This window comes from uncultured Kordia sp., from assembly GCF_947489565.1.
Taxonomy (GTDB): Bacteria; Bacteroidota; Bacteroidia; order Flavobacteriales; family Flavobacteriaceae; genus Kordia.
This window is the reverse complement of the sequence record NZ_CANLEA010000007.1, coordinates 229958-287628: the sequence shown is the minus strand read 5'-3', so window position 1 is coordinate 287628 and position 57671 is coordinate 229958. Positions and strand designations below refer to the sequence as shown.

Genomic DNA, 57671 nt, shown 5'->3' with positions numbered 1-57671 from the left:
AAACAAGTTGGTTTTCCTCCACGTTGCATATGTCCTAATACTGAGACACGTGCTTCATAGTCTGGTAAGTTTTCGGTAACATACTCTGCAAGTTCAAATACATTTTTACCAATTTTATCACCTTCAGAAACTACCACAATACTCGACGATTTTCCACTTCTACGACTGCGTTGCAATGATTCTAGCAAACGATCTAATCCTAAATCTTCTTCAGGAATTAAGATTTCTTCTGCTCCTGCTCCAACTCCAGCATTTAATGCAATAAATCCAGCATCGCGTCCCATAACTTCTACAAAGAACAGTCGGTTGTGCGAACTCGCTGTATCACGAATTTTATCAATCGCTTCTACTACTGTATTTAAAGCAGTATCATATCCAATAGTAAATTTTGTACCATATATATCATTATCAATAGTACCTGGAACACCAATTACCGGAATGTCGTATTCTTTACTAAAAATCATTCCTCCTGTAAATGTTCCATCACCACCAATAAGTACCATGGCTTCTACACCTTCTTCTATTAAATTCTCGTAGGCTTTTTTACGTCCTTCTTTGGTTTTAAATTCCATAGAACGAGCCGATTTTAAAATCGTTCCTCCTTTACTAACAATATTTTTTACACTACGTGCTGTTAGTTCCATACTATCGGCTTCAATCATACCTTGGTAGCCTCTAAAATAGCCTACACATTTTACATTATAATATGAACAAGCTCTTGCTACAGCTCTAATCGCAGCATTCATTCCTGGAGCATCTCCTCCAGAGGTCATTACGCCTATTTTTTTGATGTTACTTTGCATGCAATTTTTGATTTGAATAGTAAAGCTAGAAAACTTATTTTGATTTCAAAGTACGCTTTACATGAATTTTACATAGTTTTAAAATTTCAAACGTTTTCGTTAATAAGTTCTCAGAATTTTAACGTTTTAGATCACATTTTTTCTAGTATTCTCAAGTTTTTAAAGTTTGAAAATGAGGATTTTTTAACTTTTCAGAATTGAATTTTTAGACTAATTTTTTAAGAGAAGAAAGTCTACTTTTGGAGTTCAATTTTACGATTGAAAATGATTAAAATGTAATTTTTTTGATCTGGTTTGTTGCACGAAAATGAAAAAAGTATTCGCTGAAAATAATGGTGGAATTATTCGCCCTTTTTATTGTTTGCTTTTTTCGATTTTTCAGTCGTTTTTTTAGGAGTTTCTTTTTCTTTTTTAGCTGCTTCCTTTTTGGATTCTTTTTTCGCTTCTTTCTCCAATTCTTTTTTGGTTGAATAAGTGACTACGCCACCACCAACTTGATTTTTTTCTTCTAGTTCTTTCTGCAGCTTTTCTTCTAGTTCTTTCCGCAGCTTTTCTTCCGCCATTTTCTTTTTCCCTTTGAAGACTTTGTCAACCAATTCTTTTAAGGTATCAAAATCAACATGATACGACAGTCCAACTCCTTGCGTGAATCCTTCAATTTCTCCCACATATTGAATTTGATTTTGTCTGTTGAAGATTTTTGCTGTGAGCGAACGATCTTCATTTAAAGAAATTTCTATTTCGGCATCACCTACAATCGCAGTTTGTGTAACACCGCCAACTGGAACTCCAATTTGTCCGTTGAATGTAATCTTATCACTAATTTGACTAGACACTGTTAACCCTAATAGATCAGCTGTGTCTAGGTTTAAGGAGCGATCTGCTTGACTGTAGTTTACACCTACTTTTACAATATCATCATCATCAGAAAGTGCATCATTAAAAATACCTGTAGCAGTTTCGATGAGGTTTCCTGTCAATACATTCTGATTGATGTTTACATCATTTACAAATCGTCCTTGCGACAATAAGGATAAAGCTTGTAATCTTCGTTTGTCATCGTCATTTAACAAGAAATCCATTAACTCAGAGTTTGCGCCACCTTGTGTCGATGGAAATGTGATGTTAAATATAGGATCAGGTTTCATTAAATCACCTGTAAGTCTAATTCCAACTTCTACAGGAATTTTTTTGTTATAGGTTGGTGCATCTAATAATACATCTGGATTTGCTTGTAAACCGTATACAGCCTCTACATTTAACTGTGCTTTAAAAGGATCTCCTTCCCATCGTATGGTACCCGCAGGTTTTAGCGTGAATTTTTTATTGATGATTCCACGGTATTTAAAGTTATATTCTCCAGTATCCGTGATAAAATCTCCAAACATATTAAACTTCCCATTGGTATTAATTTGCATCAGCAAACTTCCAAAACCACTTCCTTTAATGCTACTTCCTGCTTTTCTGTCTACTTCTATTTCAACAACAGCATCTGGTGTAACATCTAAATCAAACTCCAATTCTAAGCCTTTAAAATCATCTAAAGCGGTTTCTTCTTGACTTTTAGGATCGTAAAATTCTTCTTTCGTCACAAATTTTATAAAAGACGCATCTCCTACAGAAGCCACATAACTAATTGGAATTTTTAAATCTGTTCCTTTTTCGGTTCGTCCTTCTACTTTTATCGTCAATTGGTCGGTTGGTCCATCAATCCAAGCTTCTCCACTTATATATCCTGTTCCGTAGTATAAATTTTCTTCTTCTTCTTCTTCATTATATTCTGTATTTAAGACCAGTAATCGATCTGTCGAAAGTTTTAATCCCAATTCCCAATTGTCAAAAGCAGTATGTTTAATAGTCCCGTTTAGTTGCCCTTTGGTATAATCTTGTGTATCCAGAATGGTAACATCATCAAATTCAAAGGTTTGATCATACAGTTTAATGATAGAACTGTTGGCTAAGTCTACATCAACATTTAGATACGGAATATACAATCCGCCAGCAAGCATGCTCAATTCTCCATTGATTGCTGGATTGCTGAGGTTTCCGACGACTTTGGCTTCTCCTGATATCAAACCGCGAATTTCGGTAATGACATCTTCTCCAAGTGCACTAAACGGTGATATATCAAATTTATCAATTTTAGCATCAACATCAATAGTATTTACATTATTGGCTACATTGATAGAACCAAATGCTGTCAGCGATTCCAACGTTTCATTGACCAATTTTGCATTGACTCCAAATCGTTCTAAATTTTCATCGCCTGTAATATCAATATTCAAATCGCCCAAGAGTTTGTCATTCACTTCTAAACTGGCGATTCCTAGTTTTGATTTTGGAATATAGCCGCCATTTATTTGCTTAATATCAAGTTTTCCATTGACTTTTCCGCCCAAGCGAATACTATCAATAGATGGCGTAATTTTTTCCAATCCAACATTTATAAATTCAAGCTTAATGCTTTTGTTGTTTTTTCCAAAAAGTTCTCCTTCCAGATCAATTTCTTCATTTTCATGATTCATCACAATTTTTTCAATGAAGATTGAATCTAGATTCTTGTCAAAAATAAATCTGTTTTTACGATCGTTCTTTTCATTGATAAACCATTTATTTCCACGAAATGAAACATCCGATTTTTTGAGTCCGACAACCGATTTGTTTGAACTATCGATGGTGTGATAAAAGCTTAAGTTATAATTATCGTCAAAGCCTTTTCCTCCTTTAAATTCTGTTTTAAAGAACAAAGTATCTTTCAACGTTGTATTAATCAAGCTAAATTCTTTTGCATCGTACCATTCTGTCGTTACATTGGCAACTTCTATATACGTATTGAATACTGGATTTTTATTATCAATAACCATTTCCACATTATCAATCGTACTTCCATACGCTATAATTTGTGGCGTTTTAAATGTCAATTTAAACTCGTTTTGATCTCCTCGTATACTTCCACGAAGCGACGTATTTTTAGACAATTCAACGTCTGGCAGAAATACATCTACAATTTTATTGTAAATCTTAAAGTTGAAGTTTAAGTATTGGTTCGGAAGTACTTCAATAGGTCTATAATTGGTATAAATACTTCCCACAGAGTTTTGTACAAGGTCTAACACTTCGTCAAAATGAAAACGTCCTGTAACAGTTCCTTTTATGATATCTGGTGAATCTATTGTGAGTTTTCGAATGTCTTCTTCGCTAAATTCTGAATGTACACTAAAGTTTTTAAATGTATAGGTTGAATTTTGATTCGTGTATGATATTTTCTTGAAGAAGATATCTCCTGCCATATCATCAATGGTATTTCCAACAAGATCTAAAACCATATCACCTTTTAATAGTGAAATGTCGTCTCTTTGCACAAAATTCAGTTTGTTTAAATCTAACGTGTTGATTGAAGCTTTAAATCGGAATTCGTTTTCAGCACCTGCAAAATTTGCCAATCCTTCAAAGTTAAAATCTGCATTTGGATCTCTGGATACCAAACTTCCGTCAAACAATTGATCTTTTAAAACGCCTGAAACATTCAGGTTTTTGTACATATAATCATTGTAGTATATAGAACTTACCGTTCCTACGACTTCTGTATTTAGACTTTCTTCCGTAAATCCTTTTCCATCGACAAATACGTCCGAAGAAATTGTTCCCAACATCGGATCGTTTAAATAAACGCCCAAATTGAAGTTTTCAAATTGTATTTCTCCTTCATACAAAGCATTTTCACGATCGCCCACATCAACAATATTGATATCCAAGACTGAGTTTCCGATTTCGGTATTGATACGAACATCTGCATTGATCACATTTTCAGTGATTTCTGTGGTTCCTGTCATGCTAAACTGCCCTAAACGATTTAAGGTTTTTGGTAGATTTACACCTAATATATTCGGCAATAAAGTAGTCAACTGATAGTTGTTAGATGAAAAACGTTCAAAATCACCTTTCATATAAAACATTCTACTCGAATTGAATAGATTTTTATACTGAACATCTCCTTTTATGATTGTACTTGGCGATTTAAAGTCAAAGTTTTTTGTGGTAAAGTCATTTAAAACACCTACGATTTCTGTACTGAACGTTCCTTTTTTATTTCCAAACTCATCATAAAAATAGTTGAGTTCATTGAAATCAATTTTTGAATCTGTAAACTTGGCAGACAGTTTTACTTTGTCCAAAAAGTTGGCAAAATCCTTTCGTTCATAATCAAATACAACACTTCCATTTAGTTGCGAATTGTCTGTTTTTATGAGCAAATTATCAAAACGCATTTGAGTGAGTGAGTAATGAAATATGGTATTCATTTCATTGACTCGCAGTCCATGCACATCTAAAAAAGTTAAATTCTGGACATCTCCAGAAACATTAGGACCTTGTACTTTAAAGTCATACACCGTTCCAGAAAGCTCTTTAAAATCGAGCATATCTGGCGTTGAATTGTTTTGGTCTTTGTATCTAAACTTGCTATCATTAAGTTTCAACTTAGAACTTGTCAATAAGAAATTAGAAGGTGTTCCGTCGGAAGGTTCAGAGTCAAGTTTTGCAATAAAAACGTCTAAAGTGGTATCGGTAGAATCTTTTTCAGTATTGATATTAAGAGTAAGTCCTTCAATATTTACCGTGCCAAATTCAAGTTTATTATTCAGCACATTGTTAAAACTTAAAATAGATGTTTCTAAAGCATTGATATGGATCAAAGTATCTTTTAGATAATCTTCAATATAAATATCTTTCATGGAAATGTCTCCATTCCACTTTAAGCCAATTCGCTCAATATTGATATTTGTATTGTACTTTTCGTTTAACCAGTTGGTCGCCTTTTTTCCAACCGCAGTTTGTACCGCAGGAATCGAAAAAATAATCAACAACAGTAGAAATAGCAGTATAATTGCTAGTAACACACGTTTGATTATTTTCCAGGCTCTTTTAATGATAGTTTTTATTAAAGGTTATATGTCGTTTATGACATTGCAAATTCACAAAAAAAATATTACAAAACACGATGTTTAGCATATCTTTGTGACTTTATATCAATTTTTATGCCTTTTAAAACGTATGAGCACAAAAGATGTATATATTTTAGCTATTGAATCATCTTGTGATGATACTTCTGCTGCTGTTTTACAGAACGGAAAAGTATTGTCAAATGTTATAGCCAATCAAAAAATTCACGAAGCATATGGCGGCGTTGTTCCTGAATTGGCATCAAGGGCACATCAACAAAATATTGTTCCTGTTGTGCATCAAGCACTAGCTAATGCAAATATCGATAAAAAACAGTTAAATGCCATAGCTTTTACGCGCGGACCAGGATTAATGGGATCACTATTGGTTGGGACTTCCTTTGCGAAGTCGCTCGCACTTGGTTTAGACATTCCTTTAATTGAAGTAAATCACATGCAAGCGCACATTTTAGCACATTTTATTGAAGATGAAGCGCAAACGATTCCTGAGTTTCCATTTTTGGCTATGACCATTTCTGGCGGACATACACAAATAGTGGTCGTAAAAGATCATTTTGAGATGGAAGTAATTGGCGAAACTATTGACGATGCTGTTGGAGAAGCGTATGATAAAAGTGGGAAAATCTTAGGATTGACTTATCCTGCAGGTCCAATTATTGACAAACTTGCCAATGAAGGAAATCCGAAAGCATTTCCGTTTCCAAAACCGAAAGTAGCTGGATTGAACTTTAGCTTTTCTGGATTGAAAACCGCTATTTTATATTTTGTACAAAGACAAACTAAGGAGAATCCGAATTTTGTAGCAGAGAATTTAAAAGATATTTGTGCGTCTATACAATACACGATTGTCAATATTATTTTGGACAAATTGAAAAAAGCATCCAAAGAAACTGGTATTAAAACAATTGCTATTGGTGGTGGCGTTTCTGCAAATTCTGCGATACGAAAAGCCTTGAAAGATGGTGAATATAAGTATGGCTGGACAGCACATATTCCAAAATTTGCTTACACAACCGATAATGCTGCCATGATTGGAATTGTTGGATATTTGAAATATTTGAAAAAAGATTTTACGGATGAATCGGTGACGGCGAATTCGAGAATTAAGATATAGGTCTTGGGTCTTGGGTCTTGGGTCTTGGGTCTTGAAAAGTATCATTTTATTTCAAATTCAACATTCATAATTTAAAATTTCTAATCCATGGCATTCAACGAACGTTTAGCAAACAGAATTCGAGCACAGTTTTCTTTTTTTCCAGAAACTTTTACGGAAAAGAAAATGTTTGGTGGCATTTGTTTTATGTATGAAGGAAAAATGGTTGTTGGGATTGTAAAAGAAGATCTAATGGTTCGAATCAAATCTGAAAAGATGGAAGAAAACCTCGCAAAAGATTTTGTGCGTCCGATGGATTTCACAAAAAAACCAATGAAAGAATTTGTGTATGTTTCTCCCGAAGGTTGCGAAACTGAATTGGAATTGTTACACTGGATTGAACTCGGATTGGAACATGCAAAATATAAATTGAATCAATAATTGGGTTTTGAAATAAATACTTTTTCATTTATAATTTAGCATTTATAATTATATATTTAGCATTCATAATTTCGAATTTCACAATGCAACTTTTTTACTCACCAGACATCACACCCGAAACAAGTCATTATACATTTTCCAAAGAAGAAAGTAAACATATTGTGCGTGTATTGCGTAAAAGAGAAGACGATATATTACATATTACCAACGGAAAAGGGTATATTTTTTCAGCGAAAATTATGCTTGCTGATCAGAAGAATTGTATTGTTGAGGTAACTTCATTTGAGTTTCAGAAAGCGAAAAACTACAAATTGCATTTGGCTGTAGCGCCAACAAAAATGAACGATCGGTATGAATGGTTTTTAGAAAAAGCGACCGAAATCGGAATTGACACGATTACACCAATTATTTGCGATCGATCGGAACGAAAAGTGATTAAAGCAGAACGTTTTGAGAAAATTATACAATCGGCAACCAAACAATCGTTAACAGCTTATTTTCCTAAGTTGAAACCTGCAATTTCGTTTTCAAACTTTATCAGTACACACAAAAACGAACAATTATTTATCGCACATTGTGAAGAAGACCAAAAACAATCTTTAAAAACTGCATTAGAACTTCAAAAAGACGTTACCATTTTAATTGGTCCTGAAGGTGATTTTTCAGAAAAAGAAATTGCGCTTGCACTTCAAAACAACTATGTTCCTGTTACTTTAGGCGAAACACGTTTACGTACCGAAACTGCTGCCATTGTAGCATGTCATTCTGTGGTGTTTTTGAATGAAGTTTAATTATTAAAAGTTGGATTTATATTCATAGTACTTCTCGATACAAATTTGCGTTGCAAATTCACTCGAAGTGACGTTTGAGAAATGCTAAATGTTGAATGTTGAATGTTGAATGTAAAAGTATTTTAAGATAACACGCGAAGCGATCAAAAAGCGAAGCGATCAAAAAGCGAAGCGATCAAAAAGCGAAGCGATCAAAAAGCGAAGCGATCAAAAAGCAAAGCGATCAAAAAGCAAAGCGATCAAAAAGCAAAGCGATCAAAAAGCGAAGCGATCAAAAAGCAAAGCGATCAAAAAGCAAAGCGATCAAAAGCAAAGCGATCAAAAAGCAAAGCGATCAAAAAGCAAAGCGATCAAAAGCAAAGCGATCAAAAAGCGAAGCAATACTAAAAGTACGAAGTGCGTTCTAACAGCGAAGCGCATCTAACCTTCTAACAGGCAAAGCCGATACTAAAATTCCAACTTCTGTGCACTCAAAATATCTTTCTGCTTATTTTCAAGAATTAGAAAAACACTTAAAGTATCGTCTTTTGATACAATTTTAGGAATGTCAATTGTAGTCGTTCCTTTTGTAGCAACATTTGTTAGATAGCGTTCATTGACAACTATATTATGATTTTTTAAGGTTCTACGAGCGTTTTCTCCACGTTTTACTTTTGTGGTGCGTTCTTTGATTGCCAACACAACACGTGCTTTTGTATCTGATAAGTTCCCGTCAATTTTGTAATTAAATTTGATGGTTTTTGATGCGTTTTCTATCGCGCTAAGCGAAATATCATACTGAGAAGACTTCTGTTTGTATTCTTTGATTTTTGCATACATTTTTGCACGGTTTGAACCCACAAAATGCTCTTGACCATTGACAATTACTGCTGGCGTATAAATTTGATTGTCTCTAAATTTTTGCGCATAGGAACGTTGCTTTTGCGTATATTCTTTTTGACTAAACGGATCTGTCCAGCCTATATAATTCCAATAATCAACATGATACGATAAGGTAAATACATTGTCGCCTGTAAACTCCTTTCCTACTGTTTCCAACAACACATCTGCGCTTGGACAACTAGAACACCCTTGTGATGTAAATAGTTCTAAAACTACTACAGGTTTGTGTTTTTTATCAATCAAATTTGTAAAAGAAGCTAAAAATACGAGTGTAAAAAGTGAAAGTGTTATTAAATATTTTCGTTTCATAATCTTAAAGTTTACCTTGCAGTACATAAGACGATTTTACATGAAGAAGCTTACGATATTTTTATTTTTATTGAGTTTTTCGCTCGCACATACACAAGAAATTGCCATTTTAAAATATTCTGGTGGTGGTGATTGGTATTCAAATCCGACAGCATTGCCAAATTTGATCACGTTTTGCAATCAAAATATAAACACAGCCATTAAAGCCAAACCGCAAACGGTAGAAGTTGGAAGCACTGATTTGTTTCAGTTTCCGTTTGTGCATATGACAGGGCATGGAAATGTATTTTTCTCAGAAGATGACGCCGAAAATCTACGTAAGTATTTAACTTCGGGTGGTTTTGTACATATTGATGATAATTACGGAATGAATCAATACATACGAAAAGAGTTGAAAAAGGTTTTTCCAAACCAAGAATTACGAGAAATTCCTGCCACACATCCTATTTTTAAGCAACCGTATTCCTTCCCAAAAGGATTGCCAAAAATTCATGAGCACGACGGTTTGCGTCCGCAGGCTATGGGATTATTTTATGAAAACAGATTGGTATTATTGTTTACATTTGAAAGTGATTTAGGCGATGGTTGGGAAAATAAAGAAATTCACAACGATTCTGATGAGGTTCGTTTGAAAGCTTTGCAAATGGGCGCTAATATTGTCAACTATGCTTTTAAACATTAATTAAAATCTTCCAAAAAACATGAAACTTGGTTATTACTGTGCTTCCTATTCTTGTGGTAAAATTAATTACCTAAAAGTAGCTTCTAACAATAGATATGATTTAAAAGGTGAAATTGGTACGGAATTCAATGAACGTTGTAAACACTGTGGAAAACATACCAAAAAACATATAAATCGACTTCATGGAGAAATGAATACGACCGTTTTATTGATTGCAGTAGCTATTGCAATTGCAGGAACGATTGTTTTATGGAATATAGGATTTATTGCAAGTCCTGTTACCTTCGGAATTCCTGCATTAGCGTGGTACAACGAACGAAAAAAAGTTAGTGATTTTAATAAATTAATGATTGATTAAATCTTCATCAAAATGAGTTACAACCTTTTTTTAGATGATATTCGTGTGCCTGAAATGGTATACAGAAATCCTGATGACTATAATTTTGTGATTGTACGTACGTATGAAAAGTTTGTTGCTTATATTGAAGCCAACGGACTTCCTAAGTATATTAGTTTTGATAACGATTTAGGCTTGAATGCCAACGGAGAAGTTGCTGAAGATGGTTATGCAGCAGCAAAATGGCTAGTATATACTTCTGGTTTAGACATCAAAAATCTTGAGTTTTATGTGCATTCTGCAAATCCAGTAGCAGCAAAGCAAATTGAAGGTTTATTGACAAATTATATCAATCATTTAAAGTCAAATTCTTAGTTCTAAATATGTCACAACTCACCCATTATACTACTAATTTTGAGAAACGCAGATTTCCTATTACGTTGGTGTCCGATCAAGTTTCCAATGCGCCAAATATTGGTTCGTTGTTTCGTATTTGTGATGCTTTTGGTGTAGAAAAAATTATATTTTGTGGGGAGAACATTCCTGTGTTTGGCAGAAAAATGACGAAAACTTCTCGCGCTACCGAAAAAGTAGTTCCTTTTGAAATTCAAGAAGACATTCATCCTGTTATTTTAAAACTCAAAGAAGAGAATTACACAATTATATCATTAGAAATTACAGAAAAAAGTCAATCCATTCACACACTAGATTTTTCAAAGTTTGAAAAGATTGCTTTGGTCATTGGTGATGAAAACTTTGGTGTAAACCCAGAAACCATCTATGAATCTGATGTCATCACACATATTGAGATGTTTGGGCAAAACAGTAGTATGAATGTTGTGCAAGCGACCAATATTGTATTGTATGAAATTACAAGACAATATCTTGCAAAATGATTTTTAAATAGTAATTTTAATATCAAATCCGCAAATATGACTTCTAACACAATAGCCAATGGTATTTTAAAAGCTGTAGCAATTATTCTCGGTGCGTTTTTGATACTATATTTCTTTCATAAAATTCAGATGGTGTTAGTGTATATAACAATTGCGGCAGTAATATCATTGCTCGGACGACCAATTGTACAATTTTTGAAGAAACGCTTAAAGTTTAGCAATACATTGGCTGCTATTTTCACAATGATATTCTTAATAAGTCAATTCATAGGACTTGTTGCGCTTTTTATTCCTTTAATTGAAGATCAAGGAACAAAACTCGCTTTGTATGACATAACTGAATTGGAAGGAAATGTGAAAAATATGTATTCCGAAGGATATAAATATTTCCACGGAAAAGACGCAGTTGTACCTCCAATTGAAGAATCTAAGCTGTTTTCAAAATTAGATTTTTCGTTCATTCCTAGTTTTTTCAATTCATTAATCAGTGGTTTGGGTAGTTTTAGTATTGGACTTCTTTCAGTACTTTTCATCTCCTTCTTTTTACTAAAAGATAGCAAATTGCTACAGGACAGTGTATTGGTGTTGGTTCCTAATAATAAAGAAGATCGATGGGCACGATCGTTTGAAAAGATCAAAGATTTACTATCCAGATACTTTGTAGGATTGTTGTTTCAAATCCTCATTCTGTTTATTATTTATACGGTTGCGCTCTTAATTTTTGGAATTGACAACGCCATTGTGATTGCCTTTTTATGTGCATTGCTAAATCTTATTCCGTATGTCGGACCTTTAATTAGTGGTGTATTGATGATGATTTTATGTGTTACAAGTAGTATAGAAACAGATGCTTCTGGTGTTATTATTGATAATTTTAGCACCGTAATTTTACCCAATACTATCGGTGTTATGATCTTTTTCCTTGCCGGACAATTGATTGATAACTTCATAAGTCAACCCTTAATATTTTCAAGTTCTGTAAAATCACATCCGTTGGAAATTTTCTTGGTCATTATTATTTGGGGAATTTTATTCGGAATCATCGGAATGGTTGTAGCGATTCCTTCGTATACAGCTATCAAAGTAATTCTGAAAGAATTTTTATCCGATAACAAAATTGTGCAATCGATTACTAAAGATATTTAATTCTTGAACTTAGCTTTACTTCAATCTGAAATTCAACAATTTATCAACGATCATTTAAAAGATGATCCTACCAAGCTTTTACTAAAACATAAAGAGGTTTTAGCCATTCCATTTGCGGAGATTATGGAACAAATTCAGGCAAAAGTCAGGTGCGAAAAAAAATTACCAACTTGGTTTTCTTCAGAACAAATATATTATCCAAACAAGCTCAATATTGAGCAAACTTCTTCTGAACAAACAGCCAATTATAAAGCTTCATTGGTCACAGGAAACTCATTAATTGATCTTACAGGAGGTTTTGGAGTTGATTGCTACGCGTTTTCTAAACATTTTCCAGAAGTTACACATTGTGAAATTTCGCAGAAACTTTCAGAAATTGTCACTCATAATTATAAAATACTTGAAGTCAATAATATTCAGACTGTAGCAGAAGATGGAATAGCGTATTTGCAGCAGACTTCACAAACTTACGATTGTATTTATATTGATCCTTCTCGGAGAAATGATGTCAAAGGAAAAGTATTTTTATTGGAAGATTGTTTGCCTGATGTCGTTACGCATCAAGAACTACTTGCCAAGCATGCTACTACTATCTTAATTAAAACATCGCCTTTGTTAGATATAACGAATGGTTTACGAGTTTTAAACAATGTAAAAGAGATTCATGTCGTGGCTGTACAAAATGAAGTTAAAGAATTATTATGGTTGATTGACACAAAACAGCAAACAACACAGGTTTCCATTAAAACTGTCAATCTGACCCACAAAGAAGATGAATTTTTCAACTTTCAACTTTCAGATGAAAAGCATCAAGAAGTACAGTATGGACTTCCCAAAAAGTATTTATATGAACCCAATGCTGCTATTATGAAAGCTGGTGGATTTATAAGTATTGCCAATTCGTTTCAGTTAGAAAAATTACATCCGCATTCACACTTATACACTTCTGATTCATTGATTGATTTTCCTGGAAGACGTTTTGAAATCCAAAAAATAGTGCCTTTCAACAAAAAGATTTTCAAAAAAGAATTACATTTATCCAAAGCAAACATCACAACACGCAATTTTCCGGTGTCAGTTGCAACAATTCGCAAAAAATTAACAGTTGCTGATGGAGGTACTGATTTCCTGTTCGCAACTACCTTATTATCAGAAAATAAAGTGCTCTTACATTGCTTAAAAACATAGCAAAAAACTACCCGAAAAATTGCTTTTACGGTTTTACCGTAGCTTTTATAATACGACACCTTATCCCATACTTAAGACTTCTGCCTACATTTGGTACATGCAATACAGTTTTAGGGATTTAGGGGAATCCACTATACTTTGGGGAACTTTGGGAAAAGTTCCCCTTACTTCTTTTATAAGGGATATGTATCGCATTGATACATTGTAGTATAGCGGGATATTTTCTGTCATTTAGCGCGCGCTGTCGAAAAAAATTACCTTTCAACGAGCAAACAGTTTTTTTAGCTAGATGAATTAAGAAAAGAATACTAAATCTATAGATTTGACCTATCCTTTTAGGTAACTAGTATATAACGATACTTAAAGAACCGTATCTTGAAAAATAGATACGGTCTTTTTGTTTTTATATGGTATCTTAAATTCATTTTTCATACAACTTCATCAAAAAAGTATTTTTTTACTATAGATATTTCCTACAATTTATAGCATTAATCGATAAAATGGGGAGTTTGTAGAAAGAACTTCAAATTTTAAGTATTTCTCTCTCTTATTCAATAGTTTTACCCGCAGAATACATCACTAATCTCTTATGATTCTGATGTATAACAATCAACTTTTAAATACATGTATAATTTTTAAGCCGAAAAACTATACATGAGTTTAAAAAACAGCAAATAAAAATTCGGAAACGAGTTTTTACTAGGTTGTATGCAAATACAACTTTTCTAAAGGGAGGTTTATGGTAGGGCCTCCCTTTTTTTATTCCCAATAGTCAATCTATTTGAACGACTTTTTATATAATTTTTTAAAAATTTAACAGCTATTTCTTTCTCAAATCAAAAACATATTTTAATATTGCAATATGGGAATAACTAAAACAGTAGGCTTTTCAGAAGAAGTAAATACAATGTCAGAAGTATTAAAAGCGCTTGGACATCCTGCACGCTTATCAATTATGCACTATTTAGCAAAAAGTCCTTCCTGTATTTGTAATGATATTGTGATGGAATTGCCGTTGGCACAACCCACAATTTCTAGACATTTATCAGAGTTGAAGAAAGTAGGATTGATTCAAGGTGAAATTGCAGGGAAAAATATTTGTTATTGTATCAATCAGAAGAAATGGCAAGAAGTTTTACAGTATTTAAATACTATTACGACTTCCCTATCACAAACAAAAAAATGCTAATTATTTATATCATACACTCATGAAATTATCAGAAGTAAAGAATCATTTACAAACATTAGAACAATTAGATTTTTATTTACCAAACTCACAAAAAGTAGAAAGTCATTTTCACGTAACAGAAGTTGGACAGATTTCAAAACATTTTATTGATTGTGGCGGCGTTGTTCGTGTAGAACATGTAGTCAACTTTCAACTGTGGTCTGCAGATGATGTAGATCATCGTTTAGAACCAAAGAAATTGATGCATATTATTGAACTTTCTGAAAAAGTATTAGGAATTCAAGATTTAGAAGTTGAGGTAGAATATCAAGCAGAAACCATTGGAAAATATGGCTTGGATTTTCAAGATAATCACTTTGTATTAACAACTAAACAAACCGATTGCTTAGCCAAAGATAATTGTGGAATTCCAGCAGAAAAACCGAAAGTAAAATTATCAGAATTGCAAGCGCAAATGAATGGTGGTCGCGATCCAAATTCAGGTTGTTGCTAAGAAATTTACATTAAATCGCATTCTTACAGTCGATATTGTAAAAAAACTATAACTTTGGCGCAAATTTTTAAGCTATTTATAGAAACAAAGTTTTAGCAATGGATAAAGAACTTACGATTGTCGTTCCTGTTTATAATGAAGAAGATAATTTAGAAAGAGTTGAAAAAGAGCTTGGCGCATATGCCGCAGCCGCAAAAATTCCTGTCAAAGTCTTGTTTGTAAACGATGGCTCTAAAGATAAAAGTCAGGAAATGATTGAAAAGATTTGTGCCGATAGCACCGTTTTTAATTTCATTTGTTTTGCTGAAAATCGCGGATTGAGCGCTGCAATTAAAGCTGGATTTGACCATACTGAGACAAGCTTAGTAGGGTATATTGATTCCGATTTGCAAACGGCGCCGGCTGATTTTGATTTACTCCTAGAACATATTGGCGAATTTGATTTGGTAACGGGCGTTCGTGCCAACCGAAAGGATTCGTTTGTAAAAAATATGTCTTCAAAAATTGCCAACGGTATTCGTAGAACTTTTACCAAAGATGGTATGGACGATACAGGTTGTCCATTAAAAATCATTAAAACAGACTATGCAAAACGCATTCCGATGTTTAAAGGATTGCACCGTTTTTTACCTGCCATGATTTTATTGCAAGATGGAAAAATTAAGCAAATTCCTGTACAACACTTTCCACGAATTGCTGGAGAAGCCAAATACGGTTTATGGAATCGTTTGTTAGGTCCACTTATGGATTGCTTTGCCTATGTATGGATGAAGAAAAAATACATCAATTATTCTATAGCTAAGAAAGGATGATGACTTGGCTCATTTATGGAATTGGTGCGCTTGCACAATTGTTATTTTCGGGAAGAACCTTGTTACAATGGGTTATTTCTGAAAGAAATAAAAAAGTATTAACGCCAGCTTTGTTTTGGAAGTTGAGTCTTATTGCTTCCTTCCTACTCTTTGTTTACGGTTATCTACGAAACGATTTTGCCATCATGCTTGGGCAAGTTTTAACGTATTTTATTTATGTTAGAAACATGCAATTGCAAGGCGAATGGAGTCGTATGCATCAGTTGGTGCGTATTTTCATCATCATTTTCCCGTTGATTATTATCGCCATTGGTTACAACAATAACAAACAAGATATCTACAATTTACTCAACAGTGAAGACATTCCAGATTGGTTGTTGTATTTAGGAATCATTTCTCAAATTATTTTTACCTTACGCTTTGTATATCAATGGATTTATTCGGAACGAAAAAAAGAATCGAGTTTACCGCTTGGTTTTTGGGCGTTGAGTTTGCTAGGTGCCAGTTTGATATTTACCTATGCAATTTTCAGAAAAGATCCTATTTTGATTGCCGGCCATACTTTTGGAATTGTTACTTACGTTAGAAATATAATGCTTTTAAGAAATCAATCATGAATTTTATACAGGAGAAAAATTACGTTTGGATACTCGTTATAGTATGTTTTTTTATCTTTTTTATGAATCTTGATGTGTTGTATCCTAATATTATGGAAGCGCGAAACTTTATTACTGCGCGCGAAATGGTATCGGATGACGGCTGGTTATTGACAACCATGAATGGTGAACCGCGTTATGAAAAACCGCCATTACCAACATGGTTAGCTGCTATTGGCGGCATGCTTTTTAGTTTTAAAAATTTAATTGCGTTGCGAGTGCCTTCAGCAATTATCACCTTGATATTAGTTCTTTTTTCATATCGTTTTGGTGTATATTTCTTAAAAGATAAAAAACAAGCTTTTATAAACAGTTTGATTCTAGCAACTTCTTTTTATATGGTTTTTGCTGGAAGAAATGGAACTTGGGATATTTTTGCGCACGGTTTTATGATTATTGCCATTTACTATATTTTTCAATTCTTTGCTACTGATGAGAAAATATGGCGCAATGCATTGCTCGCAGGAACTTTTATTGGTTTGTCCTTTATGAGTAAAGGTCCGGTATCACATTTTGCATTGTTTTTACCTTTTTTAATCGCGTATAGTATTGTTTATAAATATTCAAACTTTAAGAGAAAATGGTTGCCATTAGTAGGTCTAATTGTAGTCACTGCGATTATTTCTGTTTGGTGGCCTTATTATATTAGTGTGATGGATGGTGAAACTGCTAGAGCCATTGCAGATAAAGAAACAACTGCTTGGCAAAATCGTAATGTGCGTCCGTTTTACTACTATTGGAGCTTCTTTACGCAATCAGGCGCATGGACGGTAGTTGCCTTTGTTGGTTTGCTATATCCGTATTTAAAAACACGCGTAGAGAACTTAAAAGCGTATAAATTTAGCTTATTTTGGACTCTGGCATCGGTTATATTGCTCTCTGTAATTCCTGAAAAGAAATCGCGCTATTTATTGCCTGTATTAATTCCGTTGGCATATACGACAAGCTTTTATCTCATGTATGTTTTTAGATCGTTTAAAGAGAAAATGAACAAATACGAGCGCATTCCTGTGTATTTGAATTTTGGTTTGATCGGATTGGTTGGAGTTGCTTTTCCAATCGTAGGTTATATTTTCTTAAAAGATACATTGACAGGTTTTTACACATCATTTGCCCTTACTTCAATTGTGTTGGTGTTGGTTGGCTTTTTTATTTTAAAATATGTGTATCAGCGAAAAATTCAATTGGCATTTTATGCAATCATTCTGTTTTTTATGTCCGCAATTACATTTGGTTTTCCGTTAGCAAATTCGTTTTTAGAAAATCCGAAGTACAATTCACTACAAGAAATATCGCAAAAAGCGGAAGCTGAGCAAATTCCTGTGTATATGTTCAATATTCAATCGCCAGAATTGGTATGGGATTATGGAGGAAAAGTTCCGTTGCTTCACAGTCACGCTTTAGAAACTCCTAAAGAAGACACTTTTAAAGCATTGGTTATGATTGACGCAAAGAAGAGTCTTGAAAAAGCATTTCCAAATCATAAAATTACATACGTAGAAACTTTCGATTTAAATCCTGTAGACGATTCAAAAGGAGGTTATAAAGATCGTTTGCGTACCGATATGTATTTGGTAGAGAAGAATTAAGTAAAAAAAGCGAACCAAAGTCCGCTTCTCTTCTTTGTTAATTAGCAGATTAACAATGTCCAATAGCTGAACCACAAGTATCAGCAAAATCAGATCCACAGTTACATACTGAATGCGGATTTGTTTCTGGAGTTGGTCCAGGTTCTTCAATACAACCTTCTGTAGGACACCAATCTGACGGTTGATATGGAGGTCTTCCTCCTGCTACATTGTCAATCTTAGAAATTTGCTTTTTGTTTAATGTTAAACCTTTTAGATTTCTTTTTTTCATAATACATGATTTAGATTAATAATGATGTAAATGTACCTTAGAGAAAAAGGTAAAAAAAGAAAGGTAACATACGATTCCGTGAAACATAGCGTCAAATTCCGTGAATTATCGTAAATAAAAAATTTGTACTAAGTATTCTTACTATTTTGAAGTTAGATTATTGAAAATCAGCGTGTTTTTAATTTTATTTTACAACTCTCTAAACCATGCCAATTGTTCGGCAACACCTTCTTGTAAAGTAACTGTCGGATTGTAATTTAAGAGTTTTCGAGCTTTATCAATGTTTGCTTTTGTTCGTTGTTGGTCACCAGATCGCGGTGGCAATTCATCAAATTTTATAGTCGTGTTGAGTAGTTTTTCAACAGCATCTACACCTTGTTGTGTTGTGTATTCTGCTTCGGTTCCAATATTAAAGATTTCACCATTACAGACTTCTTCTTTTCCTATAACACTTACAATTCCTTTTACAATATCGCTTACATGCGTAAAGCTTCGTAAATGCGTTAAGCTGCCTTGAAACAGTGGAAATTTCTTATTATTCAAACCACAGTCTAAAAGCTTCGTAAATAGCTTGTCTGGACGTTCTCGCGAACCGTATACCGAATATAATCGCAAGGAACATGCTTTGAGTTTGTTCAACCTTGAGTTGCATAAAACCAATTGTTCTGCGGCTAATTTTGTAACTCCATAATGTGAAGCAGGTTGAGGCGCCACCGTTTCAGGAAATGTAGCATTTAAACCATAAATAGACGAAGTACCAATATTTACAAAGAGTTTCAAAGAATCTTGCTGCAAAGCATATGTCAATAAATTTTGAGTCGCAATGACATTATTCGTCAAATAATCTTCAAAAGTTGAGGTTGCTGCAATACCAGGTTGTGCGGCAAAGTGAAAAATATAATCAACTGTTGCGGGAAGTTTTTCAATGGAAGTGGTTTCTCGTAAATCTGCTAGTATAATATCGATTCCTTTAGCTCCTAAAACTGCAGCATTTTTATTTTTTAGTGTCACTGGATAATAATCTGAAAAATTATCGATTCCAATAACTTCATGACCTAAATTGTGCAAGTGCTCTGCTACATGCGAACCAATAAAACCTGCGATTCCCGTAATAAGTATCTTCATTGATATACTTGGTAAATGTTCAATGCATAAAAGTATAAATAATTTATGGAACGCTTTTACTATTTTTAAATTCTATGTGTGTATTCATATTCAAAAGGCTTTCCATTACAGAAAGCCTTTCTCCATATGCATAATCAACGCAAAAATTTGATACAGTTTTTCAGTTGGTCTGAGTATGTATCTATTATACATATTTCCCTTTTTGTTGTTAGCATTAGTATGGATTCCAAAAGTTTATATCATGACGCGCTGTTGCCATTACAAATAATAATAAATCTTTACTTGAAGATGGTAAGTTTGAGTTTACAACCATATTTTCAATTTGTATGGAATATTGAATGTATCCATTGAGCGTATTAGAACTCTCTTGTGCTTGAAAATACATGATCAAAATTTGCCCTTCGCTCTGTGTTAATTTCCCTTCTCTTAGATCTTGCTGCATTACCTTTGACAGTAGATTATCATTAGCTCTGATCTTATTAACAACATGCTCATAAAATGCATTAAATTCATTTTCAGAAAGCATATTTTGCACAGTTATATTCATGTAATTATTTGAAAAATTAATTGAGTTTGTATAGCTAAATTCTCCATTTGGATACACAATTTGATGATTTTGGTATATGGCAGATGCTAATATTTCTGCATGAAACCTTCCTGTATAATCTAGTGGATTATTTGGATTTACAACTGCTACTACAGGGTTTCCTCCATATCCGTTTGCAGGTGCTATAGCTTTCTCTGCAGCTTTTTCAGAGGCAGCTATACCAGTATCGACCGCATGATCATAATCATGATGCTGATCATAATCTTCTTTTCCTGCAGTAATATCTACCATATAATATGTAGGGTCAAAAGCCTTAGCGCTTACTATTGTTTCGTCTTGTCCATCTATAAAATCTGATGTAATGTCAGCAATCTTAGTAAGTATATTGCTTTCTGTTTCTAGGAAAGTTGCATCCTCTTTAGAACAACTACCGATACCTGCTATTAGCAAGAGTGCCAATACGGTGTTTTTTATATTTTTCATATTCTCTGTTTTTTTTTAATGTTATTGCCAGTAATTAAAGTCGTGACGTGCTGTTGCCATTGCACTCAAAAGGAATCTTTTGGTAGGATGATTATAACTTGAATTAATTATAATGTCTTCAATTTGTATGGAATATTGAATGAAATTAGTTAAGGAACTTGCATTTTCTTGCGCATCAAAGTAATGATACAATATGTTACTTTCTAATGTTGAAATTTTCCCAGCTGCTTCCATTGCTAAAATTGTTTGAGAAATCAACCCATTTGCCGTCTGTAATTGTTGTTGTAAATGTAGATACCACATATCGAATTGATTATTAGACATCATATTTGTCATATTCAATTGAATTTGATCCTGTGCTAAGTAATCTGAAGTTACACCTATTGATCTGTTGTATTTAAAAACATTATTGGGCGACACATAATTACTTTTATTCCTTATTTGATAATCTAAGATATCTACATGGTATTTTCCAACATAGTCGTATGCATTTGCAGTATTATCGACATTTCCTCCTGGGTTTGGAGGTGCCACTCCTTCTGCAGCTTTGTAAGATGCTGCTATTCCATCTGCATAGGCATCGTTTAAATCGTCATCTGATGAATTTGGTCCACCATAAGAGTCTAAAAAAGCTGTAATATCTATTTTTGCAATTGCAGGGTCAATCGCCTTAGCGCTTGTCGTAATCTTGTCTTGTGTTTTTAAAAATGTATTCGTTAGCTCAAGAATATGTTGAAGCGTTGCTTCTTCAGAATTTTCTATTGCTTGGTCTTCTTTTGTACATCCAATGATCAAAAGTGAACAAACACAAGGAATTAGATAGTATATTATTTTTTTCATGGTTCTGGTTGTTTAATGACCTCTACTCTTTTAAAAGGTTTTCGAGTTTTCCCTTGATAGATCTACATCTATATGGGAAGTTTTGAAAGATTCATTACCCAAGAGAACATAAAAAAAGCTAGTCATTTAAAAAAAACTAGCTTAACATATTATTTTTAAACACCTTACACTATTTAAATATTTTCTTTCTATTGTAAAATACAAGTAGTAAAATCAGCAGCATTGTGCCAATAGTAATCGTTACAACATTAAACCAAGAAGTTTCTGCAACTGCTTTTGTACTTCCTGTAAGTGTAAATGCTGCCCAATAATACGGTGTAACTTGCTTGATGTCATACGCATGCGTTTGCAGATATTTTTTTTTGGCCAACTGTAAAGCTTTTGATTTGGAATGTCCGTTTTTTAATTCACTGTAAAACGTTTGTAATATTTCATTTCCTGTTTTTTCATTAACATTCCACTGTGAAGCCAATACACTTTGTGTTCCGTTATAGAAAAATCCTCTGGAAAGATTGATAATTCCTTCTCCAGAAAGATTGACACCATCATTAGTTTTACACGCATCTAATACTACCAATTCTGCCTGATTTTCGAGTCCAAAAAGTTCATTCAGCGTCATATTACTGTCTTGAAAAGCAATCCAAGGTGTTTGCGTTATACTGTCTAAACCTGCATGTGTATTAAGATGAATGATATTGAAATTATTTCGATGTTTTAAAAAGTTTTCCTTGGTGGCTTCTGCTCTTTGTAAAAATACGGAAGCTGTTTCTTTTTCAAAAGATACAAATACTTCGGTAGCTTCTGATAGTGTTGGTAATTCTTTGTTTGCAAACTCAATTGGCGTAATTGCTAACAAGGTTTTCGTCGGTGCATTTTGTTTTTGCTGAATTTGCTCAAACAGTGAAAATGATTGTAGGTATGAAATTTCAGTGGTATTGACCAAATAACTTTCTGATAGTTTTCCGGTAGCTTGCATCGGCAATACTTCAAACGGAATGTATTGCAATGTATGATCGGGAATAATGGTGATTTTTTTGTTTTGTAAACGTTGTGAAGCGTTATTGAATGGAAACAATTGTTGAAATACTTTATAACCAATTGTATGAAACTCTTTCTGTTCTTTGGTATCCAAATCACGTTTTACCATAAACGTACGTAAAAACGAGAGCTGTTTTTGAAAAGCTTCCGCTGCATTTATTTTAAAAACGACAGGATTTTTTCCGTCATAAAAAATACCATAACCATCATTTTCATGTAAAATATATTCAACAAAAGCAGTTTTATTTTGTTTGTGAATTTCTACAATATCTTTTAAAGAAACTATTTCAACTTTTTCCTTTGTTTTTGTGTACTTTGGATACATCCGTTGTAAAGAATCCATAAAAATCTGATATTCTTTCTTTTTGTCTGCAAACACTTGTTGTATTGAATCGTTATCAATTTGTTGCTGAAACTGTTCTTGTAAACTGATACCTTCATAATACAATTGATATTCTTGTTCTCGCAATTCTCTCGGAACATCGGATGCTAATTTTGTTTGCAGTGTTTTTATTTTCTCTTGTAGCAATAATGCTTTGTTTTTCTCCATAAAGTAGAAAACTTTTTCAGCATCATTTAAAAGATAACAAATTTCTACGGCAAGCATATAAGTATTCACGCCTTTTTCAATCCAAAATAGCTTTGAAGCTTCTGAATCCACATCATACCGAATTAAAGACACCAATTGATCTATTAAAATGACTGTTTCTTTAGCTTTGAGAAGGTATTTTTTTTCTTTTTTCTCGTGAAAAACTTGTACATAATGATCTGCCAAATCGATCAAATAGATCAATACATCTTGTTCATAATCCGATTCATTAATTTCGGCTATTGTTGGCAATCGAAAATTATTTCCCAACTGTTTATCCAATTCTAAAATGGTAATGACAGCTTTTTCTAAATAGGGAAGTTTTTCAGTAGATGACTTTGCGTTTAAATAATATCCTTTACTATTATATGCATTGGCTATTTGATCTACATCATCAGCTTCATCAATAGCACGTTGAAACTGTTGAGCGGCAAGTACATGCTTTTTTTGTTTCGAATATAAAATACCAATGTTTATAGTTACATCTAATTCATTGTATATATCTCCACTTTCTCGATATATTTCTTGTGCTTTTTTATAGAATATTAATGCTTTTTCTAATGCTCCAAAAGCATCATACACAATCGCTAAATTATTATAGATATCAGGAAGATTATACTCATTGATCAATGCTAAATTATCTTCAATGATTTTTTCGTGTAAAAGAACGGTTTGAAAATCATTTTTTTTGTCTTCAGTACCTATACGACTTTCATAAATACAGGCATATGCGTAGATCATAGTTTCCGATAAGAGACTTAATAACTCCCTATTTGATGTAATTTTTTTATTCGAAAAAGCTTCATTCAAATATGCTAACGCTTTATGAAAATCACCTTTATCTAATTCTATTTCAGCTAGCGTTCGATATGCATAACAAGTATATTTATCACTTCCTTGTGCTTTTATTATTTGTTCACATAATTGATATGTTTTTTGTGTTTTTTCTTGAATTTGATAGATGTATGCTGCTAAAAATAAACTTTTATTTAGGGAGACTTTGTCCGAATATTGTATTTTAACAGCAATTGCTTTAGTTAAATACAGTAATGCTTTTTCATAATTTTCAATCTTGTAATAATTTAGACCAGCTTCATGAAAAAGCATTCCTATAATTTTTGTGTTTTTTGTAGTATCAGTAGCTGCTATGCATTTTTCAAATAACTGTGCACGATTTTCTGCTCCTTTGACTGTATTAATACTGTCGATCGTTTTTAACAAATTATTCTGCGCAAACCCAGTACTTCCAAGGCAAAGAAAAAATACAACTACAATTCTTAAAGAGAAAGTCATTTTTCCTTTAAAAATAACCATTAATAATTAATCAAATGGGATAATCAATTTATTATAATAGGTATTTCTATCTCCTAAGGTAAAAACTCCAGATACATGCGTTCCTCTTGCTGCCAATTGGTCAAATAATGTTGCTACCATTAATATACCATCTACTGTAAATATATCTACTTCAGGGTCATTTATTAAATTTGCAATTTGAATCGTTACTTGTGGTGCTGCAAACGAAGTTCCTTGTACTTCCATTTCGTAAAAAGGAATATTTTCACCTTGTGCAAAAAAATCGACTCCTATAGCTCCATAATTTGAAAAATCTGATATTTCGTCGTGCGATCCATTTGCAGACGCAACCGCAACGATATTTGGGTTTTCAAAAGAAGATGGAAAATGTTTTACATCATCGTTATTATTGGTGTTATTCCCTGCCGAAGTTACTATGATTGTATTTGAATGCGTTCCTGTAATATTTTCAAATATAGTTCGCACCTCTGGATATTCTCCTGTATCATACCAACCCATACTGATATTAACAAGTTCAGCTCTTTCCATCGCGTATAAACTACCACATAAAAAGTCAAAATAAGTAGTCTCGCCACTTGGTCCAGCAACTTTTATAGGAAGTATTCGAAACGGAACTCCGTGATTTCTAAGTGCACTAAAAATTTGTTTACTAATAATACTACCATGTTTTCCTGTATCATCGTCAAAAGTATTAGGATCTTCATCTACAAAATCCCAGCCTGACATTTCATCTGCTACAGCAGTGTCTCCAGATTCATATAAAAACTTTATTGGGTCTTCTGCTACTGTATTAAATACTGTAAGTCCCGGAGCAATCCCAGTATCTACAACAGCAATAGTAATACCTACTGGTCCAGATGTACTTGATTTTATATAAGGCAAATAACTTACGTCATCTGCGGTTCCTATATAGTCGCTACCAATATCAAAACCAAATGTAAATTGATAATCTACTTCTTGAAGTCCTGTTGTACTTTCTGGATCAATCTGCCCTTTTATAGCTCGTTTTTTGGGTTCAACATAAAGAGCTCCACCAAAATGCCAAAGTTCAATATCTTTGTTTGTACAGTGACATTTTTCATAGTTTGCTACCCCATTAAATGTTCTAATTGCACCTTTTTGCGGATCGCTAGTTCCACTTTTAAACTGAACTACAATAGAAGTATTTGAATAATTAGGCAAATAGGAAGAGCTACCTGCTTTGGGTATAATACCAGATTCTACATTGTCATTTGATGTTTCTATGAAATCATCTTTTGTGCATGAACATGCCAGTAATACCAATACAAATGCAATAAGTTTTTGTATATTTCTCATAATATTTAATTTTTGCGTTTACTTATAGGGGAAGAAACACTGAAATCATTACCCAATATTTTTAATCATAGTTATATTCATGAAAGATAGTGAAAGATTTATTAACGCCCTTATCACTGGAAATGAGAAAATTACGAAAGAAATTTACGTCAAACTATTTCCGAAAATAAAATCATATGTCCTTAAAAATCGAGGTGATTCTCAAGATGCTTCCGATGTTTTTCATGATGGATTGATGTATATTATTGTCTCTCAAAAGGAAAAAAGAAGCGAAATAAAGTCGTTTGAAGCCTATTTATTTGTCGTTTGTAAAAATATTTGGAAAAGAACTTTAAAAAATAAGGTAATAAAAACCGATACTTTGACCCTAGAGGATAAAGAGGAAGAATTGAGCACTTTTATAGTCGAACAAGAATTGTTTGATTTTTATATTGAGAAGTTTGATTTGCTCTCTGGAAATTGTAAAGAAATTTTGGGTAGTTATTTTAACGGATTAAGCTACGAAGAAATTTTAACCGAATACGCATATGCATCTATCAATACGGTACGCCAACGTGTTTTTAAATGCAGAACCAAACTTATAAAATTGATAAAAGAAGACAAACTGTTTCAAAAACTTAAGAAATGGCAATAGAACTTACGGAACAATTACTAACGCAAATTGATGGTTATTTGAAAGATACGCTATCAATTGTTGAAAAAGAAGCTTTTGAAAAACGTTTACGTTCCGAACCTGAACTTCAGGAAGAAGTACGTTTGCAACAACAGCTATTTGATATTCTTGGCAACGAAGAATGGCATACAATTCAACGGCCAGAACATAAGGAGCGTTTGACAGCTTTAAAATCGAAATTAAGAAGTAAAGAATATCAGGATTTGTCTGCCAGCATTCGCAATGCAGAACAAGCATATTTGACTGATGAGGTAAAGGTTCATCCTTTGAAAAAATACTATCGTCATGTTGCCTTTGCTGCTTCCATTATTGTATTTTTCGGAATTTATTTTACACAGATGAATGCTTCCTCCTATCGTTCATTGTATGAAGACCATGTAAACTGGTCTCAAGAATTACCTTCCTTTGTGGAGAAAGGACAACAAAAAGATATTTTTTTACAAGGAGAAACAGCTTTTAAACAGAAAAACTACAAAGAAGCTTCCGTGTTTTTTGAAAAAGTAACGCCTTCACACGAATTATATAATTACAGTTTACAGTATCTTGGCGCTGCTTTTGATAAGCTTGATGAGAATGACAAAGCGATTGCAGCTTTTCAAAAACTAGCCAGTGTAAATGATCCGCACGAGCGTTCCAAAGGAAATTGGTATACTGCAATGATCTATCTAAAAATGGAGCAAAAAGATAAAGCTATTGCAGAATTACAAAAACTTGTAAAAGATACCGACAGTTATAAATATACCGCAGCCAAAGCTTTGCTTGATAAACTCGAGTAAACGACAATGCAAGCAAAAAAAGCTAACACAATAAATAACAGTATTTTACACAAAATATTTTAAGATTTTTCATATATTTATGTTGACATTTAAAACCAACCAAATATGAAAAAATTATTTCTCTTACTTTTTGTCGTCACCATGACAATGAGTTGCTCTACAGACAATGAAACGGAGCAAGAACCTGAAGAAGCTATTGAAAATGTAGATCCTGTTACAGTGCCAACCGAACCTTCTGAACCCAATGAACCTACAGAGCCCGAGCAAGAAAACTTAATGCTTGGCAACTGGAAACTCATGTATATTTATACGCCTTTTTCTGCACAATCAACTACTGATTATACTACACAAAATATAACTTATGAGTTTAGAGAAGATGGCATTGTTGTCGTCTCCGATGACAATTTAGAACATGATGCCGGAGAATACAATTATACGTTTACATTGGAAGTACGAAACGATTTTGATGGCAATGGTGATCCAATTACAAATGATTTTTTAATCGCAAAAATTGAAAACAGTCCATTTGAATATTATGAACGATCAGATGGCTTAACTGTATTGTCTTTATCTTCTTTTGACGGACAAGATTTATTTTTTGAAGCCATAGAATAATAAAAGATCGATTTTGAAAATTTTAAAAAAGCGAACTAAATGGTTCGCTTTTCTTTTTTAATGTCATTATTCTATTGCAGGAATTTCTGTTTCAATAGCTTTTTTTTAATAATAAACCTCTATAGATTTCGCTCGCATTTTTGATTTTAATATTAATTATATAAAAGCATAGAATCGTAGCTGTAAGTTTTTCAAAAAGAAAGTTTTCTCTGCATGAATGTATCCTTTGATACGTATTGAAATAAATATGTCTGTTTTGAGCGCAGTTAAGAACAAATGCTAATTTGATGATTTGAAAATTTACACTAAATCAGCAAAATAACATGCTATACAACATCAATATTGAAGGTTTAACTTCTGGAGTTTACTTTGTAAAAGTATATGACGAAAGTGCACTTTTAAAAACCTTAAAATTGATTAAAAAGTAAAAATTCCCAAACTTAATTTTTTAAAAGCCGAAGCGAACCTTTTCAGGTTCGCTTTTTAATTTTATCAAGAACATGGATCACTATCACATAAACATGTATTCGTAAATGGTCCTGGACAATTACATTTTGTATTTGGTTTTGTTGGGCATACTAAAACTAATCCTATAGACGTCTTCACATGATCCGTTGAACATGCAGCGCCACCTTTTACTTCCTCATTTAACTTGGAGATTAATCGCTTTTTTAATTTTAAAATTTTCACATTTCTTTTTTTCATAACAATTGTTTTTAAAGATTCATTTTTAACCTTTAGTTATGATTAATAAAAAATGTTACCCAATTAAAGCGTCGTAGTACTTAAACTTTTTTAAAACAGCGTAGAGATATATTGAACCCGACCTTGACTCAATGCTAGCGTGAGTTTCAAAACCAATGTTAGCGCGAGTTTCAAAACTCGTGCTAACAAACAAACTAAAATAATTCGTGAATTCGTGGTCAAAAACACTACTTGATTATATTAGCAAACACAATTGTTTCAGAGTACTTCTCGATACAACGAATCACAGATTCGCCACTCGAAGTGACGTTTTGAGTTTGATACGTCATTGCGAAAATTTCATACTTCAACTAATATGAGCATTATAATATAAACACACTACTGCATCACTTTTTTCCTCGTAGTGATATATTGAAGATAAATTGCTGAATATTTTAAAACTAATGTCAAATCGAGCGCAGTCGAGATTCTCAGGAAATACTAACATTCCTAGTGTTCTCGACTGCGCTCGAACTGACATGTAAAGTTTACTTAGAATTTTATCTGCAGTGTCGTATAAAAGTTTCTATTATTAGACGGAATAATTCCCGGTCCTGGATAACCCGTAGCACGACGTGTAAAGTATTCGTTGTCTAATACATTATTGATTCCAGTTTCTAGCTTGAAGTTTTTATACGTATATGAAAACGAAATATCTAAAATATCATACGCAGGAATTTCACCAATTACGCCGCTTAAGTTACTTTCTACAGCGTTCGAAGCATCTGTGAATTGTTGTGATAAGTACGTATACTGAATGTTTGATAAGAAGTTTTTGTAACCGAAACGAATTCCCGTTTTTAGATTCACGTTGGGTACAAATTCTACATTATTTCCTTCTACACCATTCTCATCTGACTTTGTATATTCAGAATTCGTAATGGCAGCATTGATAAAGTAGTTAAAGCTATAATCGTTGTTTTTAAGAAAAACTTCATTCAGATTGAAATCTAATAACCCTTCAAAACCATACATCACAGCATCTCCTATATTTCCGCGTTCACTTTTTACACTTCCATCCGAAAAAGCACGTTGTACAAATCCAATTCGATCGTTGTAGAACAATCCAAATGCACCAACATCATACGAAAGAAAGTTTTTATAATTTCCACGCAATCCAAAATCAATAGTCATTCCTTTTTCATCATCAATTGTTGGACTGATCGCAAAGGCTGGATTAATAATACTTATATCTGTAAACGTCACCGAACGATAGTTTTGTGATACATTTCCATAGATTTCCAACGCGTCTGTTGGCTTGTAACTTGCTCCCAATCCAAATAATACAAACGAACGTTCACGCGTTTCACTATTGTCTACTGTTTCGTTTAAAATCACGTTTCCAGCACCATCTAAATTGATTCGCTTGAAAAATCCGTCACTTTCTGTTTTGATATGTTCAAATCGGAATCCTGGCGTGATCGATAATTTATCATTCACATAAAAAATATTCTCTCCAAAAATCGCCATATTCAAGTTTGGATAATCATACGCAGATTGGTTTTGATAGTTTGGAAAATCTGCTGTTTGAAATTCAAAATTCGGATCGCTTCCAGTACTTCCCGGACCTTGCGCACTGGTATTATCGGCTTTGTAAAATTTTGAACCAATTAAAAAGGTAGATTTCTTCCCAAAAATTTCATAGTTACTCAACAAACGTGCTTCAAATCCGAAGTTGTTAAAGTCACCTTTTATCAAATCACGTTCGCCACCTGGATCTACTTGATTCACACGATTGGTTCTGAATCCTAAAGCATTTCGTTCCGCATTCAAACCAAAAGCATTAAAGGTGAAATTGGTGTCTTCAGAGAATTTATGAGAGAATTTTAAGTTGTACAACAACCAATCAATCTGAAACCAGTTACGCGCTCTGTTGCTCTGAAAAGGATTTTCTGCAAACATCGCGTCTGTTAATCCGCCAGCTTGTTTTGCCAAATAACGCAAATAGGTAACTTCTGCTTCTAATTTAGTTCTGTCATTGAATTGATAGCCAATATGGGCGTAGGCATTTTTTGATTCGAATTCAGAGTTTGGACGAAATCCGTCACCTTTTTTATAGTTAAAAAACGAATAGTAACTAAATTTTCCTGTCGTTCCGCTTACGCTCGTAAAGTTGGTGTATAGATTGTTGCTTCCGATGGTGTTTCGGGTAATAAACTCAAATGGTTTTGCTTGATTTGGCTTTTTCATTACAAAGTTGACCAAACCACCAAACTGTGTTCCATACTGCAACGAAGCCGCGCCACGAATGATTTGAATTTCCTGTAAACCTTCTGCCGCAGGCGAATAGTAACTTTCTGGATATCCTAATACATCAGCACTGATATCATACCCATTTTGACGTGTATTAAAATTTGCTGTTCTGTTCGGATCTAATCCGCGTCCACCAATATTTAACTGCAATCCTGCATCATCATTTTGGTAAATATTTAAACCAACGACTTGACTGTATATTTGACGTGCATTGTTGGAAGCTAAATTTGCCATCGATTGTTCTACCAATACTACTTCCGTCTTTTTTCCTGCGTAAATTGCTGTTTCTTCTACATCTTTTAATCGCTTTAGCGCGAAGATTTTATTCTTACGAACATTCAGCTCTACTTCTGATAATTGTTCGCCCAAAGGTTTCAATGCAATGTTTAGAATTACTTCTTTTTCTACAGTAATTGATTTTTCTATCACATCATATTCATAAGAGAAAAATATAAGTGTTAGCGCTTTTTCTTCTGTGGTAAATTCGTAATATCCTTTTGCATTCGTAGTCGCTAACTTTCCCGAAGTTTGATCGTAAATATCAACATTTGCAATAGGCTTCTGAGTTTCAGTCGAAGTTACAGTTCCAGAAATTTTTTGTTGTGCAGCTAGGGAAATACTGAACAAGCAAATGATAATAAGTGTACTAAAATCCTTTAATCGCATCATCTTTAAATGGTAAAATCCAGTGTTTGTGTTTGAATGATTCTTTTTGCTGATATAAATCAACAGTATTGTCTATATATGGTTGGCTTATTCGTCCGTTGAGTGCTACATGACTGTCTACAAAAACTTGTACATTTTCATGTCCTTGACTCGTAAAATGATCGCCTAAATAATGTGCATATTCGAGAATGAAATCGGATTGAAAGCTCATTTGTTTTTCTTGAAATTCCGTTAAGAAATCGCTGTTTTTCACATAGAAATAGTTTCCCGTTTTTCCATCTACAATTTTAAAGGTTGAAATTCCTGCCTTTTCCATCAGCATGACACGCCATGAAAAACGATAGCCTTGTTCTGTCCAAAATAATTCACCTGGATATAGCATATATCGAAACGGAAATAGAATTTGAATGGCAAAGAAAGCAACTACAATAGGAATGACCATAGATTTGTATGATAAATTGTAATTTGATAGTGTTTCAACGGCTGTTGTATTGACCTTAATCACCGTATGAATACCTTTTTTGATGAACGCGATGACTTTTTGATGAAATCCTGCATCAAAGAAAATTAAAGTGCCCACAATCATGACAAAAGGAAACATTCCGATAGGAAATAAAACTCTTGTAAAGACATGAAAAAACACGACTAATACAAAGGCAAATACACGTGTTCTTTTGTAGAGTAATAGGAACGGAATGCATAAATCATACAACATTCCTGACCAACTCATGGCGTAGTGAAACCAATCTTGTTGCAGTACAGTTTCTCCAATTAATGGCAGATCGAATTTGGAAGGCAACCATATTTTTAATGGCTGCGCTTTGAATAACCAATCTGAATTAAGTTTTGCCAATCCTGCATAGAAATAGACAATTCCTAACAATAGTTTAATCGCATCAATGGTCCATTTTGGAATTTCTTCATAAGATCTTTTCCTCCATAAATTGTCAATTGAAAAGGTGGCATTCGCTGGAAGGAAAATCATCAGAAAACTCAAAATACTGATAAAATAGTAATGATTGAGATAGGTTGTTTTGTCCATCAATTCGATGTACGTAAAACTTAAAAAGAAAGTGATGATTGCTAATCGATATTTGAGTCCTAGTGCTACAAAAAATGCCGATAATCCACAAAGAATAAAGATGAGATACGTAAAACTCCCTAGTGGTTTTGCCCATTCAAAGCCGTAGTATGAGAAATGAAATGTAGGTTCAAGGTAGAGACTTTCTATCCAACCATGTGCCCAAAAACGAATGATTCCGTAACACATCATCAAACCAAAACCAATACGAAACACCGCTAATGGCGCTGCATTTGTTTGCTGTTGTAGATATGTTTGAAAACGATTCACTCGATAATCGAGATTTAGATGCTTCAACGTTTAGGTTGAAATACTTTTAATGGTTTCTTCTAAATACTTCGTAAGATTGCCTTCGAAGTACGTTTACTTTCACACAAAAAAAGGTTGCCTACAAACGACAACCTTAGTTTTACGAGTAATTTTGCTATTTAGTCTCCATCTGCGTCCACATAATCTACACTGATGTTGAATGCTTGAAGCATGTCTACTTTTAATAAAACAACAGCGGCTTGTAGCGCATCATACGCTTCTGTCATTTTAGTATTGTCAGTATTTATTTGTGTCGCAAAGTTTGCGTTTAATTCTTGAATTTTTCCACGTGCTGTATTGAACTGATTGATAATTAATGTGGCCAAATCAGCTCTATCTAAAGAAATTAGATACGTTTTAAAACTTTCACCTGAAGCGCTTCCTCCAAATTCAGTTCCGTTAAATACATTTTGTACAGCAGTTAATGCTTCTAAAGCTAATTCTTTTGATACTTCTTGATTGTAATATGCTTCTACTCTATCTGGTAAAGGTGTTGAAGAAAAGTTTCCGGCTGGAATACCAATTTTGTTCGCTCTTAATCCTTTTTCGTAGTAAAAAATAAAATCGTTGATGAATTTATTTGTAGCACTTGTCGCTGTGTTTGAAGTACTAGACACAAAAGTATCTCTGTAATTTACGATCCAATCACTCAACACTTCTTGCGTTAATGTTTGCATTTGATTGACAACATCAGAAAGATAGGTTTTGTATTTTCCTGCTTCTGCATCTGTGTCATATTTGGTAATAATGGCAGCATCTGTTGCATCTAAACCATATAACATATAGTCTAATGCTGGAAAACCAACAGCATCATTATTATTTGGATGTGTTAAATCGTAACTTCCACTCGTGACATTATTTTCAACATCTGTCGTGTTTAAAGGATAGGTATTCATTTGAAAATGAAATAGAATTTCCTCTGCTTTTCCAATATTGAACGCTTCTACATGTTGCCAAGCTTTGTAGGCTGTTAACCAAGCAGAACGCAAAGCATCTAAATTTGTTTGATTTGGCGTTGCTGTAAAATTATCTTTTGCAGTAACTAATGCACCTAAGTTGGTGTCTAAAGCTTGATAAGATGGAATAATGATATTATCTGCAATGTTTCGTAACATATCTGCTCTATCAAAAGCAGTTCCGTTTCCGCCTCCATTGGTATCGTTTGAATCATCACTTGAGCTACAAGCTGCAATAAATAAGGCGACTAATACTACTGAGAAAAGTTTCTTCATTCTTTCTTATTTCTATTTATTCTAAATAAACACGGCAAAAATAAAAAAGTAGCGAGTGTTATCCTAATACATTCGCTACTTTTTTATACTAATTCTAAATAATTTTTTTTAGCTTCCTGCTTGTGCTGTTGTAAAGTTGAATTCAGCTGATATTTCGTCAGAAATTGCGTCTAGTGTTGCTGGTGTTACATCCCAAAAACCGTTTCCAGTCATTAACTGAGAAATAAATCCGTCAACTTCTGATTTTGTAAAATATGGCGCGTTCGTTCCTGGCTTACGTGTGAATTGCAAGCTGTAGATAAATCCAAATCCCTCCGATAAATCGTGGAATGCACTTGCGTTATCAGTTCCTAAGTTATTTTTTCCTTGTTGTAAATAGTATACTGCTCTTACACCAATTACAGTAGATATTTTTTCTCTGATGATATCCGCTTGTTGATCACGAACGGTATAGTTTTTAGCAACAATTGCTGCTCTTCCTAGTTTGAATGCTTCGTATATGTCAGAAGCAATTCCTGCGAAGTCTGTATCACCTTCTACTCTAGCTAGGTATTTGTTTAAGAAACTATCTTCGTTTAATATTGGAGCGGTTGCATTGTCTGTTCCGTAAAGGTATCCAAAAGCTTCATCCCATTTGTGCTCCATTGTTGTATAGTTTTTACCTTCTGCAACAGTTCCTGCATCGTTATCAGCTCTGTTTGTTCCAGCATCTAATACAGAAGTACTTAGGTAATTATTCAACATTTGGTCAGCCATTAAAGCTCCAATCAATCCTTTGTTTACTGCTTGATTGTATTCTAATCCTTTTCCACTGATGTAACGTGTAGATCCGCCACCAGCTTCTTGTAATTGTCCAGCGTTTCCAGCGGTTGCATTGTTTGCCCATGCTGGGAAAACTTCAGAAACTTGCGCTGCAATCCAACTATCAAAATCAGCTTTAATTGCATTGGCATCTGTAGTATTTGCAGAAAAATAATCTGAAGAAGCCGCCGTTTTGCTACGGATACTTTTATTAGACGCGTTTAAAGTAGCATCACTAAAGTCATTATTTCCTTCGGCATGTGCAAACATTCCATCTAATTGTGCTTCTGTTCTTGAATTATCTTTAAGAGCCGTAATAAACTCTTCTCCCATTTCAATTCTTGTCGTTTGACCATTATAATCTACGGTAGTAGCTCCATTTCTGCTGAATGTATACGTTGCTGGAGCAGTTACTTCATTCAAATCAATTGGAGGTGTATCATCATCATTAGAACAAGATGTAAATATAAATGTTGAAAGTGTCAATAATCCTAGGATTGCTTTTTTCATTTTGATTGTTTTTTTGGTATTTCTGTTTGTTTTGGCAAATATATTATGTGGATTTGAATTGAGCAAGCTTATTTAGAATTAATCTTAGTTAAATTAAAAATAAGAAATCAAATAACTCACTATCAATTATTTAACAATTTACAATCTTCGATTTTCATATAAAAACTGGCTAATTCGATCGCAATAAATAGACATTTTCACCATTTTTTATGTCATTTTTTTCAAACAGTAACCAAATGTTTTCTGAGTCGTCATAAGAGTATAACTATTCATCAATCAAAAAACACAATCCATGAAGAATTACATTTTACTTATTCTCTTTTCGGGAATATTTTTAGTATCAAACAATGCATTTTCACAAGAATCAACTATTAAGACATCAGAAAATTTAGAGGAAAAAATTTTGACTTTAGATTCGCAATTCTGGAAAGTTTATAATTCCTGTGAGGCAGACGATTTTAAACAGTTTTTAACGGGCGATTTAGAGTTTTATCACGATAAAGGCGGACTGACAAAGACTTCCAATACGTTGATTGAATTGGTCAAAAAAGGACTCTGCGCCGATCCGAACACAAGATTACGTCGAGAAGCTGTAAAAGGAAGTGTAAAAGTGTATCCGCTTCAGAATTACGGTGCAATCATTACTGGCGAACATCTTTTTTATTTGACTGAAAACGGTAAAAAAGAACAACTTGTAGAGTCTGCCAAATTCACACATGTTTGGCAAAACGAAAATGGAACATGGCGTATGTCGCGCGTGCTGAGTTACGATCATCAAAAAGCATCAAAGAATTCAGCAAAGCCGAATGTTCAATTGTCAGCACAAGCTATGAAATCACTGACAGGAACCTACAAAGCACCAAATACTGGAATCGTAACTATTTATGCAAATGACAGTACATTACGTATCAAAGCAGGTAAAATGAACTCTGAATTATTCGCTGCATCAGAAACTTCGCTGTTTATCAAAGAAGCTCCTTTACGTTTTGATTTTGAGAAAGATTCACAAGGAAAAGTTGTAAAGTTTACAGTTTTTGAGAATGGGAATGCTGTGGAGGTTGCTGTTAGGGTTGAATGAGATTTCTATTTTAGTACTATAAAAAAACCGTAACATTCCATGCTACGGTTTTTAAATTATATATTTTTTCTTCAAAAAATTACTCTCCCATCATCTCTATCAACTTCGCAGAAACTCTTTTATACGTTCCATCTTCTAATCGTGTACGAATTGCTGAGAATGCTACGAGCGTTTGTTCTACGTCTTCTAAAGTGTGTGATGCCGTAGGAATCATTCTTAATAAGATTAATCCTTTTGGAATTACTGGATATACCACAATAGAACAGAAGATTCCGTGGTTTTCACGCAAGTCTTTTACCAAGGCCATTGCTTCTGGAATGCTTCCTTTTAAGTATACTGGTGTTACACAACTTTTAGTCGTTCCAATGTCAAATCCGCGTTCTTTTAATCCGCTTTGTAATGCATTTACAATTTTCCAAAGGTTTTGTTTTAGTTCTGGCATGGTGCGTAGCATGTCTAAACGCTTTAACGCTCCAACTACCAATTGCATTTGCAATGATTTTGCGAACATTTGCGAACGCAAGTTGTATTTTAAATAATCTATGATTTCTTTATCTGCTGCAATAAATGCTCCTGTACTTGCCATTGATTTTGCAAAAGTTGCAAAGTACACGTCAATATCATCTTGTACGCCTTGCTCCTGTCCTGCTCCAGCTCCTGTGGCACCAAGCGTTCCAAAACCGTGTGCATCATCTACAAATAAACGGAAGTTATATTTTTTCTTAAGTGCTACAATTTCTTTTAATTTCCCTTGCTCACCACGCATTCCAAAAACTCCTTCAGAAATCACTAAGATTCCTCCGCCAGTTTGTTCTGCCATTTTGGTAGCACGTTCTAAGTTTTTCTCTAAACTAGCAATATCATTGTGCTTAAACGTAAAACGTTTTCCCATGTGTAAACGCACACCGTCAATAATACATGCGTGTGAATCTACATCGTATACAATAATATCATCTTTGGAAACTAAAGCATCTACGGTAGATACCATTCCTTGATATCCGAAGTTTAATAAGTAAGAAGCTTCTTTTCCAACAAATTCAGCCAATTCGTTTTGCAATTGCTCGTGTAAGTCTGTATGACCAGACATCATACGTGCGCCCATTGGATATGCTGAACCGTAGGCTGCAGCAGCTTCTGCATCTACTTTACGTACTTCAGGATTGTTTGCTAAACCTAGATAATCATTGATACTCCAGGTAATGACATCTTTTCCTTGAAATTTCATTCGGTTAGAAATTTCTCCTTCTAATTTCGGAAAAACAAAATATCCTTCTGCTTGTGATGCCCATTTTCCTAGTGGTCCTTTATCCTTATAAATTTTAGCAAATAAATCCTTCATCTATCTCAGTTTTTCTTATTGTATCAATACGGGTTATTGTAATGTATGAAGTTTTTTTGAAAACTTCAACGGCAAAAATAAATATTTTTACCTGCCTATCATAATTATTAGCCCTTTATGTTAGATTGCTATTTTTTTCAGAAATTTTTTACGGAATTTGAGGCTATAACATAAAAAAGCAGCATAATCTGTATCATGCTGCTTTTGAATATGTTAGAATAAATATTTTTCTTCTTATTTAATGTATTCTATTTTCTGAGCTTCTTCAATATTTTTACTATCAAAAAACCCTTGTGAACTCATCCATTCGTCACTGTACACTTTGCTCATGTATCTTGATCCGTGATCTGGAAAAATGACAATAACATTGCTATTTTCATCAAATTCACCTTCTTCTGCCAATTGCTCTATAGCTTGCATCGCTGCTCCACTAGTATATCCTACAAATAAACCTTCAGTTTTAGAGATTTCACGTGCCTTGTGTGCACTTTCTTCATCTTTTACTTTGATAAATTTATCAATTACGTCAAAATCTGTAGCTGTTGGAATTAAGTTTTTTCCTAATCCTTCTATGCGATACGGATAGATTTCGTTAGCATCAAATTCTCTAGTTTCGTGGTATTTTTTTAATACTGAACCGTAGGCATCTACACCTAAAACTCTGATATTTGGATTTTGTTCTTTTAAGTATTTTGCGGTTCCAGAAATAGTTCCTCCTGTTCCACTACACGCTACAAAGTGTGTAATATTTCCGTTGGTTTGTTTCCAAATTTCTGGACCAGTTGTGTTGTAATGTGCATCAATATTTAATTCATTAAAGTACTGATTGATGTATACTGAACCTTTTGTTTCTTCATGAATACGTCTGGCTACTTGGTAGTATGAACGTGGATCGTCGGCACTTACATGCGCAGGACACACATATACTTTTGCTCCCATAGAACGCAACATGTCTATTTTATCTTTCGAAGATTTAGAACTTACCGCTAATATACATTCGTATCCTTTAATGATACTTACCATTGCAATACTAAATCCTGTATTTCCTGAAGTCGTTTCTATAATAGTATCACCAGGCTTGATGATTCCTTTCTTTTCTGCCTCTTCAATAATATATAAAGCGATTCTATCTTTTGTTGAATGTCCTGGATTGAATGCCTCAACCTTTGCGTAGAAATTTCCTTTGATATTTTTTGTGATGTGCTTCAATCTAACCAAAGGGGTGTTTCCGATAAGTTCGAGTACATTATCAAAAGCATTAATTTGTTGTTCCATAAAAACTATTAAGTTGGTACAGGGTTCTATTTTTATATGTTTTGAAAATAAGCAAAACCTTGCAAATTTAAGTTAAATTTTTTAATTACTCCTTTATATTTTCTAAGTCCAGTAAAAACGCGTATTCTTCGGCAACTTCTTTCAAAGCTTCAAAGCGTCCAGAAGCACCTCCGTGTCCTGCTTCCATGTTGGTATGTAAGAGTAAAATATTGTCATCTGTTTTAAGTTCTCGCAACTTTGCAACCCACTTTGCAGGTTCCCAATATTGTACTTGCGAATCGTGCAATCCGGTTGTGACTAACATATTAGGATATGCTTTGGCTTCTACATTATCATACGGCGAATATGACTTCATATATTCATAATCCGCTTTTTCATTTGGATTTCCCCATTCATCATATTCTCCAGTAGTTAACGGAATACTATCGTCTAACATTGTAGTGATAACATCTACAAAAGGAACAGAAGCAAGGATTCCATTATATAATTCAGGGTTCATGTTTGAAATTGCGCCCATTAACAATCCTCCTGCACTTCCTCCTGAGGCATATAAATGTGCTGGTGAAGTATATTTTTGTTCTATTAAATATTTAGAGCAATCTATAAAATCTGTAAAGGTATTTTTCTTGTGCATTAATTTTCCAGTTTCATACCAGTTTCTGCCCAAATATTCTCCACCACGAACATGTGCTAATACAAAGATAAAACCTCTGTCTAATAAACTTAATCTTGGAGAAGAAAAATAAGGATCTATGGTAGAACCATAAGAACCATACGCATATTGCAGTACAGGATTTGTCCCGTCTTTTTTGAGACCTTTACGATAGATTACTGACATCGGAATTTTAGTTCCATCAGCAGAAGTTGCCCATAAACGTTCAGAGATGTAATTATTTTTATCAAATTTTCCGCCCAATACTTCTTGCTCTTTTTTAACCTCTTTGGTTTTTGTTACCATATTAAAATCGATCACAGAAGCTGGTGTCGTCATTGAGTTATATGAATATCGTAAGATATCCGTATCAAAGTCCACATTGACACTCGTATCGGCTGTATACGTTTCATTGTCAAACGGCAAATAGTAATCTTCCGTTTCATCCCAACGAATGATTCTAATTTTATTTAAACCATTGTCACGCTCGCTTACGACCAAAAAGTCCTTAAAGATTTCAATGTCTTCCAATAATACAGCTGGACGATGTGAAATAATGTCTTCCCAATGTTCCATTCCTGTATGAGTTTCAGGCGTTTTAGACAGCTTAAAATTAACGGACTCATCTTTATTACTCATCACATAAAAATGATCTTTATAATGCGATATATTGTATTCTAAACCACGAACACGCTCTTGAAATACTCTAAATTCCCCATCTGGAGTATCGGCTTCTAAGATTCTGTATTCCATTGTCAATGTACTCATCGAACCTATGACCAAGTATTTTTTAGATTTTGTTTTGTAAACAAAAGTCATAAATGTTTCGTCTTCTTCATGAAATACAACTGCATCACTTTCAACAGCATCACCTAGTGTATGTTTGTATATTTTTTCGGAACGCAGCGTTTGTTCGTTTCGGTTGGCATAAAACAACGTTTTGTTATCAGCTGCCCACGTAGCGCTTCCTGTGGTATTTTCAATGCGTTCCTTGTAGATTTCTCCTGTTTCTAGATTTTTGATATGAATTACATACTGACGTCTACTTACCGTATCGACACCAAAAGCCGCCAATTTATTATTGGGACTGATACTGATTCCTGTAAGTTTGTAATACGAATGCTCTTTTGCCATTTCGTTGACATCAAATAAAACCTCATCAGGTGCGTCTAACGAGTCTTTTCTACGGATGTGAATTGGATAATCTTTTCCTTCTTCAAACTTCTTTATATACCAATATCCGTTTAATTTATAAGGCACTGAGGAATCATCTTCTTTAATTCTTCCTTTCAATTCTTCAAATAAATTTTGTTGAAAATCCTTCGTGTGTGCCGTTAAAGCATCATTATATGTGTTTTCTGCTTCTAAATAAGCGATGACTTCTGGGTCTTCTCGGTCGTTTAACCAATAATAATTATCAATTCTCACATCGCCATGCTTTTCAAGTTTTGTAGGTTTCTTGGCAATAGTGGGTACAGGTATATTTTTGTTCATGTTTGAAGTATTCTTTTTACAGGAATTTATGAGTATAAAACTTATTAAAAAGATGGTTACTCGTTTTTTCATTTGAAAAATCTCTTAAAAAGCTCACAATTTAATAATTTTGCAAATAGTAACCTTTAATTATATATACAAATGTTTGGAGACTTAATGGGAATGATGGGGAAACTCAAAGAAACCCAGAAAAAAGTAGAAGAAACGAAGCAACGTTTGCATTCTGTTTTGATTGATGAGAAAAGTTCTGATGGTTTAATAAGTGTGACTGTAACTGCTAATCGCGAGATTAAGGCAATTACGATTGCTGATGAACTTTTGGAAGATAAAGAACAATTAGAAGATTATTTAATTTTAACATTAAATAAAGCTATAAAACGCGCTGGTGAAGTACATGAAACAGAAGTATCAGCCGTAGCCAAAGATGGAATGCCTAATATTCCTGGTATGGATATGTTTTCTTAAAATAATTACATCTACTATAACATAAAGAAAGAGTTACTGTAAAAGTAGCTCTTTTTTAGTTTCAGCAATTGAAAAGGTATTTTCAGAAATCTCCTCAAAAATTTTAAGGATTCTCAATCTAATTTTAAACAACTATTAATTACTCATAAACGTTTAAAATTATTTATTATGAAAAAAAGAAGCTTAAAGAATCTTGCCTTAAACAAGCAAGCAATTTCAAATTTTGAATATTGTATTACTGGAGGACTTTTCCCTGAATCAAAAACAGGCGGATGTAATACTGTCAGCCTAATTTTGCAATGTCCAGCTCCAGAACCAACTAAAGACCCTGTTCCTTCTCCAATAACAGATGCTGTTGGATGTCCAGGACCACGTTAGTATTCACAATTCTTTAAAACTTGCTATATCTTTTTAGGATGAGACAGTTTTTATAAGTAAAAAAATATCCCTTTTTTGAATAGAGAGTTACTATAAAAAGTAGCTCTTTTTTTATTTCAGCAATTGAAAAGATATTTTCAGAAATTTCCTCAAAAACTTCAAGGACTATCAAGCTAATTTTAAACAACTATGAATTACTCAACAAACATTTAAAATTATTTATTATGAAAAAAAGAAGCTTAAAAAATTTGAGACTTAACAAAGAATCAATTTCAAACATTCAAAATACTATTTCTGGTGGTGCAGAGACTGGTGGTTATTGTGAGACTATATTGAGATCATTTCTTTACGGTGGTTGCCCAAAAGATGATACTCCAGAACCTCTTCCTTTAACAGCAGATGTTTTAGACTGTCCAGACAACAGCTTATATGGAACTTGCTCTTTAGGACATTGTGTAGATTCTTTTTGGTGTCCGCTCTAGATCAATTCTAATTATAATACCAAACAAAAAAAGGGAAGTCAATTGACTTCCCTTTTTGTATTTTATCAAAACTTAGTGTTTTAGATTATTTTTGATCTAATACTCTAAATTGAGTTCTTCTGTTAGCTAAGTGCTCTCTTTCTGTACAAGAAACACCATCTTTACATCTGTTTAATAATCTTCTTTCTCCGTATCCGTTAGAAACAATCTTACTAGCGTTGATTCCTTTAGAAATTAAGTAGTTAGTAACTGCTTGTGCTCTTCTTTGAGATAAAGCTTCGTTACTAGAAGCAGTTCCTCTTGAATCTGTGTGAGAAGCAATCTCTACAGAAACTCCACTTTGTAAAATTGGTAATAATTTACTATCAATTTCACGCTTAGCTGCTTCTGTTAAAGTTGCACTACCTAAGTTCCAGTTAATGTTTAAGTTGTTATATGTCAACAATTTACAATCAACTTCTTTCCAAGTAGTTAAACCACCTTTTTTAGTCAATACTTCTTTCGTTACTGTTTTGTAAACCGCAGGAATTTCAGTTTCAACTACACGAGAATCTTCTACTAATTTTGTAGTTTTTAAAGTAGCTTCTTTTTGAGAAATTGGAATTGTTCTTGTGCTTGGTGCAGAAGTCATTACCGTTTTCTTAAACGTTTTGCTTGTAGATGGAATATCTTCCACACGTGTGCTTTCGTTTGTAATGATTGTTTTCTTTACTGTTTCAGTTACAGCAGGAATTTCAACTCTTTCCGTAGTTGGAGGAGTTACCATTACTCTACGCTTCATTGTTTTAATTTCCGCAGGAACATCAATGACACGTGTTGTTGGAGGTGTTACCATTACTGTTTTCTTGATAGTTTTTGTAACTTCAGGAATAGGAATTACACGTGTACTAGCTGGAGTTACCATAATAGTTCTTGTAAATGTTCCTTCTCCACATGGCTTTCCACCATTGTTGTTAGGATCACAATCAGGAGTTCTTACTGAAGAAGCATCAGCAGCTAAACGTTGTACTGGTACAATTTCATTTTGAGCTGGAATAGCTTTGTAACACCAGTATCTACAATCGTCTGGGTTAGAAGAATTACAATCTGCTGGAGGAATTTCACTCATTTGCCATTCAGCAGCAGCTGGTTTTACTTCAATAGTTTCAAAATCACTTGAAAAAGATGCTTTTACAACACTAATTGAAGATCCGTATTCTCTCTTCTTATACGTTACAGTTTCTTTTCCCCACTCAGCAGGAATAACCTCTAAACGTTGAGAAGCTTCTTTCACCATGATGACTACATCTCTTGTTTCATACACAGCTGGTACAATTTCTACCTTTTGATATGCAGGTCTTGTTACAACGTCAAAAGTTCTAGTTTCATACACTGCAGGAACCAATTTCAATCTGTAACTTGCTTCTTTCACAACTACAGTTTCAGTATCTCTACTTTTTTGTGAAGGGACTTTCACTAAACGTTGAGATGCTTCCTTAGTTACTACTTCAAAAGTTTCAGTTCCGTACTCAGCTGGGACAATAGCTAATTCTTCTCCTGCAACCTTTGATACTACAGTTTCGTTTACTGTGGTATACTTAGCTGGGACAACTTTCAGCTTTTTGTAAGCTGGTGATACCATAATCTGTACATCCTGATTCTCATACACATCAGGAGTGACACAACGAACATAACATTTACCTGGCTCGGGATTTGTTGGTAAATCTTGTGCGAATGCAAAAGAACCAAAGGCTAAGGCTAGTCCGAAAAATAGTTTTTTTCTCATGTCTTAAATGATTAATTATTTATTTATTGTTATTAATGATTAACAATGTACGAAATTATTTATTTGAAACAGAAAACCATTATCTAAATGTTATGCCAGCATAATATTTGGTTGAACTACTTTTTTTTATCGTTAAAAAGCATTTTTTAGGGAAAAACCCTGTATAAACTTCCAAATTGAACTTTATAGCATTTCTTTTCCCAATATATTTTGATATATTTACTCATCTAACTAAATCTCTAATTAACTATGTTTGAATTATTCCAAAGTGAAAACAATCAAAAATTCTACTTTAATCTAAAAGCTAAGAATGGGCAAATTATTATGTCAAGCCAAGGATATGCTGATAAGAGCGGGGCTAAAAACGGTATAGATTCTTGTAAAAAGAATTCAACTGATGATAGTAAATTTGAGCGTAAAACTGCTAAAAATGGAAAGTTCCACTTCAATTTAAAAGCTGGTAACGGACAGATAATTGGAAGTAGTCAAATGTACGCTAGTGAAGCAGGAATGGAAAACGGAATTGAATCTGTAAAGAAAAATGCTGGAAGCGCAGAAACGAAAGACCTAACAGAGTAGAAAAAATACTATTATAAAAAAAGCAGCTGAAATCGCTGCTTTTTTTATGCTTTGTTTTTACTTACATTATCTGCTGTATGACTTTTAAAAACTCTTGATGCATAGCCGCTGTATAATCTAAATGTGTGACAATGCGGAGTTTTCCACTTCCCATACCAATTAAGTCTATTCCGAGTGTATCTAATTTGGTTAAGAAATCTTGTTCGTCAATATCATCTTGCAGATAAAAGATGATGATATTTGTATCTATGGGTTCTACTTTTTTGATAATGGCCAAACTTTCTAGCACTCTTCCAATTTCTTTTGCCTTGTCATGATCTTCTGCCAAACGTTCTATATGATGGTCTAATGCATATGTTCCAGCGGCAGCTAAATATCCAGCTTGACGCATTCCGCCACCTAATATTTTTCGAATTCGCAGCGCTTTATGAATCATTTCTTCATCAGCAACCAATACAGAACCTACAGGACAACCTAACCCTTTAGATAAGCACACAGAAATTGTATCAAATAGTTTTCCATACTGTTCTGGTGTTTCTCCTTTTTCTACCAAGGCATTCCATAAACGTGCTCCATCTAGGTGAAAACCTAAATCATTTTCACGCGCTACTGCATGTATTTTTTCAATCTCACTAAAATCCCAACAAGCGCCTCCGCCTCTATTGGCCGTATTTTCCAACGCAATTAATGCACTTAATGGACTGTGATAAAAATCTGGTGGGTTAATAGCTGCTTTGGCTTGTGCTGCCGTAAACATTCCGCGATGTCCATCTATTAATTTACAAGAAGCGCCACTGTTGAAACTTACGCCGCCACCTTCATAATTATAAATATGTGCATCTTTATCACAAATCACTTGATCGCCAGGATTTGTATGTAATTTGATGGCCGTTTGATTTGCCATGGTTCCGCTAGGAAAAAACAAAGCGGCTTCTTTGCCAAACATTTCAGCAACTTTTTTCTCTAAATGGTTGATGGATTCATCTTTTTTAAAAACATCATCTCCAACTTTTGCATCAAACATAGCTTTTAGCATTGCTGGAGTCGGCTTTGTAACCGTATCACTTATTAAATTAATTCGCATTTTTTATATAAAAGTATTGAGGTTTTAGTATTGTGTATTGAGATATTTTATGGTTTCAAGACATTCTCATGAGCTACGCTCGGTATCTACGATAATGCTCGAATTGATAATTTATTTTTTACCATAACGTCACTTCGAGTGATTTTCTATTAAGAAAATTGTATCGAGAAGTGCTTCATAATTCAGTATTCAGTATTCAGTATTCAGTATCCAAAAATCGTTAATCAAAAATCATCAATCGTTAATCTTCAATCCTTAATGATTATAATGACAATTGTCAGTTCCAATTGGAGAACCATCAGGGATTTTTGGAGATGCTTCTTTTTTAAATTTTTCAGGATATTTTTTAAACTGATCTAACATTTCTAAATAATAAAATTGGTACGCTTTCTCCGACTCCTTATATTTTTTACTTGCAATTTTTTGCTTGAGTGTATGCAATACATATTGACTTTGTGCTTTTACCGCTGGTGATGCGTTTGGATGTTTTGCCAAGTACATTAAATGCTTTAATACATTTATATTCACGGCGTGTCCTAATTCACTTTCATACGCTTTAGCATAGTTTTTATATAATGTTTTCTCCAAAATCATTTCAGTCATTTCCATAAAATCCAATTGTCTCTTATTCAGGCTTTTTTGTTGAATTAAACGCGCTACACGTTCTGGATGAAACAAAAACGACAATGTCATATCACTTGCTGTTGCAGCTGGACTCACCGCATCAAAAGCGACACCTGTATTTCCTTTAAATGATTCTCTTGATCTACGGTATGAATACGCTCTTGGTGGAAACATATCGAGTATTTCTTTCGGAATTTCCAGCGTTTTGGCATTTAGTGTTTCCAAAATTGCACTTAAGGCTTCGCGCTGTTTTTTTGGTGAAACAACTTCGGTAATTAACTGTCCATCACCTTTTGTGGCATAATTGTATTCCAATCCTCCAATTAGCTTAGAAGTAGCTTCTGTTTGATATCTATGGAAGAAGTATAACGGCACAAACACGTCTTCTAAAACAGTATAAGACTCGTAACTACGAATATTATCTTTTGAGAAGTTTTTGATTGCCAATGCACGGACATCTAGTACATTTTCTAGTTCCGAAACTGCACTTTTCCCATTGTCCCACAAATGTGCATTTGCATGTGCGCCACCAATTGGTCGTGCATCTGCATCCGAAATAAAACGATGTCCCGCTTTATAAGCTTTGTCTAAAATTTTTCGCAATTCTTTTTTTTCCGCTTCCGCAGATTTGAACTCCGAGTATGAATATGCTACCGTAACTTTATCCCAAGATCCAATTCCCACAGCATACGCATCAGATAAGTCAATTTTTCCATTCTTAATGTTTATGGTCGGATGCGGATAATCCATCACAGAACTTCTATTATTGGTACTTGCTGCAAAATTATGTGCAAATCCTATGGTATGTCCAACTTCATGTGCCGATAATTGACGAATACGTGCCAATGCCATTTGTAACATTGGCTGATAATTGGCATCATTTTTTTCAAAAGGAGCATTCAATAAAGCTTGTGCAATTAAAAAATCTTGACGAATACGTAAACTTCCTAAACTTACATGTCCTTTGATAATTTCTCCAGTTCGAGGATCCACCACACTTGCTCCATAACTCCATCCACGTGTAGAACGATGTACCCACTGAATTACATTATAGCGTACATCCATCGGATCGGCATCTTTTGGCAACATTTTTACCTGAAATGCATTCGTATAGCCAATAGCTTCATACGCTTCATTCCACCAACGAGCTCCATCTAACAATGCCGAACGTACTGGTTCAGGTGTTCCCGGATCTAAATAATATACAATAGGCTCTTTAGCTTCGCTTTTTGTTGCATTCGGATTTTTCTTTTCCAAACGATGACGCGTCACAAAACGTTTCATCATCGGTTCTTGAATCGGCGTGGCATAATCGTAATATGAAATATAAATCGCGCCACTACGCGGATCAAAGACTCTTGGTTTATAATTATCGTCTGGCAATGCTACAAACGAATGATGTTGAATTACAGAAACTAAAGAAGCGTTTGGTGTAACACTTGTAATATTTCCGCCTTTAGGTTTTCCTTTAAACGTTAATAAAGCTTCAAACTCTACATTTTGGGGAAATGCTTTGGTTCTTTCCATAGACAAAGCACTTTTAGTTTTGTCAATTTTATACACACCTTGCTTTTTTGATGCCAAAGTTTCAATTACGCCATGTGCATCTTCCAGTAAAAAAGGAGTTATATCAATCGTATATTTTTTGTCTTTTTCAGAAATAATCGGGAAACCAAATAACACTGATTTCGCAAAAGCTTGCTCTACACTTTTTTGTTCCAAACTGTTGGTTGTATTGGCTCTGTATTGCAAATTAGGCTGTACCAACATGAGTTTGTTCCCCATTTTTTGAAATTGCACTACAACGCCATCGCCAATCTGTCCTCTATCCAAGCCTATATCATTAGAACCAACACCGCTTGCTAGTGAATATACATATAGAAAATCTTCATCCAGTTTTTCTACTTCCAAAAAGATTTTATCGGTTTTCTCTTCGTAAGAAAAATTAAAAAGTCCTGTATAATGTTCTCGCGGATAGATTTTCTTTTTCTTTTCTTCTTGCGAAATACCAACAGAGGTGCATAAGAAAATGAAAATCAAGAAAGTATATTTATTCATTATTCGTTTTATTTATATAAAGCCAACACTGTTGATTTTGTGACATAAAACAGCAGTATTGTTGATTCTAGCGGTTTTTTTACTTTAGGCTATGAATATACGTAAAACATCTTATTTTTGTAGGAATTAAAAGAATAAACATGATAACATCAGATCAGATAAAAGATCTTATCAATCGCCTTGGTGCGTTAAGGAGGTATCTTTGACATAGATGCCAAACTGATAGAAATTTCCAACGAAGAAGAAAAAACCTATGCTCCTGACTTTTGGGACAACCCGAAAGAAGCTGAAATCATTATGAAACAGCTCCGTGGAGAAAAAAAATGGGTTAGTGATTATAATGAAGTTTCCGATTTAATCGGCGATTTGGAAGTGCTCTATGAATTCTATAAAGAAGGCGACGCTTCCCTAGAAGAAGTCGAAACACAATTTGAAAAAACAACGACTAAAATAGAAGATTTAGAGTTCCGAAATATGTTGTCTGAAGAAGGCGACAGTATGAGTGCTGTACTACAAATTACGGCTGGAGCTGGCGGAACTGAAAGTTGTGATTGGGCAAGCATGCTCATGCGAATGTACTTGATGTTTGCCGAAAAACAAGGTTATAAAGTCAAAGAACTCAACTACCAAGAAGGTGATGTGGCTGGAATTAAAACTGTTACCTTAGAGATTGAAGGCGATTATGCTTTTGGTTGGTTGAAAGGTGAAAATGGTGTGCATCGTTTGGTGCGTATTTCTCCTTTTGACAGTAATGCCAAACGTCATACGTCATTTGCGTCTGTATATGTATATCCTTTGGTAGATGACTCAATTGAAATTGACATTAATCCTGCAGATATTGAAATCATTACATCTCGTTCTAGTGGCGCTGGTGGGCAAAATGTAAACAAAGTTGAAACCAAAGTACAGTTAAAACACAAACCTTCTGGAATTCAGATTTCTTGTTCGGAAACACGATCACAACAAGACAACCGAATAAGAGCCATGCAAATGTTGAAGTCGCAGTTGTATGAGATTGAGTTGAAAAAACAGATGGAAGCTCGTGAAGACATTGAGGCCGGGAAAATGAAGATCGAATGGGGATCACAGATCCGAAATTATGTAATGCATCCGTATAAATTAGTAAAAGATGTACGTACGGCGCACGAAACAGGAAATGTTGATGCCGTGATGAATGGGCAAATTGATGAATTTTTAAAAGCCTATTTAATGACTATGGGACAGAAAAAAGATGAAGAAACTCTTTGAGTTTAGACACGCCTTGCTTTAGACACGTTTTCGCTTGCACGAAATCTTTTAGACCGCTACGCTGTTAGATTTGTTAGATTTTTTCACTTGTGTAAAACCACTCAATACTCAATACTAATACCTAATACCTAATACCTAATAAAAAAACATGCTAAAAATATATCATAATCCAAGATGCGGAAAATCCAGAGAAGGATTGGCTATTTTGAAAGAATCTGGAAAAGAATTTATAATTATAAAGTATTTAGAAAATAGACTTTCGTTAGACGAATTAACAAAGATTATTGAAATGCTTGGTATTGAACCGATTGATTTGGTACGACAAAAGGAAGCTTTTTGGAAAGAAAACTACAAAGACAAAAGGATTTCTAAAGCACATATTATCAAATTGATGCTTTCCAATCCTAAATTGATGGAACGACCAATTGTTGTCAACGGAGATAAAGCCGTTATCGGAAGACCTCCAGAAAATATTAAAACAATTTTATAACTCAAAAACCTAGCCTCATCGCTAGGTTTTTCTTTTAACAGAACTTTAACCATTATCGGTTAAACCATACCGTTTCTTTGCAGTCCAACCGACATCAAAAAGCTATATACACAAAGAAACGAATCACCAAAATGAAAAAATTACTCTTTTTCCTATGCTTTATAGGAACGATTACTACTGTATTGGGACAAAATAAAAAACAAGCTAAAAAAGTCACCATTACAGGAAAAGTGTTTGATAAATCTACCAATCAACCACTAGAATATGCTACTATTATTTTTCAAGATACTGCCAAAAAAAGATCGGTTACAGGCGGAATTACCACTGCCAAAGGCACTTTTTCTATTGAAGTTGAAGCTGATGTCTATGATATTACGATAGAGTTTATTTCGTTTAAATCGCAACAAATCAAAGGAAAGTCATTACAAGAAAATATGTCCATCGGAACTTTTTTCCTTGCCGAAGATGCACAAGCTTTGGAAGCAATTGAAGTTATTGCCGAGAAAACAACGGTTGAAATTAAACTCGATAAAAAGATTTATAATGTTGGAAAAGATTTAACCGTTCGCGGTGGAACCGTAAGTGATGTTTTGGACAATGTACCTTCTGTTTCTGTAGATGTGGAAGGAAATGTAGCCTTGCGCGGAAATGACAACGTTCGTATTTTAATTAACGGAAAACCTTCTGGTTTGGTCGGTTTAAACTCTACAGATGCATTGCGACAACTTCCCGCAGAAGCGATTGAAAAAGTAGAAATTATTACTTCTCCATCAGCACGTTATGATGCCGAAGGAACGGCTGGAATTTTAAATATCATTTTGCGTCGTAGCAAATTACAAGGTATCAACGGAGCTATTACTACCAATGTTGCATATCCAAAAGGATATGGTGTTTCTGGAAATATCAACTATCGTACTGGCGATTTTAATTTCTTTACAACATCTGGATATAATTATCGAGAAGTTCCCGGAAATTCAAACACATTTACGGAATATTTTAACGGAGACGAACCCAATACATTTTTAGAAGAAGACCGAGAGTTTGATCGTATCCGAAAAGGATTCAATTCTAATTTTGGAGTAGAATGGTATGTGAATGATAAAACTTCGCTGACAGCTTCTTTGGTCTACCGAAATAGCGATAATGAAAGTGAAACTTCTAATATTTTAACGCAATTTGATTCTGGTTTTAACATAACCAATGTCAGTACGCGTTTTGATCCTGAAACCGAAGATGATAAAACGATTCAGTATGCTTTGAATTTTGACAGAAACTTTGAGGAAAGTGGTCACAAATTAACTGCTGACTTCCAGTTTGAAAGTAGTACCGAAGCTGAAAAATCGTTTATTTTAGTCAACGGACAATTAGCAGAGCAAGTTGCTACTACTGAAGATCAAGATCGTATTTTATTACAAACTGATTATACTGTTCCATTAAGTGAAACCGCACAATTTGAGATTGGGTATCGCGGAAACTTCTTAGATTTAAATACTGATTATTTAGTTGCCTTTTTGGAGAATGATACATTTGTGCCAGATACTAATTTGAGCAATGTGCTAAACTATCGTGAATATGTAAATGCTGTTTACACGCAATACGGGAATAAAGTCAATAATAAATTTTCTTTCTTGTTAGGTTTACGATTAGAAGATACTCGTATTACCATTGATCAATTGACAAGTGGCGATTTTGACCGAAAAACATACGTCAGCCTCTTCCCTACGGTTAATTTAGGATACGAAATTTCAGAAAATCAAAGTATCACATTAGGGTATAATAGAAGAATCCGCAGACCGCGTTCACGCTTTATCAATCCATTTCCTTCGCGTTCAAGTATTACGAATGTTTTTCAGGGAAATCCAGATATTGATCCGAGTTTTTCTAACGGAATTGACTTGGGTTATTTGAATCGTTTTGGAAAGCTTACATTGAATACATCGGTGTATTTTCAACGCTCAACAGATGTTTTTAATTTTATAAGTGAAGATACTGGACAAACGACTATTTTGAATGGTGAAGAAGTGCCAATTATTCGTAGAACGCCTATTAACTTAGCTAGAAATGACCGTTTTGGATTTGAATTTACATTGACTTATAATCCTTCTCGCAAATGGCGATTGAATGGAAACTTTAACTTATTTCAATCGTATAATCGTGGAGAATTTAATGGTGTTAATTTTGATGCTGACAACTTAAGTTGGTTCGTTCGTATCAACAATAAAGTAACACTTCCTGGTAATATTGATTGGCAAACACGTTTATTTTATCGCGGACCAAACGAAGATGCACAAAACATCCGCAAAGGATTATTTTCTGCCAATTTAGCATTCAGCAAAGATTTATTCAAAGACAAAGCTTCTATAGCTTTCAACGTAAGTGACGTGTTTAATTCTAGAAAAAGACAATCAGAATCGTTTACAGACACTTTTAGAAGCGAAGGTGAATTCCAATGGAGAGAACGTACTTTTAACTTGTCATTTACTTATCGTTTCAATCAGAAAAAGAAACGAGAACGTGGTAATGGTGGGCGAAACTTTGATGATGAAGGCGGATTTAGCGCTGCACCATAAATAGCTGATTTTAAAGCTTATATTTTATAAAACGTCACACACTTTTCTTTTTTCATCAAGATTTCTACTGTTATTTAGCCCATTATTAACTAAAAACTTTAGAACATGAAAAGAAGAAGTTTAAAATCATTAGAACTAAACAAAAAGTCCATTTCGAACTTAAATTTAAATGAAGTTAGAGGAGGACTTTTCCGTACACGTTTACTTTGTAGAAAATCAAGAGGCGAGCGTTTGTGCGCTTCGGAAGGCAGTGCATATTGCTAATTTATAATGAAACATGATGTATTGAGGAGATGTGGTCTTAAGGTTGCATCTCTGATAATATAAGCTGGTTTGTTCGTATCAATAATAAAGTGACATACCGTAAGTAGCACAGCAGCCTAAACAACTGGTTTTAAAGCCTATATTTCATACTGACATTTCATAAAGCGTCACTCACATTTCTTTTTTTATCAAAAGATTTACTGTTCTTTCGAGGCATATTAATCTTAAACTTTTTTAAACATGAGCAAAAGAAATTTAAAATCATTACAACTTAACAAAAAGTCTATTTCTAACTTAAATGCAAACGAAGTTAACGGAGGTTTACTACGTACTGCAATTTGTCAAACTTTATTATGCAGACCATCAGGAAGGAAATTATGTGGTTGGTAATGCAATTATGATTTATTGCTAATTTATAATAAACTATAATTTATTAAAGAGATGTAATTAAATTAATTGCATCTCTTATAATATAAGCTGATTTGTTCGTATCAATAATAAAGTGAAACAAATAGCACAACTCTCTAAACAACTGGTTTTAAGGAACATAATTTCATACTGACATTTCATAAAGCGTCACTCACATTTCTTTTATTATCAAAAGATTTACTATTCTTTCGAGGCATATTAATCTTAAACTTTTTTAAACATGAGCAAAAGAAATTTAAAATCATTACAACTCAACAAAAAGTCTATTTCTAACTTAAACGCACATGAAGTTAATGGAGGTTTACTACGTACTGCAATTTGTCAAACTTTATTGTGCAGACGAACAGGAAAGAAAGGATGTGGTTTGTAATGCAACTTTGCTTATTGCTACTATGTAATGAACAATGAATATTGTAGAGATGTGATTGTATGATTACATCTCTTTTTATATACAAATTCTTTCTCATAAGATTTGACTTACGTAATTATTGCTGATTTGAGTGATAAATTTAAGTTGTCGTTTTAAATTTTGGACTTTTTTAGTACTTTAGGAATCTATAAAACAAATGTACCATGGCACACGCAGCTCCTAAAACAGAAAGTACTGATAGAGTTAAATTACCTTTTTCTTTTGATGCCGAAAAAATGTTGGCTGAATTTGAAGCACTAAAGCTTCAGCAGTTTGAATATTACAATGTAATTCCGCTTCGTGCGCCTGCACATACGGTAGATACTTCATTGCCATTTCCGCCACCAGCGGATGATTATGCAGATGGTTCTTGGTGCGATTGGATGGATACTAGTTATTTGGCAGATTCGCCGTATTTACAAAGTGTTATCGATACTTTTAAAGCCAATACCAAAGTAACTTTGGTACGTTTATTACGTTTGGCTCCAAACTCTGTAGTGCAGCAACATACCGATCCGACTTTGGGCTTGGAAGTTCATAAATCTGTGATACGATTAACGGTTCCTATTTTAAACAAAGATGGTATTCAGTTTTTCCTCAACGATTCTGAAGTTCCTATGCAACCTGGTGAATGTTGGTATTTGCGTTTAACCGATCCGCATAGAGTCATCAATAACGGAAGTACAGAACGTGTCAACTTAACTATTGATATGATTCCAAATGATTGGATTCGAAATATTATTAAAGAAAGTGATTTATAATTTTACATAAATACGGTACACCATAAATTGTAATTGAATGATTTATTCGAAATAAAACCACATATCATGTCAAAAAAAACAAAACCACAACCCGAAAGTTTTCCAACAGCTGTAAATTCACAAATTACAGATTCAGTTACACAAGCAAACACAAAAGTTCTTGGCGATGCACCAGCAATAGCTATGGGAAATCTTATGGAAGTAACTTCGCAAGCTTTAGCAAATGCAGCACACAATGCAACTACGAATCAAACTTCTTCCAATCCAACTTCACAAGCAGCCACTACACAAGGTGTTGAAACAATATATGATATTGATACTGCTAGTTCAGCTAATGCAACTAGTAAAATTTTGAATGACGGTGAATAATTAACCTTTATTTTAATAATAAAAAAGCGAACCGAAGTTCGCTTTTTTTTGTACTACTTTGCTTCCCAACACCAAGATTCATCTTGTAAGGTATAACACTGTATCAAACAAGTAACAGTTATCAATGTTGTTGTAATGTGTCCTCCTTTTACATTGTCTTGAAATTTTGCAACGGACTTCTTGTTGAGTTGTAAGTTTTTGATACTTTTTTTCTTCATGATTTCTGTATTTTAAGATTCATATTTTCTTCAAGATAATACGTATTTCATCTATATAAAAACTCAGTTGTGCTGAATTTATAAATACCGTATACAAACTACCTCTTAGTATCTACCTCCGAAAGAATCTTGTTTCACAACTTCTCCATTTCGTTCCAAAAAAACAACATCTCGTTCCAACATTTTTAAAAATCAATATTTAATATACTCTCTTTGTATAGAATTGCTAACTTATAGAAAAGCAATTCTATACACAATTATTACGAATCAATACCTAAAAATTATGAACACTAAAAATGCAACATTGGAACATATTTCATTAATCACAGAAAATGACCAACAAAAAACAAAATCGACGAAAGATCCTAGATATGCAAAAATAGAAGATCTTCAACCCAGAGAACGTTCAACTAGTGGCTTGGCCTTCAATCATGAAGTCATCGTAGTTCCTCCAGATTCAATGATAGAAGAAATTGCGCCTTTAGAAGTAGAAGCTGAATATGACGGCAAAAGCAAAACGATACAACTAGAGGTTTTAATTTATGTACATTCCGATTATGTCTTTGATAAAGTTGCTATTGAAGAAGAGGATACTTTAGATCCAAGAGGTGCGCTTAAAATTGATATCATTTTTCCAAAGCCTGTCGAACCTCTCATTCCTTTAAAATCTCGCTACGAATTTATTCCTTACAGAATAAAGTATACTGTAGAATACCCAGATTCAGAAAAAGTAACCTCTATAATTACCTACCTTCAAAGCAGTAATCCAAAAACTTCACGAGGAACTATTACTACAGTAAAAAGGCCAACATAAGTAAAAAATGGCGGAATCTGAAAAGCCTTATGAGTAAGAACTAAAACCTTAAAACTAATTATTATGAATCATCAAACCACTTTAGAACATAACTTAGTAGAAACCCCAGGAAAACTCTTAACCACCGAAATTACTGTTTCATCTCCTATTTTGATTGCAGGAGAAGGTGAACAAACTGGACAATTTGATCGCGTATTAATAAGTCTTTCAGAATATGAAACAAATGACTTATTTCCACCTTGTGTAATGGCGTATCATGAAACAGGTAATGGAATCATAAATGTAAACGCCATGGTATTACTTCCAGTAAAAGAAATTGATCCAAGCAAATTTGCAGTAACACAACAATTTGTATATTCGGAAGGAGGAAAAAATCAATTAAATTTACACATTAGTTATTATGCTAATGAAGCAACTACCAATAAATACATTCCGATATTAATCTCTTTTAAAACAGATCCCGTTTATAGAGATGGAAGCGCGATATTAATAGACTGTACACAAACTTTCTTCAAAAATATAGATCCAAAAACATCTAGAGGAACAATAACTACCGTAAAAAGACCTATGTAATAAAATTAATTTGACATGAAACTTGTCCTTTAAAAGCAGTGATTGTAACATCGCTGCTTTTTTTTGTTTTGATATTTAACTACATTGTAAAAAAATATCACATGTATTTTGCAGAAAAAAAGTATTTACTAATACTATTTATATTAGCTCCTGTCCTACTTTTTTCTCAAAAAGCAGCACAAAGCAATGTCTTCACACAACAAGTACTGGATAAGAGTACGAAATTTGATACCAATCCGTATTTCGCAAAAGCCAAATCATTTTTCGTCGAAAAAGAATGGGATTCTACATTAGTTTATACCATGAAAGAATTGAGTACAAAAACTACAAAAAGTGAACTTACAGATTATTGTCATTTTATAAGAGGAATTAGTTTTTACGAAAAAAAAGTATTCAAAGAAGCCATTAAAGAATTTGCAAAAACTGCTGACGATTTTGAATTTCACAATAACCTGTTAATGTATTTGGGTTCTATAGCTTTGGAACAAGAACAATTCACAAAAGCGATTGGCTACTTTAAAAAGATTGAAACCTTCTCTGAGCAAGAACTTCTTGGCATTAAAAAGAAAAACATTGAACATAATATTGGCTTATGCTATTTGCATTTAAAACAGTTTCCGGAAGCTGAAAAATATCTTAACGAAAGTGTACGATTGCACGAAAAAGATAAAGATACTCTTGAACTGGTTGGCGCATATGGTGATTTAGCTTCGTTGTATTATGAGCAGTATAAAGATGCTGAAGCAATTCCTTATTTTGAAAAAGCATATGGTTTGGCAAAAACTACCAACGATTTTTTAT

Annotated in this window: 54 protein-coding genes and 1 pseudogene (2 of these 55 running past the window's edge); 34 read left to right on the top strand and 21 right to left on the bottom strand. The window is 33.7% G+C overall.

The window, feature by feature from the left end:
- Both pfkA and Q0845_RS11975 read right to left on the bottom strand, forming a co-directional pair.
- Positions 1-803, bottom strand: the 5' portion of a protein-coding gene (gene pfkA, locus Q0845_RS11980) for a 6-phosphofructokinase (RefSeq protein ID WP_298513290.1). 184 nt of this gene lie to the left of the window's left edge; 803 of the gene's 987 nt are visible here — the first part of the coding sequence; the start codon lies at positions 801-803; its stop codon lies beyond the left edge, outside the window.
- Between the two features lie 341 nt (positions 804-1144).
- The gene (locus Q0845_RS11975) at positions 1145-5701 is read right to left on the bottom strand and encodes a translocation/assembly module TamB domain-containing protein (RefSeq protein ID WP_298513288.1); all 4557 of its coding nucleotides are present in this window, start codon (positions 5699-5701) and stop codon (positions 1145-1147) included.
- Positions 5702-5855: 154 nt separating this feature from the next.
- Here Q0845_RS11975 and tsaD point away from each other — a divergent pair, with 154 nt between their 5' ends.
- The 3 genes from tsaD to Q0845_RS11960 all read left to right on the top strand — a co-directional run bounded on the left by tsaD (position 5856) and on the right by Q0845_RS11960 (position 8089).
- Positions 5856-6878, top strand: coding sequence for a tRNA (adenosine(37)-N6)-threonylcarbamoyltransferase complex transferase subunit TsaD (gene tsaD / locus Q0845_RS11970; RefSeq protein ID WP_298513285.1), 1023 nt, complete (start codon positions 5856-5858; stop codon positions 6876-6878).
- A gap of 87 nt (positions 6879-6965) precedes the next feature.
- Positions 6966-7298, top strand: a complete 333-nt coding sequence (locus Q0845_RS11965) for a TfoX/Sxy family protein (RefSeq protein ID WP_298513282.1) — start codon at positions 6966-6968, stop codon at positions 7296-7298.
- Between the two features lie 83 nt (positions 7299-7381).
- Positions 7382-8089 (top strand): 16S rRNA (uracil(1498)-N(3))-methyltransferase, encoded by a 708-nt coding sequence (locus tag Q0845_RS11960; protein ID WP_298513280.1) that lies wholly within the window; start codon positions 7382-7384, stop codon positions 8087-8089.
- A 447-nt stretch (positions 8090-8536) separates the two neighbouring features.
- On the opposite strand, the gene Q0845_RS11955 is transcribed toward Q0845_RS11960, so the two are convergent.
- Entirely contained in the window at positions 8537-9280 is a 744-nt protein-coding gene (locus Q0845_RS11955) for a thioredoxin family protein (protein ID WP_298513278.1), read from the bottom strand.
- A 40-nt stretch (positions 9281-9320) separates the two neighbouring features.
- Here Q0845_RS11955 and Q0845_RS11950 point away from each other — a divergent pair, with 40 nt between their 5' ends.
- From Q0845_RS11950 to Q0845_RS11900, 11 genes are all read left to right on the top strand, one after another.
- Positions 9321-9962, top strand: a complete 642-nt coding sequence (locus Q0845_RS11950; protein ID WP_298513275.1) for a DUF4159 domain-containing protein — start codon at positions 9321-9323, stop codon at positions 9960-9962.
- Between the two features lie 19 nt (positions 9963-9981).
- Positions 9982-10320, top strand: a complete 339-nt coding sequence (locus Q0845_RS11945) for a hypothetical protein (RefSeq protein WP_298513272.1) — start codon at positions 9982-9984, stop codon at positions 10318-10320.
- Positions 10321-10332: 12 nt separating this feature from the next.
- On the top strand, positions 10333-10674 hold the full coding sequence (locus tag Q0845_RS11940; protein WP_298513269.1) for a cyclic-phosphate processing receiver domain-containing protein: 342 nt from the start codon (positions 10333-10335) through the stop codon (positions 10672-10674).
- 8 nt (positions 10675-10682) lie between these two features.
- On the top strand, positions 10683-11195 hold the full coding sequence (locus Q0845_RS11935; RefSeq protein ID WP_298513266.1) for a TrmH family RNA methyltransferase: 513 nt from the start codon (positions 10683-10685) through the stop codon (positions 11193-11195).
- 36 nt (positions 11196-11231) lie between these two features.
- Positions 11232-12341: an AI-2E family transporter gene (locus Q0845_RS11930; RefSeq protein WP_298513263.1), complete on the top strand. Its 1110-nt coding sequence runs from the start codon at positions 11232-11234 to the stop codon at positions 12339-12341.
- A gap of 3 nt (positions 12342-12344) precedes the next feature.
- Entirely contained in the window at positions 12345-13529 is a 1185-nt protein-coding gene (locus Q0845_RS11925) for an RsmD family RNA methyltransferase (protein WP_298513260.1), read from the top strand.
- An 862-nt stretch (positions 13530-14391) separates the two neighbouring features.
- On the top strand, positions 14392-14718 hold the full coding sequence (locus Q0845_RS11920) for a helix-turn-helix transcriptional regulator (RefSeq protein WP_298513257.1): 327 nt from the start codon (positions 14392-14394) through the stop codon (positions 14716-14718).
- A 19-nt stretch (positions 14719-14737) separates the two neighbouring features.
- Positions 14738-15211: a DUF6428 family protein gene (locus tag Q0845_RS11915; RefSeq protein WP_298513254.1), complete on the top strand. Its 474-nt coding sequence runs from the start codon at positions 14738-14740 to the stop codon at positions 15209-15211.
- Between the two features lie 98 nt (positions 15212-15309).
- Positions 15310-16023, top strand: a complete 714-nt coding sequence (locus Q0845_RS11910; protein WP_298513252.1) for a glycosyltransferase — start codon at positions 15310-15312, stop codon at positions 16021-16023.
- Positions 16020-16640: a lipid-A-disaccharide synthase N-terminal domain-containing protein gene (locus Q0845_RS11905; RefSeq protein WP_298513249.1), complete on the top strand. Its 621-nt coding sequence runs from the start codon at positions 16020-16022 to the stop codon at positions 16638-16640. The genes Q0845_RS11910 and Q0845_RS11905 overlap by 4 nt, the downstream gene beginning before the upstream one ends.
- Before the next feature lie 92 nt (positions 16641-16732).
- Positions 16733-18268: a glycosyltransferase family 39 protein gene (locus Q0845_RS11900; protein WP_298513247.1), complete on the top strand. Its 1536-nt coding sequence runs from the start codon at positions 16733-16735 to the stop codon at positions 18266-18268.
- Between the two features lie 49 nt (positions 18269-18317).
- Here the strand turns inward: Q0845_RS11900 and Q0845_RS11895 are convergent, their stop codons facing one another.
- The 6 genes from Q0845_RS11895 to Q0845_RS11870 all read right to left on the bottom strand — a co-directional run bounded on the left by Q0845_RS11895 (position 18318) and on the right by Q0845_RS11870 (position 25792).
- The gene (locus Q0845_RS11895) at positions 18318-18539 is read right to left on the bottom strand and encodes a hypothetical protein (protein WP_298513244.1); all 222 of its coding nucleotides are present in this window, start codon (positions 18537-18539) and stop codon (positions 18318-18320) included.
- Between the two features lie 189 nt (positions 18540-18728).
- Positions 18729-19664, bottom strand: coding sequence for an NAD(P)-dependent oxidoreductase (locus tag Q0845_RS11890; protein WP_298513241.1), 936 nt, complete (start codon positions 19662-19664; stop codon positions 18729-18731).
- A 214-nt stretch (positions 19665-19878) separates the two neighbouring features.
- Complete coding sequence (locus Q0845_RS11885) at positions 19879-20694, bottom strand: hypothetical protein (RefSeq protein ID WP_298513239.1); 816 nt, start codon at positions 20692-20694, stop codon at positions 19879-19881.
- A gap of 21 nt (positions 20695-20715) precedes the next feature.
- Complete coding sequence (locus Q0845_RS11880; protein ID WP_298513237.1) at positions 20716-21534, bottom strand: hypothetical protein; 819 nt, start codon at positions 21532-21534, stop codon at positions 20716-20718.
- Positions 21535-21703: 169 nt separating this feature from the next.
- Positions 21704-24454 carry a CHAT domain-containing protein gene (locus Q0845_RS11875; RefSeq protein WP_298513235.1) on the bottom strand — a complete coding sequence of 917 codons (2751 nt, stop codon included), beginning with the start codon at positions 24452-24454 and terminating at the stop codon, positions 21704-21706.
- Between the two features lie 27 nt (positions 24455-24481).
- Positions 24482-25792, bottom strand: a complete 1311-nt coding sequence (locus Q0845_RS11870; RefSeq protein ID WP_298513232.1) for a S8/S53 family peptidase — start codon at positions 25790-25792, stop codon at positions 24482-24484.
- 79 nt (positions 25793-25871) lie between these two features.
- On the opposite strand from Q0845_RS11870, the gene Q0845_RS11865 reads away from it, so the two are divergent.
- The 4 genes and pseudogenes from Q0845_RS11865 to Q0845_RS11850 all read left to right on the top strand — a co-directional run.
- Positions 25872-26426, top strand: coding sequence for a sigma-70 family RNA polymerase sigma factor (locus tag Q0845_RS11865; protein WP_298513229.1), 555 nt, complete (start codon positions 25872-25874; stop codon positions 26424-26426).
- On the top strand, positions 26417-27241 hold the full coding sequence (locus Q0845_RS11860; RefSeq protein WP_298513227.1) for a tetratricopeptide repeat protein: 825 nt from the start codon (positions 26417-26419) through the stop codon (positions 27239-27241). The genes Q0845_RS11865 and Q0845_RS11860 overlap by 10 nt, the downstream gene beginning before the upstream one ends.
- Before the next feature lie 105 nt (positions 27242-27346).
- Positions 27347-27856, top strand: coding sequence for a hypothetical protein (locus tag Q0845_RS11855; protein ID WP_298513223.1), 510 nt, complete (start codon positions 27347-27349; stop codon positions 27854-27856).
- Positions 27857-28176: 320 nt separating this feature from the next.
- Positions 28177-28284, top strand: a pseudogene (locus Q0845_RS11850) (T9SS type A sorting domain-containing protein); the annotation flags it as partial.
- 64 nt (positions 28285-28348) lie between these two features.
- Here the strand turns inward: Q0845_RS11850 and Q0845_RS11845 are convergent.
- The 5 genes from Q0845_RS11845 to Q0845_RS11825 all read right to left on the bottom strand — a co-directional run bounded on the left by Q0845_RS11845 (position 28349) and on the right by Q0845_RS11825 (position 35452).
- The gene (locus Q0845_RS11845; protein ID WP_298513220.1) at positions 28349-28546 is read right to left on the bottom strand and encodes a hypothetical protein; all 198 of its coding nucleotides are present in this window, start codon (positions 28544-28546) and stop codon (positions 28349-28351) included.
- 546 nt (positions 28547-29092) lie between these two features.
- Positions 29093-31519, bottom strand: coding sequence for a TonB-dependent receptor (locus Q0845_RS11840; RefSeq protein WP_298513342.1), 2427 nt, complete (start codon positions 31517-31519; stop codon positions 29093-29095).
- Positions 31500-32870 carry an HTTM domain-containing protein gene (locus Q0845_RS11835; protein ID WP_298513339.1) on the bottom strand — a complete coding sequence of 457 codons (1371 nt, stop codon included), beginning with the start codon at positions 32868-32870 and terminating at the stop codon, positions 31500-31502. Before Q0845_RS11835 ends, Q0845_RS11840 begins: the two co-directional genes overlap by 20 nt.
- Before the next feature lie 158 nt (positions 32871-33028).
- Positions 33029-34141, bottom strand: a complete 1113-nt coding sequence (locus Q0845_RS11830) for an imelysin family protein (RefSeq protein WP_298513217.1) — start codon at positions 34139-34141, stop codon at positions 33029-33031.
- A 108-nt stretch (positions 34142-34249) separates the two neighbouring features.
- The gene (locus Q0845_RS11825) at positions 34250-35452 is read right to left on the bottom strand and encodes a DUF4856 domain-containing protein (protein WP_298513213.1); all 1203 of its coding nucleotides are present in this window, start codon (positions 35450-35452) and stop codon (positions 34250-34252) included.
- A 292-nt stretch (positions 35453-35744) separates the two neighbouring features.
- Here Q0845_RS11825 and Q0845_RS11820 point away from each other — a divergent pair, with 292 nt between their 5' ends.
- On the top strand, positions 35745-36530 hold the full coding sequence (locus Q0845_RS11820) for a DUF4440 domain-containing protein (protein WP_298513211.1): 786 nt from the start codon (positions 35745-35747) through the stop codon (positions 36528-36530).
- A gap of 79 nt (positions 36531-36609) precedes the next feature.
- Here the strand turns inward: Q0845_RS11820 and Q0845_RS11815 are convergent, their stop codons facing one another.
- The 3 genes from Q0845_RS11815 to Q0845_RS11805 form a co-directional block, all read right to left on the bottom strand.
- The gene (locus Q0845_RS11815) at positions 36610-37869 is read right to left on the bottom strand and encodes an aminotransferase class I/II-fold pyridoxal phosphate-dependent enzyme (RefSeq protein ID WP_298513209.1); all 1260 of its coding nucleotides are present in this window, start codon (positions 37867-37869) and stop codon (positions 36610-36612) included.
- A 234-nt stretch (positions 37870-38103) separates the two neighbouring features.
- Complete coding sequence (locus Q0845_RS11810) at positions 38104-39144, bottom strand: PLP-dependent cysteine synthase family protein (protein ID WP_298513206.1); 1041 nt, start codon at positions 39142-39144, stop codon at positions 38104-38106.
- Between the two features lie 85 nt (positions 39145-39229).
- Positions 39230-41290 carry a S9 family peptidase gene (locus Q0845_RS11805; protein WP_298513204.1) on the bottom strand — a complete coding sequence of 687 codons (2061 nt, stop codon included), beginning with the start codon at positions 41288-41290 and terminating at the stop codon, positions 39230-39232.
- A 141-nt stretch (positions 41291-41431) separates the two neighbouring features.
- On the opposite strand from Q0845_RS11805, the gene Q0845_RS11800 reads away from it, so the two are divergent.
- The 3 genes from Q0845_RS11800 to Q0845_RS11790 all read left to right on the top strand — a co-directional run bounded on the left by Q0845_RS11800 (position 41432) and on the right by Q0845_RS11790 (position 42615).
- Complete coding sequence (locus Q0845_RS11800) at positions 41432-41755, top strand: YbaB/EbfC family nucleoid-associated protein (protein WP_298513201.1); 324 nt, start codon at positions 41432-41434, stop codon at positions 41753-41755.
- A 168-nt stretch (positions 41756-41923) separates the two neighbouring features.
- Positions 41924-42133, top strand: coding sequence for a hypothetical protein (locus tag Q0845_RS11795; RefSeq protein ID WP_298513198.1), 210 nt, complete (start codon positions 41924-41926; stop codon positions 42131-42133).
- 224 nt (positions 42134-42357) lie between these two features.
- Positions 42358-42615 carry a hypothetical protein gene (locus Q0845_RS11790; protein ID WP_298513196.1) on the top strand — a complete coding sequence of 86 codons (258 nt, stop codon included), beginning with the start codon at positions 42358-42360 and terminating at the stop codon, positions 42613-42615.
- Positions 42616-42700: 85 nt separating this feature from the next.
- Here Q0845_RS11790 and Q0845_RS11785 read toward each other — a convergent pair whose 3' ends face one another.
- Positions 42701-44380 (bottom strand): OmpA family protein, encoded by a 1680-nt coding sequence (locus tag Q0845_RS11785; RefSeq protein ID WP_298513194.1) that lies wholly within the window; start codon positions 44378-44380, stop codon positions 42701-42703.
- A 249-nt stretch (positions 44381-44629) separates the two neighbouring features.
- On the opposite strand from Q0845_RS11785, the gene Q0845_RS11780 reads away from it, so the two are divergent.
- Positions 44630-44959, top strand: a complete 330-nt coding sequence (locus Q0845_RS11780; protein ID WP_298513191.1) for a YegP family protein — start codon at positions 44630-44632, stop codon at positions 44957-44959.
- Between the two features lie 61 nt (positions 44960-45020).
- On the opposite strand, the gene Q0845_RS11775 is transcribed toward Q0845_RS11780, so the two are convergent.
- Both Q0845_RS11775 and Q0845_RS11770 read right to left on the bottom strand, forming a co-directional pair.
- Positions 45021-46043, bottom strand: a complete 1023-nt coding sequence (locus tag Q0845_RS11775) for a low specificity L-threonine aldolase (protein WP_298513189.1) — start codon at positions 46041-46043, stop codon at positions 45021-45023.
- Between the two features lie 255 nt (positions 46044-46298).
- A complete protein-coding gene (locus Q0845_RS11770; RefSeq protein ID WP_298513187.1) occupies positions 46299-48725 on the bottom strand; it encodes a zinc-dependent metalloprotease in 2427 nt (808 codons plus the stop codon).
- Between the two features lie 140 nt (positions 48726-48865).
- On the opposite strand from Q0845_RS11770, the gene prfB reads away from it, so the two are divergent.
- From prfB to Q0845_RS11730, 8 genes are all read left to right on the top strand, one after another.
- Positions 48866-49973, top strand: a protein-coding gene (gene prfB / locus Q0845_RS11765) for a peptide chain release factor 2 (protein WP_298513185.1) whose coding sequence is annotated in 2 segments (ribosomal slippage) — positions 48866-48928 and positions 48930-49973 — 1107 coding nt in all. Because the reading frame shifts where the segments join, the coding sequence is not laid out codon by codon here.
- A 148-nt stretch (positions 49974-50121) separates the two neighbouring features.
- On the top strand, positions 50122-50463 hold the full coding sequence (arsC, locus tag Q0845_RS11760; RefSeq protein ID WP_298513182.1) for an arsenate reductase (glutaredoxin): 342 nt from the start codon (positions 50122-50124) through the stop codon (positions 50461-50463).
- Positions 50464-50594: 131 nt separating this feature from the next.
- A complete protein-coding gene (locus tag Q0845_RS11755) occupies positions 50595-53033 on the top strand; it encodes a TonB-dependent receptor (protein WP_298513179.1) in 2439 nt (812 codons plus the stop codon).
- Positions 53034-53138: 105 nt separating this feature from the next.
- Positions 53139-53297, top strand: a complete 159-nt coding sequence (locus Q0845_RS11750) for a hypothetical protein (RefSeq protein WP_298513177.1) — start codon at positions 53139-53141, stop codon at positions 53295-53297.
- A 240-nt stretch (positions 53298-53537) separates the two neighbouring features.
- A complete protein-coding gene (locus Q0845_RS11745) occupies positions 53538-53687 on the top strand; it encodes a hypothetical protein (RefSeq protein ID WP_298513175.1) in 150 nt (49 codons plus the stop codon).
- Between the two features lie 259 nt (positions 53688-53946).
- Positions 53947-54096 (top strand): hypothetical protein, encoded by a 150-nt coding sequence (locus Q0845_RS11740; RefSeq protein WP_298513173.1) that lies wholly within the window; start codon positions 53947-53949, stop codon positions 54094-54096.
- Positions 54097-54299: 203 nt separating this feature from the next.
- On the top strand, positions 54300-54896 hold the full coding sequence (locus Q0845_RS11735; RefSeq protein WP_298513171.1) for an aspartyl/asparaginyl beta-hydroxylase domain-containing protein: 597 nt from the start codon (positions 54300-54302) through the stop codon (positions 54894-54896).
- 66 nt (positions 54897-54962) lie between these two features.
- Positions 54963-55265 carry a RebB family R body protein gene (locus Q0845_RS11730; protein ID WP_298513168.1) on the top strand — a complete coding sequence of 101 codons (303 nt, stop codon included), beginning with the start codon at positions 54963-54965 and terminating at the stop codon, positions 55263-55265.
- Positions 55266-55318: 53 nt separating this feature from the next.
- On the opposite strand, the gene Q0845_RS11725 is transcribed toward Q0845_RS11730, so the two are convergent.
- Positions 55319-55483 carry a hypothetical protein gene (locus tag Q0845_RS11725; protein ID WP_298513167.1) on the bottom strand — a complete coding sequence of 55 codons (165 nt, stop codon included), beginning with the start codon at positions 55481-55483 and terminating at the stop codon, positions 55319-55321.
- A 283-nt stretch (positions 55484-55766) separates the two neighbouring features.
- Here Q0845_RS11725 and Q0845_RS11720 point away from each other — a divergent pair, with 283 nt between their 5' ends.
- The 3 genes from Q0845_RS11720 to Q0845_RS11710 all read left to right on the top strand — a co-directional run.
- Positions 55767-56297 (top strand): hypothetical protein, encoded by a 531-nt coding sequence (locus tag Q0845_RS11720; protein ID WP_298513165.1) that lies wholly within the window; start codon positions 55767-55769, stop codon positions 56295-56297.
- 63 nt (positions 56298-56360) lie between these two features.
- On the top strand, positions 56361-56870 hold the full coding sequence (locus Q0845_RS11715; protein WP_298513163.1) for a hypothetical protein: 510 nt from the start codon (positions 56361-56363) through the stop codon (positions 56868-56870).
- Positions 56871-56971: 101 nt separating this feature from the next.
- Positions 56972-57671 carry the 5' portion of a tetratricopeptide repeat-containing sensor histidine kinase gene (locus Q0845_RS11710; protein ID WP_298513160.1) on the top strand. Its footprint extends 1043 nt past the window's final position, so only the first 700 of its 1743 coding nucleotides appear in the window; its start codon is at positions 56972-56974; its stop codon lies off the right edge, out of view.

What these genes read in the sequence shown, in the direction of transcription:
- Q0845_RS11890 (WP_298513241.1), bottom strand. Translation starts at nt 19,664, where the DNA reads ATGAAGATACTTATTACGGGAATCGCAGGTTTTATTGGTTCGCATGTA.
- arsC (WP_298513182.1), top strand. Translation starts at nt 50,122, where the DNA reads ATGCTAAAAATATATCATAATCCAAGATGCGGAAAATCCAGAGAAGGA.
- Q0845_RS11740 (WP_298513173.1), top strand. Translation starts at nt 53,947, where the DNA reads ATGAGCAAAAGAAATTTAAAATCATTACAACTCAACAAAAAGTCTATT.
- Q0845_RS11875 (WP_298513235.1), bottom strand. Translation starts at nt 24,454, where the DNA reads ATGACTTTCTCTTTAAGAATTGTAGTTGTATTTTTTCTTTGCCTTGGA.
- Q0845_RS11800 (WP_298513201.1), top strand. Translation starts at nt 41,432, where the DNA reads ATGTTTGGAGACTTAATGGGAATGATGGGGAAACTCAAAGAAACCCAG.
- Q0845_RS11830 (WP_298513217.1), bottom strand. Translation starts at nt 34,141, where the DNA reads ATGAAGAAACTTTTCTCAGTAGTATTAGTCGCCTTATTTATTGCAGCT.
- Q0845_RS11960 (WP_298513280.1), top strand. Translation starts at nt 7,382, where the DNA reads ATGCAACTTTTTTACTCACCAGACATCACACCCGAAACAAGTCATTAT.
- Q0845_RS11880 (WP_298513237.1), bottom strand. Translation starts at nt 21,534, where the DNA reads ATGAAAAAAATAATATACTATCTAATTCCTTGTGTTTGTTCACTTTTG.
- Q0845_RS11870 (WP_298513232.1), bottom strand. Translation starts at nt 25,792, where the DNA reads ATGAGAAATATACAAAAACTTATTGCATTTGTATTGGTATTACTGGCA.
- Q0845_RS11780 (WP_298513191.1), top strand. Translation starts at nt 44,630, where the DNA reads ATGTTTGAATTATTCCAAAGTGAAAACAATCAAAAATTCTACTTTAAT.
- Q0845_RS11825 (WP_298513213.1), bottom strand. Translation starts at nt 35,452, where the DNA reads ATGAAAAAAGCAATCCTAGGATTATTGACACTTTCAACATTTATATTT.
- Q0845_RS11955 (WP_298513278.1), bottom strand. Translation starts at nt 9,280, where the DNA reads ATGAAACGAAAATATTTAATAACACTTTCACTTTTTACACTCGTATTT.
- Q0845_RS11905 (WP_298513249.1), top strand. Translation starts at nt 16,020, where the DNA reads ATGATGACTTGGCTCATTTATGGAATTGGTGCGCTTGCACAATTGTTA.
- Q0845_RS11940 (WP_298513269.1), top strand. Translation starts at nt 10,333, where the DNA reads ATGAGTTACAACCTTTTTTTAGATGATATTCGTGTGCCTGAAATGGTA.
- Q0845_RS11820 (WP_298513211.1), top strand. Translation starts at nt 35,745, where the DNA reads ATGAAGAATTACATTTTACTTATTCTCTTTTCGGGAATATTTTTAGTA.
- Q0845_RS11720 (WP_298513165.1), top strand. Translation starts at nt 55,767, where the DNA reads ATGAACACTAAAAATGCAACATTGGAACATATTTCATTAATCACAGAA.
- Q0845_RS11900 (WP_298513247.1), top strand. Translation starts at nt 16,733, where the DNA reads ATGGAAGCGCGAAACTTTATTACTGCGCGCGAAATGGTATCGGATGAC.
- Q0845_RS11950 (WP_298513275.1), top strand. Translation starts at nt 9,321, where the DNA reads ATGAAGAAGCTTACGATATTTTTATTTTTATTGAGTTTTTCGCTCGCA.
- Q0845_RS11920 (WP_298513257.1), top strand. Translation starts at nt 14,392, where the DNA reads ATGGGAATAACTAAAACAGTAGGCTTTTCAGAAGAAGTAAATACAATG.
- Q0845_RS11795 (WP_298513198.1), top strand. Translation starts at nt 41,924, where the DNA reads ATGAAAAAAAGAAGCTTAAAGAATCTTGCCTTAAACAAGCAAGCAATT.
- Q0845_RS11715 (WP_298513163.1), top strand. Translation starts at nt 56,361, where the DNA reads ATGAATCATCAAACCACTTTAGAACATAACTTAGTAGAAACCCCAGGA.
- Q0845_RS11745 (WP_298513175.1), top strand. Translation starts at nt 53,538, where the DNA reads ATGAGCAAAAGAAATTTAAAATCATTACAACTTAACAAAAAGTCTATT.
- Q0845_RS11775 (WP_298513189.1), bottom strand. Translation starts at nt 46,043, where the DNA reads ATGCGAATTAATTTAATAAGTGATACGGTTACAAAGCCGACTCCAGCA.
- Q0845_RS11885 (WP_298513239.1), bottom strand. Translation starts at nt 20,694, where the DNA reads ATGAAAAATATAAAAAACACCGTATTGGCACTCTTGCTAATAGCAGGT.
- Q0845_RS11805 (WP_298513204.1), bottom strand. Translation starts at nt 41,290, where the DNA reads ATGAACAAAAATATACCTGTACCCACTATTGCCAAGAAACCTACAAAA.
- Q0845_RS11930 (WP_298513263.1), top strand. Translation starts at nt 11,232, where the DNA reads ATGACTTCTAACACAATAGCCAATGGTATTTTAAAAGCTGTAGCAATT.
- Q0845_RS11860 (WP_298513227.1), top strand. Translation starts at nt 26,417, where the DNA reads ATGGCAATAGAACTTACGGAACAATTACTAACGCAAATTGATGGTTAT.
- Q0845_RS11865 (WP_298513229.1), top strand. Translation starts at nt 25,872, where the DNA reads ATGAAAGATAGTGAAAGATTTATTAACGCCCTTATCACTGGAAATGAG.
- Q0845_RS11730 (WP_298513168.1), top strand. Translation starts at nt 54,963, where the DNA reads ATGTCAAAAAAAACAAAACCACAACCCGAAAGTTTTCCAACAGCTGTA.
- Q0845_RS11815 (WP_298513209.1), bottom strand. Translation starts at nt 37,869, where the DNA reads ATGAAGGATTTATTTGCTAAAATTTATAAGGATAAAGGACCACTAGGA.
- Q0845_RS11910 (WP_298513252.1), top strand. Translation starts at nt 15,310, where the DNA reads ATGGATAAAGAACTTACGATTGTCGTTCCTGTTTATAATGAAGAAGAT.
- Q0845_RS11965 (WP_298513282.1), top strand. Translation starts at nt 6,966, where the DNA reads ATGGCATTCAACGAACGTTTAGCAAACAGAATTCGAGCACAGTTTTCT.
- Q0845_RS11725 (WP_298513167.1), bottom strand. Translation starts at nt 55,483, where the DNA reads ATGAAGAAAAAAAGTATCAAAAACTTACAACTCAACAAGAAGTCCGTT.
- Q0845_RS11790 (WP_298513196.1), top strand. Translation starts at nt 42,358, where the DNA reads ATGAAAAAAAGAAGCTTAAAAAATTTGAGACTTAACAAAGAATCAATT.
- Q0845_RS11770 (WP_298513187.1), bottom strand. Translation starts at nt 48,725, where the DNA reads ATGAATAAATATACTTTCTTGATTTTCATTTTCTTATGCACCTCTGTT.
- Q0845_RS11755 (WP_298513179.1), top strand. Translation starts at nt 50,595, where the DNA reads ATGAAAAAATTACTCTTTTTCCTATGCTTTATAGGAACGATTACTACT.
- Q0845_RS11935 (WP_298513266.1), top strand. Translation starts at nt 10,683, where the DNA reads ATGTCACAACTCACCCATTATACTACTAATTTTGAGAAACGCAGATTT.
- Q0845_RS11945 (WP_298513272.1), top strand. Translation starts at nt 9,982, where the DNA reads ATGAAACTTGGTTATTACTGTGCTTCCTATTCTTGTGGTAAAATTAAT.
- tsaD (WP_298513285.1), top strand. Translation starts at nt 5,856, where the DNA reads ATGAGCACAAAAGATGTATATATTTTAGCTATTGAATCATCTTGTGAT.
- Q0845_RS11810 (WP_298513206.1), bottom strand. Translation starts at nt 39,144, where the DNA reads ATGGAACAACAAATTAATGCTTTTGATAATGTACTCGAACTTATCGGA.
- Q0845_RS11855 (WP_298513223.1), top strand. Translation starts at nt 27,347, where the DNA reads ATGAAAAAATTATTTCTCTTACTTTTTGTCGTCACCATGACAATGAGT.
- Q0845_RS11750 (WP_298513177.1), top strand. Translation starts at nt 53,139, where the DNA reads ATGAAAAGAAGAAGTTTAAAATCATTAGAACTAAACAAAAAGTCCATT.
- Q0845_RS11840 (WP_298513342.1), bottom strand. Translation starts at nt 31,519, where the DNA reads ATGCGATTAAAGGATTTTAGTACACTTATTATCATTTGCTTGTTCAGT.
- Q0845_RS11915 (WP_298513254.1), top strand. Translation starts at nt 14,738, where the DNA reads ATGAAATTATCAGAAGTAAAGAATCATTTACAAACATTAGAACAATTA.
- Q0845_RS11785 (WP_298513194.1), bottom strand. Translation starts at nt 44,380, where the DNA reads ATGAGAAAAAAACTATTTTTCGGACTAGCCTTAGCCTTTGGTTCTTTT.
- Q0845_RS11735 (WP_298513171.1), top strand. Translation starts at nt 54,300, where the DNA reads ATGGCACACGCAGCTCCTAAAACAGAAAGTACTGATAGAGTTAAATTA.
- Q0845_RS11895 (WP_298513244.1), bottom strand. Translation starts at nt 18,539, where the DNA reads ATGAAAAAAAGAAATCTAAAAGGTTTAACATTAAACAAAAAGCAAATT.